The organism is Streptosporangium sp. NPDC001681 (genome assembly GCF_040298085.1).
Classification (GTDB): domain Bacteria; phylum Actinomycetota; class Actinomycetes; order Streptosporangiales; family Streptosporangiaceae; genus Streptosporangium.
In genome coordinates, this window is sequence record NZ_JBEOZN010000049.1 from 1 (window position 1) to 57671 (window position 57671).

51 protein-coding genes (1 of these 51 running past the window's edge) are annotated in these 57671 nt (G+C 70.8%); 29 read left to right on the forward strand and 22 right to left on the reverse strand.

Going from position 1 to position 57671, the window contains the following annotated elements:
- Positions 1-78 precede the first annotated feature (78 nt).
- Both ABT130_RS22495 and ABT130_RS22500 read left to right on the forward strand, forming a co-directional pair.
- A complete protein-coding gene (locus ABT130_RS22495) occupies positions 79-807 on the forward strand; it encodes a phosphoadenylyl-sulfate reductase (protein ID WP_350958080.1) in 729 nt (242 codons plus the stop codon).
- Positions 804-1565 carry a sirohydrochlorin chelatase gene (locus tag ABT130_RS22500; RefSeq protein ID WP_350958082.1) on the forward strand — a complete coding sequence of 254 codons (762 nt, stop codon included), beginning with the start codon at positions 804-806 and terminating at the stop codon, positions 1563-1565. The genes ABT130_RS22495 and ABT130_RS22500 overlap by 4 nt, the downstream gene beginning before the upstream one ends.
- A gap of 97 nt (positions 1566-1662) precedes the next feature.
- Here the strand turns inward: ABT130_RS22500 and ABT130_RS22505 are convergent, their stop codons facing one another.
- From ABT130_RS22505 to ABT130_RS22515, 3 genes are all read right to left on the reverse strand, one after another.
- Positions 1663-2475, reverse strand: coding sequence for a hypothetical protein (locus ABT130_RS22505; RefSeq protein ID WP_350958085.1), 813 nt, complete (start codon positions 2473-2475; stop codon positions 1663-1665).
- 1 nt (position 2476) lies between these two features.
- Entirely contained in the window at positions 2477-2971 is a 495-nt protein-coding gene (locus ABT130_RS22510; RefSeq protein WP_350958088.1) for a SigE family RNA polymerase sigma factor, read from the reverse strand.
- Positions 2972-3213: 242 nt separating this feature from the next.
- Positions 3214-3957: a DUF1707 SHOCT-like domain-containing protein gene (locus ABT130_RS22515; protein WP_350917042.1), complete on the reverse strand. Its 744-nt coding sequence runs from the start codon at positions 3955-3957 to the stop codon at positions 3214-3216.
- A gap of 201 nt (positions 3958-4158) precedes the next feature.
- On the opposite strand from ABT130_RS22515, the gene ABT130_RS22520 reads away from it, so the two are divergent.
- The 4 genes from ABT130_RS22520 to glgX all read left to right on the forward strand — a co-directional run bounded on the left by ABT130_RS22520 (position 4159) and on the right by glgX (position 10338).
- Positions 4159-5607, forward strand: a complete 1449-nt coding sequence (locus ABT130_RS22520; protein ID WP_350958091.1) for an ankyrin repeat domain-containing protein — start codon at positions 4159-4161, stop codon at positions 5605-5607.
- 204 nt (positions 5608-5811) lie between these two features.
- Positions 5812-7431 (forward strand): isovaleryl-CoA dehydrogenase, encoded by a 1620-nt coding sequence (locus tag ABT130_RS22525; protein WP_350958093.1) that lies wholly within the window; start codon positions 5812-5814, stop codon positions 7429-7431.
- A gap of 101 nt (positions 7432-7532) precedes the next feature.
- The gene (locus ABT130_RS22530; protein WP_343967483.1) at positions 7533-7961 is read left to right on the forward strand and encodes an OsmC family protein; all 429 of its coding nucleotides are present in this window, start codon (positions 7533-7535) and stop codon (positions 7959-7961) included.
- Positions 7962-8217: 256 nt separating this feature from the next.
- Positions 8218-10338: a glycogen debranching protein GlgX gene (gene glgX, locus ABT130_RS22535; protein WP_350958096.1), complete on the forward strand. Its 2121-nt coding sequence runs from the start codon at positions 8218-8220 to the stop codon at positions 10336-10338.
- Positions 10339-10357: 19 nt separating this feature from the next.
- On the opposite strand, the gene ABT130_RS22540 is transcribed toward glgX, so the two are convergent.
- Entirely contained in the window at positions 10358-10762 is a 405-nt protein-coding gene (locus tag ABT130_RS22540) for a hypothetical protein (protein WP_350917052.1), read from the reverse strand.
- 126 nt (positions 10763-10888) lie between these two features.
- Between ABT130_RS22540 and ABT130_RS22545 the strand changes: the two genes are divergently transcribed.
- The 5 genes from ABT130_RS22545 (at position 10889) to msrB (ending at position 16708) form a co-directional block, all read left to right on the forward strand.
- Positions 10889-11626, forward strand: coding sequence for a pyrimidine reductase family protein (locus tag ABT130_RS22545; RefSeq protein ID WP_350958099.1), 738 nt, complete (start codon positions 10889-10891; stop codon positions 11624-11626).
- 66 nt (positions 11627-11692) lie between these two features.
- Positions 11693-12064 (forward strand): hypothetical protein, encoded by a 372-nt coding sequence (locus tag ABT130_RS22550; RefSeq protein WP_350917058.1) that lies wholly within the window; start codon positions 11693-11695, stop codon positions 12062-12064.
- An 82-nt stretch (positions 12065-12146) separates the two neighbouring features.
- Positions 12147-13586: an aldehyde dehydrogenase family protein gene (locus ABT130_RS22555; protein WP_350958102.1), complete on the forward strand. Its 1440-nt coding sequence runs from the start codon at positions 12147-12149 to the stop codon at positions 13584-13586.
- A gap of 61 nt (positions 13587-13647) precedes the next feature.
- Positions 13648-15795 (forward strand): acyl-CoA dehydrogenase family protein, encoded by a 2148-nt coding sequence (locus tag ABT130_RS22560; protein ID WP_350958105.1) that lies wholly within the window; start codon positions 13648-13650, stop codon positions 15793-15795.
- Between the two features lie 511 nt (positions 15796-16306).
- Complete coding sequence (msrB, locus tag ABT130_RS22565; protein ID WP_343967498.1) at positions 16307-16708, forward strand: peptide-methionine (R)-S-oxide reductase MsrB; 402 nt, start codon at positions 16307-16309, stop codon at positions 16706-16708.
- Between the two features lie 264 nt (positions 16709-16972).
- On the opposite strand, the gene ABT130_RS22570 is transcribed toward msrB, so the two are convergent.
- The 3 genes from ABT130_RS22570 to hemG all read right to left on the reverse strand — a co-directional run bounded on the left by ABT130_RS22570 (position 16973) and on the right by hemG (position 19956).
- Positions 16973-17548, reverse strand: a complete 576-nt coding sequence (locus ABT130_RS22570) for a hypothetical protein (protein WP_350958108.1) — start codon at positions 17546-17548, stop codon at positions 16973-16975.
- 261 nt (positions 17549-17809) lie between these two features.
- Positions 17810-18550 (reverse strand): hydrogen peroxide-dependent heme synthase, encoded by a 741-nt coding sequence (gene hemQ / locus ABT130_RS22575; RefSeq protein ID WP_451935485.1) that lies wholly within the window; start codon positions 18548-18550, stop codon positions 17810-17812.
- On the reverse strand, positions 18514-19956 hold the full coding sequence (hemG, locus tag ABT130_RS22580; RefSeq protein WP_350958111.1) for a protoporphyrinogen oxidase: 1443 nt from the start codon (positions 19954-19956) through the stop codon (positions 18514-18516). Before hemG ends, hemQ begins: the two co-directional genes overlap by 37 nt.
- Positions 19957-20103: 147 nt before the next feature.
- Here hemG and ABT130_RS22585 point away from each other — a divergent pair, with 147 nt between their 5' ends.
- Positions 20104-21117: a DUF4349 domain-containing protein gene (locus ABT130_RS22585; RefSeq protein WP_350958113.1), complete on the forward strand. Its 1014-nt coding sequence runs from the start codon at positions 20104-20106 to the stop codon at positions 21115-21117.
- A gap of 40 nt (positions 21118-21157) precedes the next feature.
- On the opposite strand, the gene hemE is transcribed toward ABT130_RS22585, so the two are convergent.
- Complete coding sequence (gene hemE, locus ABT130_RS22590; RefSeq protein WP_350958114.1) at positions 21158-22195, reverse strand: uroporphyrinogen decarboxylase; 1038 nt, start codon at positions 22193-22195, stop codon at positions 21158-21160.
- 420 nt (positions 22196-22615) lie between these two features.
- Positions 22616-22741, reverse strand: a complete 126-nt coding sequence (locus ABT130_RS22595; RefSeq protein WP_350958117.1) for a hypothetical protein — start codon at positions 22739-22741, stop codon at positions 22616-22618.
- A gap of 138 nt (positions 22742-22879) precedes the next feature.
- Here ABT130_RS22595 and ABT130_RS22600 point away from each other — a divergent pair, with 138 nt between their 5' ends.
- Both ABT130_RS22600 and ABT130_RS22605 read left to right on the forward strand, forming a co-directional pair.
- The gene (locus ABT130_RS22600) at positions 22880-23476 is read left to right on the forward strand and encodes a DUF3000 domain-containing protein (RefSeq protein WP_343967512.1); all 597 of its coding nucleotides are present in this window, start codon (positions 22880-22882) and stop codon (positions 23474-23476) included.
- Positions 23473-24699: an HRDC domain-containing protein gene (locus ABT130_RS22605; RefSeq protein WP_350917083.1), complete on the forward strand. Its 1227-nt coding sequence runs from the start codon at positions 23473-23475 to the stop codon at positions 24697-24699. Before ABT130_RS22600 ends, ABT130_RS22605 begins: the two co-directional genes overlap by 4 nt.
- A 91-nt stretch (positions 24700-24790) precedes the next feature.
- Here the strand turns inward: ABT130_RS22605 and ABT130_RS22610 are convergent, their stop codons facing one another.
- On the reverse strand, positions 24791-25423 hold the full coding sequence (locus ABT130_RS22610) for an HNH endonuclease family protein (RefSeq protein WP_350917086.1): 633 nt from the start codon (positions 25421-25423) through the stop codon (positions 24791-24793).
- A 395-nt stretch (positions 25424-25818) separates the two neighbouring features.
- On the opposite strand from ABT130_RS22610, the gene ABT130_RS22615 reads away from it, so the two are divergent.
- The 4 genes from ABT130_RS22615 (at position 25819) to ABT130_RS22630 (ending at position 29808) form a co-directional block, all read left to right on the forward strand.
- Positions 25819-26961 (forward strand): Gfo/Idh/MocA family protein, encoded by a 1143-nt coding sequence (locus tag ABT130_RS22615; RefSeq protein WP_350958120.1) that lies wholly within the window; start codon positions 25819-25821, stop codon positions 26959-26961.
- The gene (locus ABT130_RS22620) at positions 26961-28091 is read left to right on the forward strand and encodes a dihydrodipicolinate synthase family protein (protein WP_350958122.1); all 1131 of its coding nucleotides are present in this window, start codon (positions 26961-26963) and stop codon (positions 28089-28091) included. The genes ABT130_RS22615 and ABT130_RS22620 overlap by 1 nt, the downstream gene beginning before the upstream one ends.
- Entirely contained in the window at positions 28088-28936 is an 849-nt protein-coding gene (locus tag ABT130_RS22625) for a sugar phosphate isomerase/epimerase family protein (protein ID WP_350958125.1), read from the forward strand. Before ABT130_RS22620 ends, ABT130_RS22625 begins: the two co-directional genes overlap by 4 nt.
- A gap of 125 nt (positions 28937-29061) precedes the next feature.
- Positions 29062-29808 (forward strand): hypothetical protein, encoded by a 747-nt coding sequence (locus ABT130_RS22630; RefSeq protein ID WP_350917098.1) that lies wholly within the window; start codon positions 29062-29064, stop codon positions 29806-29808.
- Between the two features lie 113 nt (positions 29809-29921).
- Here the strand turns inward: ABT130_RS22630 and ABT130_RS22635 are convergent, their stop codons facing one another.
- Positions 29922-30914 carry a LacI family DNA-binding transcriptional regulator gene (locus ABT130_RS22635; protein WP_350958128.1) on the reverse strand — a complete coding sequence of 331 codons (993 nt, stop codon included), beginning with the start codon at positions 30912-30914 and terminating at the stop codon, positions 29922-29924.
- A 189-nt stretch (positions 30915-31103) separates the two neighbouring features.
- Here ABT130_RS22635 and ABT130_RS22640 point away from each other — a divergent pair, with 189 nt between their 5' ends.
- A complete protein-coding gene (locus ABT130_RS22640; protein WP_350917104.1) occupies positions 31104-32303 on the forward strand; it encodes a thiolase family protein in 1200 nt (399 codons plus the stop codon).
- Positions 32300-34372, forward strand: coding sequence for a 3-hydroxyacyl-CoA dehydrogenase NAD-binding domain-containing protein (locus ABT130_RS22645; RefSeq protein ID WP_350958130.1), 2073 nt, complete (start codon positions 32300-32302; stop codon positions 34370-34372). The genes ABT130_RS22640 and ABT130_RS22645 overlap by 4 nt, the downstream gene beginning before the upstream one ends.
- A 61-nt stretch (positions 34373-34433) precedes the next feature.
- On the opposite strand, the gene ABT130_RS22650 is transcribed toward ABT130_RS22645, so the two are convergent.
- Both ABT130_RS22650 and dxs read right to left on the reverse strand, forming a co-directional pair.
- A complete protein-coding gene (locus ABT130_RS22650) occupies positions 34434-35906 on the reverse strand; it encodes an amino acid permease (protein WP_350958133.1) in 1473 nt (490 codons plus the stop codon).
- Between the two features lie 106 nt (positions 35907-36012).
- Positions 36013-37932 carry a 1-deoxy-D-xylulose-5-phosphate synthase gene (gene dxs / locus ABT130_RS22655; RefSeq protein WP_350917113.1) on the reverse strand — a complete coding sequence of 640 codons (1920 nt, stop codon included), beginning with the start codon at positions 37930-37932 and terminating at the stop codon, positions 36013-36015.
- Positions 37933-38051: 119 nt separating this feature from the next.
- Here dxs and ABT130_RS22660 point away from each other — a divergent pair, with 119 nt between their 5' ends.
- On the forward strand, positions 38052-38969 hold the full coding sequence (locus ABT130_RS22660; RefSeq protein WP_350958136.1) for a neutral zinc metallopeptidase: 918 nt from the start codon (positions 38052-38054) through the stop codon (positions 38967-38969).
- A 126-nt stretch (positions 38970-39095) separates the two neighbouring features.
- Positions 39096-39875: a neutral zinc metallopeptidase gene (locus tag ABT130_RS22665; RefSeq protein WP_350958138.1), complete on the forward strand. Its 780-nt coding sequence runs from the start codon at positions 39096-39098 to the stop codon at positions 39873-39875.
- Between the two features lie 78 nt (positions 39876-39953).
- Here ABT130_RS22665 and ABT130_RS22670 read toward each other — a convergent pair whose 3' ends face one another.
- The 6 genes from ABT130_RS22670 to ABT130_RS22695 form a co-directional block, all read right to left on the reverse strand.
- Complete coding sequence (locus ABT130_RS22670; protein WP_350958140.1) at positions 39954-41162, reverse strand: ROK family transcriptional regulator; 1209 nt, start codon at positions 41160-41162, stop codon at positions 39954-39956.
- 35 nt (positions 41163-41197) lie between these two features.
- A complete protein-coding gene (locus tag ABT130_RS22675) occupies positions 41198-42445 on the reverse strand; it encodes a sugar ABC transporter permease (RefSeq protein WP_350958143.1) in 1248 nt (415 codons plus the stop codon).
- On the reverse strand, positions 42442-43206 hold the full coding sequence (locus ABT130_RS22680; RefSeq protein WP_350917127.1) for an ATP-binding cassette domain-containing protein: 765 nt from the start codon (positions 43204-43206) through the stop codon (positions 42442-42444). Before ABT130_RS22680 ends, ABT130_RS22675 begins: the two co-directional genes overlap by 4 nt.
- Before the next feature lie 193 nt (positions 43207-43399).
- Entirely contained in the window at positions 43400-44518 is a 1119-nt protein-coding gene (locus ABT130_RS22685; RefSeq protein WP_350958145.1) for a sugar ABC transporter substrate-binding protein, read from the reverse strand.
- 382 nt (positions 44519-44900) lie between these two features.
- Positions 44901-47672 (reverse strand): aconitate hydratase AcnA, encoded by a 2772-nt coding sequence (gene acnA / locus ABT130_RS22690; RefSeq protein ID WP_350958148.1) that lies wholly within the window; start codon positions 47670-47672, stop codon positions 44901-44903.
- 190 nt (positions 47673-47862) lie between these two features.
- A complete protein-coding gene (locus tag ABT130_RS22695) occupies positions 47863-48591 on the reverse strand; it encodes a metal-dependent hydrolase (protein WP_350958151.1) in 729 nt (242 codons plus the stop codon).
- A 699-nt stretch (positions 48592-49290) separates the two neighbouring features.
- Here ABT130_RS22695 and ABT130_RS22700 point away from each other — a divergent pair.
- Positions 49291-50076: a PadR family transcriptional regulator gene (locus ABT130_RS22700; RefSeq protein ID WP_350958153.1), complete on the forward strand. Its 786-nt coding sequence runs from the start codon at positions 49291-49293 to the stop codon at positions 50074-50076.
- 7 nt (positions 50077-50083) lie between these two features.
- Positions 50084-50614, forward strand: coding sequence for a DUF1707 SHOCT-like domain-containing protein (locus tag ABT130_RS22705; protein ID WP_350958156.1), 531 nt, complete (start codon positions 50084-50086; stop codon positions 50612-50614).
- Positions 50615-50726: 112 nt separating this feature from the next.
- On the opposite strand, the gene ABT130_RS22710 is transcribed toward ABT130_RS22705, so the two are convergent.
- Positions 50727-51650, reverse strand: a complete 924-nt coding sequence (locus tag ABT130_RS22710; RefSeq protein ID WP_350958158.1) for an LLM class F420-dependent oxidoreductase — start codon at positions 51648-51650, stop codon at positions 50727-50729.
- 148 nt (positions 51651-51798) lie between these two features.
- Between ABT130_RS22710 and ABT130_RS22715 the strand changes: the two genes are divergently transcribed.
- From ABT130_RS22715 to ABT130_RS22725, 3 genes are all read left to right on the forward strand, one after another.
- Positions 51799-52863 carry a glycoside hydrolase family 18 protein gene (locus ABT130_RS22715; protein ID WP_350958161.1) on the forward strand — a complete coding sequence of 355 codons (1065 nt, stop codon included), beginning with the start codon at positions 51799-51801 and terminating at the stop codon, positions 52861-52863.
- Between the two features lie 66 nt (positions 52864-52929).
- Positions 52930-53697 carry a Clp protease N-terminal domain-containing protein gene (locus tag ABT130_RS22720; protein WP_350958164.1) on the forward strand — a complete coding sequence of 256 codons (768 nt, stop codon included), beginning with the start codon at positions 52930-52932 and terminating at the stop codon, positions 53695-53697.
- Positions 53698-53700: 3 nt separating this feature from the next.
- Entirely contained in the window at positions 53701-53922 is a 222-nt protein-coding gene (locus ABT130_RS22725) for a hypothetical protein (protein ID WP_350958167.1), read from the forward strand.
- A 395-nt stretch (positions 53923-54317) separates the two neighbouring features.
- Here ABT130_RS22725 and ABT130_RS22730 read toward each other — a convergent pair whose 3' ends face one another.
- Positions 54318-55247 carry a hypothetical protein gene (locus tag ABT130_RS22730; protein ID WP_350958170.1) on the reverse strand — a complete coding sequence of 310 codons (930 nt, stop codon included), beginning with the start codon at positions 55245-55247 and terminating at the stop codon, positions 54318-54320.
- A gap of 175 nt (positions 55248-55422) precedes the next feature.
- Here ABT130_RS22730 and ABT130_RS22735 point away from each other — a divergent pair, with 175 nt between their 5' ends.
- A complete protein-coding gene (locus ABT130_RS22735) occupies positions 55423-56004 on the forward strand; it encodes a papain-like cysteine protease family protein (protein WP_350917162.1) in 582 nt (193 codons plus the stop codon).
- Positions 56005-56014: 10 nt separating this feature from the next.
- Positions 56015-56857: a hypothetical protein gene (locus ABT130_RS22740; protein ID WP_350958173.1), complete on the forward strand. Its 843-nt coding sequence runs from the start codon at positions 56015-56017 to the stop codon at positions 56855-56857.
- A 353-nt stretch (positions 56858-57210) separates the two neighbouring features.
- On the opposite strand, the gene ABT130_RS22745 is transcribed toward ABT130_RS22740, so the two are convergent.
- Positions 57211-57671, reverse strand: partial view of a class I SAM-dependent RNA methyltransferase gene (locus ABT130_RS22745; protein WP_350917417.1) — the end only. Its footprint extends 787 nt past the window's final position; 461 of the gene's 1248 nt are visible here — the last part of the coding sequence; its start codon lies off the right edge, out of view — the gene reads right to left on this strand; its stop codon occupies positions 57211-57213.

The following is a 57671-nucleotide window of genomic DNA, read 5'->3' on the forward strand; positions in this document are numbered from 1 at the left end:
CCGCACGGTCCAGACGGCGAGTTCCGGCGCGACGAGCGCACCGCTCCGCGGGGCGAATGAGGATTGGGTGAACGAGCGATGACACTGGTGGACATCGAGATCGGGTTACGGCAGCAGCGGAGTACTTTCGAGCTGCAGGACATCGTCGAGTCGGCCTCCCGGTTCCTGGAGGACGCCTCGGCCCTGGAGATCATCCGCTGGGCGGCGGCGACCTTCGGCGACCGGCTCTGCCTGACCGCCTCCATGGCCGACGCCCTGCTGATCGACCTGGTCAGCCGGGTCAAGCCCGGCGTGGACGTGCTGTTCATCGACACCGGTTACCACTTCGCCGAGACGATCGGCACCCGTGACGCGGTCCAGCAGGTCTACGACGTGAACGTGATCAACGTGAAGCCGTCCCGGACCGTCGCGGAGCAGGAGCGCGACCTGGGGCCGCGCCTTTTCGGACGCAACCCCGACCTCTGCTGCTACCTGCGCAAGGTCGAGCCGCTCAACCGCGCGCTGGAGCCCTACCTCGCCTGGGTCTCCGGCATCCGCCGCGACGAGGCGGCCACCCGCGCCGGTGTCAAGGTCGTGGAGTGGGACGCCAAGCGCCAGATGGTCAAGATCAACCCGATCGCCAGCTGGACGCAGGACGACGTCGACAACTACATGGCCGACAACGGAGTGCTGATCAACCCGCTGCACTACGACAACTACCCCTCGATCGGCTGCGCCCCCTGCACCCGCCAGGTCGCCCCGGGAGAGGACCCGCGCAGCGGTCGCTGGGCCGGCATGGGCAAGACCGAGTGCGGGCTGCACGTATGACGTGGCGCTCCCCCGGCGCCGCTTCCGTGACACCGCTGATCGCGGTGGCGCACGGGTCCCGTGACCCGCGCGCCGCCGCGACCGTGGAGGACCTGCTCGACCTGGTACGGATCGCGCGCCCGGAACTCCTCGTGCGCACCGCCTACCTCGACCACGCCGCCCCGACGCTCCCTGCGGCGCTGTCGGGACTGACCGAGGCGGTGGTGCTGCCGCTGCTGCTCACCGAGGCCTACCACAGCCGGGTCGACATCCCCGGCGCGCTGGCCGAGGCGACGGCCCGCCGCCCCCTGCTGCGCGTGCACGCGGGCGCCACCCTGGGCCCGCACCCGCTGCTGGTCACCGCGCTGGAGCGGCGTCTGGCCGAGGCGGGGGTGGAGCCCGGCGAGACGGGCACCGCCGTGGTGCTGGTCTCGGCCGGCTCCAGCGACCCGCGGGCCAACGCGACGATCGCCCAGATCGCCGGAGACTGGTCCGCACGGCGCGGCTGGCGGTCGGTGAGCGCCGCCTACGCCTCGGCCGCCGGTCCCACCCCGCAGGAGGCGGTGCTGCGCCTGCGGCGCTCCGGGGCCGCCAGGGTCGTCATCGCCCCCTACCTGCTGGCCCCCGGCCACTTCGCCGACAAGATCCGCCGCGAGACGCTGGCCGCGGGCGCCGACGTCGTCGCCGACGTGCTGGGCGCCGCCCCGGAGCTGGCGACGGTGCTGCTCGAACGCTACGACCGGGCCGCGCACCGGCAGCAGGTGCTCGCCACCGCCTGAACCCCACCGTGCCCGGCTCCGCCCACGAGGGGGCTCAGGGGCCTCACGAGGGGGCTCAGGGGCCTCACGAGGGGGCTCAGGGGCCTCACGAGGGGGCTCAGGGCACGCTCGGGGGTGCGGTGGCCTCGCCCTCGCAGCGCAGCAGGACCACCTTCCCGGTTCTCGGGTCCACCTGGCGCACGTTGTCCTGGCAGGTCGAGGAGATCATCTCCCGCACGCTGACCGACCACTTCAGTGGGAAGGGTTTCGCTTCGCTGAGCTGTGCCTCCCAACCTTCGAAGTAATCGTCCATCCCCTCGATCAGCATGTTGATCGTCTTGCCCGTGCTGTCGATCTCGCCGGGCAACACGACCGCGGACACGACCCGCTCCCCTGCCTCCAGAATCTCCATACCCTTGATCGCCCCGGTGCTCCGGTCCTCCTGGAAGATCTCCATGGTGAATCCGTCGGGACCGGTTCCGCAGAGCTGCCTTCTGGGAGGGCCGTCGTCGATCCAGACGATCGCCCGCCGCAGCGGTCCTGAGCAGTGGACGTTCACCATCGCCGGGCCGGTCAGGGATCCGAGCCGGAGTTCCTCACGTGTCCCACCGGTCTTGTAGCCGCGGGTCACGACCTCGCGCCCCGGGTAGGGCCCTCCCAACGGCTGTGACGTGGTCGGTGTGCCGGCGGACGGCCGGGCCATGACGCCGGTCCAGAGGTCGGCCTCACTCGCCGTACCGCCGCCCAGGGGCACGTTGAGTGCCACCGCGACGGTGAGGGCGGCCGCGGCCGCCGCGCCGGCCGCGGCCCAGCGGCGGCGTCTGATCGCGCGGACCCGCCGGTGGACGTCGGCGACGGTGACGCCCCCGCTGTGGCCGTCGTCTCCGTCTCCGGTCAGGATCTCGCGCAGTTCGAATTCGGTGATCGTCATCTCAGCTCCCCGTGGTGATCGTGACGGTCGCGGGATCGACCCGCAGTTTGCGCAGTGCCCGGCTGGCCTGGCTGCGCACGGTCGGCACCGAGCAGCCGAGGATCTCGGCGATCTGCTGGTCGGGCAGGTCTGCGAAGTAACGCAGCACGATCACGGCCCGCTGCCTGCCGGGAAGCCCGGCCAGGACCTGCCTGACCGCCTCCCGGCCGGCCACCGCGTCCTCCGCGGCCTCGTCCGGTGTCTCGGGGAGGTCCGCGCTCGGCACCTCCCCCCGCCACCTGCGCCGCCACCAGCTGGCATGGGTGTTGGCCAGGATGCGGTAGACGTAGGGGTCCGGATCGTCGCCCACTCTCCGCCAGGCGAGCCACGCCTTGGCCAGGGCCGTCTGCAGCAGGTCCTCCGCCGTGCCCCAGTCGCGGCACAGCAGGTAGGCGGTCCGCAGCAGGCGGGCCGAGCGCTGCTCCACGTAGCGCTCGAAGTCGGCCCGGTCTCGCATCGGGGGATCCTCCCTGCTCGGTGTATGTCACCGAGCACTACGCTCCGGGCGCCCCGAGACGTTGCACGCGTCCGGAGACTCACCCGCCGGGGGCGCGGGGAGAAATCCCGGACGGGGACAGAGGCGGCCGAGCGCACGGCCACGCGGCCCGGAGTGGCCCAGAGGGGCCCGGAGTGGCACGGGCCGACACGTAGCAGGTGAACGCGGGACAGGTGGGAGACCGCGCGGGTGGGGGACCGCCGTCAGTGGCCGGGCAGCCGGGGAGGCCTGGGGGGCCTGGGAGGGTGCGCTGAGCTCCAGGGCTGGGGGGGCGGGTGGATCTGGTGGGGGCGTGCCTCACCGGGCAGCTCGCCGCGCATCTGGTCCCACTGCTCCCGCCAGGCGGCCCACTTCTTCTTGAGGGGCTTGGCCCGCGAGTCTCCGACCACCTTGATGTCCCCCATGAGGGCATAGGCCTTGACCCGGACGATCGGCACGTTCGTGCCCGGGGGCGCCTCGATGACCTGGACCTTCTTGTCCCCCATGATGGCGATGCCGTCGAGCTCGACGTCCACGCCGTCCGGGACGATGATCTTCACGTCGCCCATGACCGCGGTGGCCATGATGTCGACCACCCCGGTGCGGACCTCGGCCTGGCGCAGGTCCAGCACGACGTCGCCCATCACGGCGACGGCACCGAGCGGCTTGTCGATCCGCCATGTGCCGCGCCGCTTGGAGCTGCCCATCACCGCCACGAACCAGCGTCGCGCCGCCCCGCCCCGCTCGGCCTCGGCCGGAGGATAGGCGGGGGCGGGCGCCGGGTGGCCACCTGGCAGGTCCGCGGTGAGCACGGCCAGCTCGGCCTGGGTGAGGGCGGTGTAGGCCGCCTCGGTGCGCTCGGTCAGCTCGCCGAGGGTCAGCCGTCCCTCGACGGAGGCGACCCGCAGCCATTCGACGGCGGCCTCCCGCTCGGCGTCCGAGACCCGCATTTCCCCGGGATCATTCATGACTCACAACATATCGCGAGTTGTCTGAATAGAGGATCCCCAGAAGGTAGGAAGCGCGGTGCGCCCGGAGAAGGAGGCCAGGCCTGCTGACGCCCCCTCACGCAGGCACCGCGTCCACCATACGGCGGCGCGGGGCACCGCGCCGGGCGTCGCGGCCGGTGTACGGTCTCCTCGCCAAGGCAGGCAATATGATCCGTAGGCATGTATCGAGAACTCCTGGACGCGGTGACGGGTAACGACGCCGAGCGGGTCGAGCGGCTGCTGCAGAGCGGGACGAGCGCCGACCCCGGCGGCGCGGAAGAGCCCACCGCCCTGTACCTGGCATCGAGCGCGGGGCGCGTGGCCATCGTGCGCGCACTGCTGGCCCACGGAGCCGACCCCAACCGGATCAGCGGCGGACAGGACGCGGGGCTGCCCCTGTGCGCCGCCTCTGCCTGGGACCGCGTCGAGACCGTGGAGGCGCTGCTGGCCGCCGGGGCCGACGTGTCCGGGCGGGAGGCCGACGGGTGGACCGCCGTGCTCTGGGCCGCCGCCAACGGGCGGGCCGATGCCGTCCGTACGCTGCTCGCGGCCGGGGCGGACCCCGAGGACGCCAACGAGGGCGGCGACACCGCGCTCACCCTGGCCACCCGGCGCGGCGCCCTGGGCGTCGTGCGCGCGCTGCTGGAGGCCGGCGCCGAGGCCGACCGGCCCGACGGCGACGGCGACACGCCGCTGTCCATCGCCTACGACTGGCTCGGCACCCAGCTGGAGAGCGCGCTCCTCGAGCAGCTCACCGAGCAGGCCCCCGAGGGCTCGCAGTTCGTCGTGGGCCGCAGCCGGGCCACGGACGGCACCGACCTGGTGACCGTCGCGGCGGTGGGCCCGGACGGGACCCGCGTGGCCGAGCTCACCTGCCAGCGCGGGCACGCGGCCGTCGCGACCCTGCTGGAGGACGCGACGGACGAGCGACTGCCCTTCGACGAGATGGTCGAGCGGGCGATGCCCTACCGCGACATCGACGAGGAGGCCGAGACCTGGTGGACCGTGGCGAGCTCGCTGAGCCGGCGCGGCGACGGCGAGACCTTCGACGCGGCGGCGCGGCTGTGCGCGAGCGAGGACCCGCGCAAGCGGGAGTTCGCCGTCGACGTGCTCGCCGAGTTCGGCTTCACCGAGGACGAGAAGCCCTTCCTGGAGGAGACGCTGCCGATCCTGCGACGGATGGCGGCCACCGAGGGCGACGAGCGGGTGCTGCGCTCGGTGCTCGGCGCGCTCGGTCACCACGCCGACCCGCGTGCCCTGCCCGAGGTGCTGGAGATCATCACCTCCGACGGCTGGACCCGCACCCAGGCCGACCCCGCCGCACTGGCCGCCGTCCTGCCGGCCGGCCACGCCGAGGGGCTCGCGCTGCTCATCTCGATGACCGAGGACCCCGACGCGGAGGTACGCGACTGGGCGACCATGGGCCTGGCGGGTCTGGCGCAGGACAGTGAGCCGATCCGCGACGCGCTCGCCGCCAGGCTCGACGACGAGGATCTGAACACTGTCGCCGAGGCCACCCGCGGCCTGGCCACCCGGGGGGACGCCCGCGCCCAGCGGGGCGCCGACCGCGTGCTCGCCGAGAGCGACGAGGACGACGACTACGTCCGCGACCTGGTCAAGAACCTCTGAACCGCGAGCCGTACGCGCGACTCCCCCCGGCCGGCGCCGGGGCGGAGGACGCGTACGGCGAGAGGCGTTCCCGGAGGGCGCGCCCTCCAACTCCACGCGAAAGCCGGACATAGCACCACAATTAAGTGCACCAACTCTCCGGAGGGATGTTGAGATAGGCATAGGAGCCGGCGACGGGCCGGATGAGTTCACCGGAGGCCCCACGTGACCCATGACGTCTTCAACCAGGCAGATCCGCTCACCGGGCACGACGTGTCCGCCGACGCCGCCCTCATGGACGGCGTGGACCGGGAGGGCGCGGGATGGGCCACGGGGGAACTGCGCAGGCTCGGCCTCCTCGCCGGTTCCGAGCAGGCCCAGGAGTGGGGGCGGCTGGCGAACGAGCATCCGCCCGTGCTGCGCACCCACGACAGGTACGGGCGGCGGATCGACGAGGTGGAGTTCCACCCCGCCTGGCACGAGCTGATGACCGTCGCCGTCGGCAACGGCATGCACGCCACCCCGTGGACGAGCGCCAGGCCGGGCGCGCACGTGGCCCGCGCCGCCAAGTTCTATCTCTGGAGCCAGGTCGAGGCGGGGCACGGCTGCCCGATCTCGATGACCTACGCGTCGATCGCCGCGCTGCGCCACAGCCCGGTGCTCGCCGCCGAGTGGGAGCCGCTGCTGGCCTCGCGGAGCTACGACTTCGGGCTGCGCCCGCCGCTGGGCAAGCGCGGCGTGCTCGCCGGGATGGCGATGACCGAGAAGCAGGGCGGTTCCGACGTGCGGGCCGGCACCACCCGCGCCGAGCCGCTGAGCGACGGAAGCTACCTGCTGACCGGGCACAAGTGGTTCAACTCCGCCCCGATGTGCGACGTGTTCCTGGTTCTCGCCCAGGCCCCCGGCGGGCTGTCGTGCTTCCTGCTCCCCCGGATCCTGCCGGACGGCACCCGCAACGCCGTCCAGCTGATGCGGCTGAAGGAGAAGCTGGGCAACCGGTCCAACGCCAGCGCCGAGGTGGAGTACCACGGCGCGACGGCCTACCTGGTGGGCGAGGAGGGCCGGGGCGTGCGGACCATCCTGGAGATGGTCAACATGACCCGGCTGGACTGCGTGATCGGCTCCGCGGCCGGCATGCGGTACGGCGTCACGCAGGCGGTCCACCACGCCAGGCAGCGCGCCGCGTTCGGCAGGAAGCTCGCCGACCAGCCGCTGATGCGCAACGTGCTGGCCGACCTGTCCCTGGAGTCGGAGGCGGCGACCGTCCTGATGACGCGGCTGGCCGGCGCCACCGACCGGGCCATCGCCGGGGACCGGGCCGAGGCCGCGCTGCGCCGCACCGCGCTGGCCGTGAGCAAGTACTGGGTCTGCAAGCGCGCTCCGGCGCACGCGGCCGAGGCGCTGGAGTGCCTGGGCGGCAACGGCTACGTCGAGGAGTCGCAGATGCCCCGGCTGTTCCGCGAGTCGCCGCTCAACGGCATCTGGGAGGGCTCGGGGAACGTCGCGGCGCTGGACGTGCTGCGCGCCCTGGGCCGCGAGCCCGAGGCGCAGGAGGCGTTCTTCGCCGAGGTCTCGCTCGCCTCCGGCGCCGACCGCCACCTGGACGCCGCCGTCGACCGTCTGCGCAAGTCCCTGGACGACACGACGGACTTCGAGGCCCGCGCCCGGCGTGTCGCCGAGGACATGGCCCTGGTGCTGCAGGGGTCGCTGCTCGTCCGGCTGGCGCCGACGGCCGTCGCCGACGCCTTCTGCGTCTCCCGGCTGTCCGGTGACGCGGGCCGCGCCTTCGGTACGCTCCCCCCCGGCCTGGATCTGGACGTCCTCGTCGAGCGCGCCTCCTACTGACCCGCCCCCGGCGGATGTTGCGGGGCCGTTCGGGCATTGGCTCCGGGGAGGCGAGTAGGGTCGGTCCTGGTTGACTCTTCATGATCGAAAGGATGATCGCCATGGCGACGACACGTACCGCGACGACCCAGTGGAAGGGCTCGCTGATGGAGGGCGCGGGCAGCGTCTCCCTCGACTCCTCCGGGGTAGGCACGTTCGACGTGTCCTGGCCCTCCCGCGCCGAGCAGGCGAACGGCAAGACCTCTCCGGAGGAGCTCATCGCGGCCGCGCACTCCTCGTGCTTCTCGATGGCCCTGTCCCACGGGCTGGCCCAGGCGGGCACCCCGCCGCAGACCGTGGAGACCAAGGCCGACGTGACCTTCCAGCCGGGTGAGGGCATCACCGGGATCGTCATCTCGGTCCGCGCCCAGGTCGACGGCCTGACCGCCGAGCAGTTCCAGGAGGCGGCCGAGAAGGCCAAGGCGAACTGCCCGGTGAGCAAGGCCCTCGCGGGCACGACGATCAGCCTCAACGCCGAGCTGCTGAGCTGATCACGGCCCGCCGCCCACGGTCATGGCCGATCACGACCGACCGGCCACGATCGGGCTGATCACGGTTGAGCCGCTCACCGGGCGGTCACCGCCGGGGTGATCACCACGCCTTCGTGACCATGCGTGTCCCACAGGACACGCATGGTCACGGACGGCGCGCCGAAAGACTAGGACAAATCTCCTCAACGCCACCTTAAGGTGACAAGGGCGAGAACACCCTGCACAAGGGGGCCCGACCAGAGGAGAATAGGGGCACATGCGCGAAGTCTGGCCAGGAGAGTCCTATCCGCTTGGCGGCACCTGGGACGGGGTGGGCGCCAACTTCTCCCTGTTCTCCGAATCCGCCGAACGCGTCGAGCTCTGCCTTTTCGGGGACGACGGGCACGAGGAACGCGTCGAGCTGACCGAGGTCGACGGGTTCGTCTGGCACGGCTACCTCCCGGGGATCATGCCGGGACAGCGGTACGGCTACCGCGTCCACGGTCCCTACAACCCCTCTCAGGGGGACCGGTGCAACCCCTCCAAGCTGCTCCTCGACCCCTACGCCAAGGCCGTCGAGGGCGACCTGAAGTGGAACGAGGCGCTCTTCTCCTACCGGTTCACCGATCCCGGCAGCCGCAACGACACCGACACCGCCCCCTTCATGCCGAAGAACGTGGTGGTCAACCCGTTCTTCGAGTGGGGAAACGACAGGCCGCCCCGGACCCCGTACCACCAGACCGTGATCTACGAGGCGCATGTCCGCGGGCTCACCATGCGCCACCCCGCGGTGCCCGCGGAAAAGCGCGGCACCTACGCGGGACTGGGCCACCCCGCGGTCATCGACCACCTGCTGAGCCTGGGTGTCACCGCGGTGGAGCTGATGCCGGTGCACCAGTACGTGCCCGAGCACGCGATGGTCGCCAGGGGCCTGACCAACTACTGGGGCTACAACACGATCGCCTACCTGGCCCCGCACGCCGCCTACTCCTCCTCGGGCCAGCGCGGCGAGCAGGTGCAGGAGTTCAAGGCGATGGTACGGGCGCTGCACGAGGCGGGGATCGAGGTCATCCTCGACGTGGTCTACAACCACACCGCCGAGGGTGACCACATGGGGCCGACGCTGAGCTTCCGCGGCATCGACAACAGGGCGTACTACCGCCTGCACGACGGCGACCGGCGCTACTACCTCGACTACACCGGCTGCGGGAACTCCCTCAACGTCCGCTCGCCGCACGCCCTCCAGCTGATCATGGACTCGCTGCGCTACTGGGTCCTGGAGATGCACGTGGACGGCTTCAGGTTCGACCTGGCCTCCGCCCTCGCCCGCGAGCTGCACGACGTCGACCGGTTGAGCGCCTTCTTCGACCTGATCCAGCAGGACCCGGTGATCTCCCAGGTGAAACTGATCGCCGAGCCGTGGGACGTGGGACCCGGCGGCTACCAGGTCGGCAACTTCCCGCCGCTCTGGATGGAGTGGAACGGCAAGTACCGCGACAGCGTCCGCGACTTCTGGCGCGGCAGCGGGTCCGCGCTGCCCGAGTTCGCCTCCCGGCTGACCGGCTCCGCCGACCTCTACGCCACCTCGGGGCGCCGCCCCGTGGCCTCCATCAACTTCGTCACCTGTCATGACGGGTTCCCCCTGACCGACCTGGTCTCCTACGACCGCAAGCACAACGAGGCCAACAAGGAGAACAACCGCGACGGCACCGACGACAACCGGTCGTGGAACTGCGGGGTCGAGGGCCCCACAGAGGACCCGGAGATCGTGAGCCTGCGCAGGCGCCAGCGCCGTAACTTCCTGGTCACCCTGTTCATCTCCCAGGGCGTGCCGATGCTGCTGGCCGGTGACGAGTTCGGCCGGACCCAGGGCGGCAACAACAACGCCTACTGCCAGGACAACGAGATCTCCTGGATCGACTGGTCGCTGGCCTCCGGCGAGGCGGACCTCCTCGACTTCGTCAGGAGCCTCTCCAAGCTGCGGCGCGAGCACCCGGTATTCCAGCGGCGCCGCTTCTTCCACGGCCACAAGGCCGACGACGGCACCCGCGACATCGTCTGGCTCACCCCGTCGGGAGAGGAGATGTCGGCGAGCGACTGGCACACCGGCTACGCCAAGTCACTGGCCGTCTTCCTGAACGGCGACGCCATCACCGAGCCGGGCACCCGCGGCGAGCGGATCACGGACGACTCGTTCCTGCTCCTGATCAACGCCCACCATGAGGAGATGATCTTCACCCTCCCCGAGGCGAAGTACGGCAAGCGGTGGCGGCGGGTGCTGGACACCGCCGACGAGGGGACAGAGCTCCTCTCGCCTCCGCAGGAGTCCTGGCCGGCCGAGAGCGCGGTGGAGGTGACCGCCCGCTCGGTGCAGATCCTGCACTGCGAGCGGGCGTAGGGCCGGCCGCTCGCGGCCTTCAGGCCCCTGACGCGATCGCGGCGGTGAGCAGGACGAGCACGAACGTCGCCACGCCGGCCGCGCCGTGCAGCACGACCGCGACCATGGGGAAGCGCTGCTCGGCGCCGCGGGCGTGGCGTCCGCCGCCCAGCCAGCGGGTGAACATGGTGAAGCCCAGCAGCGCGGAGAGCGCGAGGACTCCGAACGACAGCCAGGCGAAGGCCGGCTCCAGGGTGCGTACGTACACGATCCAGCAGGCCAGGGCGGACACCGCCAGGGCCGGATGGGCGAAGATGAGCAGCGCGGGAAAGCGGGTGACCTTGGTCGCCTGCTGGCGGAGCCCTCCCCCGGAGAGCCACAGGTACAGCAGGTAGATCCCGACCATCGCGGTGATCAACCATGTCACGATCGTGACCAGCCCCACACAGCCCTCCCGTGTCTCCCGGAACGAATCATGTACCGGGAGCCGCCCCGAGTCACCCCAGCCCTCAGATCCAGTATCGAACGCTCCGGGAGAACTCACAGGTCGTTTCCATGCGAAGGTAGGAGAATGCGCCTCATTCACCCCGAGACCGCGGACGAGGTCGACCTCGTCCGCGCCTACGCCTACCCGGCCGGCCCCTGCCTGCGGATCAACATGGTCGCCAGCGCCGACGGCGGTACCTGGCTGAAGGGACTGTCGGGCGGGCTGTCCGGCAGGGGCGACCGCCAGGTCTTCTGGACGCTGCGCGGGCTGGCCGACGTCGTCGTGGCCGGTGCGGCGACCGTACGGGCCGAGGGGTACGGCCCGGCACGGCCCAGGCCGTCGTGGCAGGGGCTGCGCGAGGGCCGCCCGGCCGCCCCGCCGGTGGCGGTGATCACTCGCGGGCTCGACCTCGACCTGTCGGGCCCGCTGTTCACCGAGGCGGAACCGTACGCCCGGACCATCGTCATCACCTGCGGGGCCGCCCCCAAGGAGCGCCGCGAGGAGGCCGCCAGGTGTGCCGAGGTGATCGTGGCCGGGGGCGAGCGGGTGGATCCGGTGCTGGCGATGACGGCGCTCCGCGAGCGCGGCCTGAGCCGGGTGCTCTGCGAGGGCGGCCCGAAGACCAACGCCCAGCTGGCCGCCGCGGACCTGGTCGACGAGCTCTGTCTCACGGTGAGCCCGCTGCTGATCGGCGGGGACGCCGCCCGTGCCCTCGACGGCCCTCCCTCGCTCACCCCCCTGCGCCTGGCCCACGTGCTGGAGGACGAGGGGTTTCTCTTCACGCGGTATGTCCGGCGAGACGAGAAGGCCGGAGCCCTCTAGCGCCGGAGGTCCCGGCGTTCCATGATTCATGTGGACATACCTCTAGAGAAACGATATATCTCGACCATGGAACGATCATCCTCCTCCGGCGACGAATTGCGTGCCTCGCTCGAGGCCCGCCGGGACCTCGGACCGGAATACGAAGACTCCCTCGTCGAGGGTTTCCTGGAGAAGATGGACCGGGAGATCGACAAGCGGGTGGACGACCGGCTCGCCGCCCGCGCCCGCAAGGAGAGCCCCGCGGTCCGTCCCTCCCTGGACGCCGGGCAGCGGCTGGCGCTGGCGATCGTCTCCCTGGCGACCGGGATACCCGCGACGATCGGGCTGGCCTTCTCCGGCCTGGGCGACTCGATCCTCGCGTTCATCCTGGTGCTCGTGTGGGTCGGCATCATCAGCGTGAACCTGTCGTTCGCCCTCGCGCGGCGGCGCCAGGGCTGACCCCCGCCGCCCGCTTCCACTTCCACGTCAAGCAAGCGTACGCTTGGGCAAGTTTCCGGTACGGCTGACGCGGGAGTGATGAGTGGACGAGTACCGCAATCTGATCGGCGGCCGCCTGGCGGCCGCGGCCGACGGCCGCACGCTGGACTCCGTCAACCCCGCCACCGGCGAGGTCTGGGCCCGAGTCCCGGCGAGCGGCAGGGCCGACGCGGAGGCCGCCGTCGCGGCGGCGCGCACGGCCTTCCCCTCCTGGTCCGCCATGCCCGCACTCGGCCGGGCGCACTTCCTGCGCGGGGTGTCGGAGGTCTTCGCCCGGCACGCCGAGGAACTGGCCAGGATCGAGACCAGGGACAACGGGCGCATCCTGCGGGACACGCTGAAGAAGGACCTGCCCGGCATGACCCACCTGTGGCAGATCGCCGCCGGGCAGGTGCTCGACGCGGTCAAGGGCGAGACGGTGATCCTCGGCCCGGACAGCCTGGGTCTCACCCGTCGCGAGCCGTACGGAGTGGCGCTCTGCGTCATCCCGTGGAACTCCCCCATCTCGACGTTCTCCGCCAAGGCGGCCTACGCGCTGGCCGCGGGGAACACCGTGATCGTCAAGCCCGCCGAGCAGGCCTGCGCCTCGGTGCTGCGCCTCGGCGAACTGCTGGCCGAGGTACTCCCGCCCGGCGTGCTCAACATCGTCAGCGGCCTCGGGGAGGACGTCGGCGACCCACTGGTCAGGCACCGCGGGGTCAACAAGATCAGCCTCACCGGCTCCACCCAGACCGGGCAGGCGATCACCCGGGCCTCGGCCGACCACCTCAAGCCGCTGACGTTCGAACTGGGCGGCAAGTCACCGAACATCGTGTTCTCCGACGCCGACCTGGACGCCGCCGCTCAGGGGGTGACCGTCAACTCGGTCTACACCGGCAACGCCGGACAGGTCTGCGTGGCCGGGTCCCGCATCCTGATCCACCGGCCGGTCTGGGACGAGATGATCGGGCGGATCACCGCCATCGCCTCGCAGGTCCGGCTGGGCGACCCGCTCGACATGGCCACCACGATGGGCCCGATCGTCTCGGCCGGGCAGTACGAGCGGGTCGCCTCCTACCTGGAGATCGCCGAGAAGGAGGGCGCCGAGCTGGTGTTCGGCGGCCAGACGGGGGCCGACGTGGTCCCGTCCATGCCCGGCGGCTACTGGGTGGCCCCCACCCTGTTCAGCACCTCCGACAACGCGCTGCGCGTCTGCCAGGAAGAGATCTTCGGTCCGGTGGCCGTGGCCATCCCCTTCGACACCGAACAGGAGGCTCTGGCGATCTCCAACGACTCCCCCTACGGGCTCGCCGCCGGCGTGTGGACCCGCGACCTCGGCCGCGCCCACAGGTTCGTCCGCGACCTGCAGAGCGGCACCGTCTGGGTCAACACCTTCCGCCAGATGCCCCCGGGGCTGCCGTTCGGCGGCGTCAAGGACTCCGGGTACGGGCACGACGCCGTGCTGGAGTACACCAGGGAGAAGGCCGCGATCATCCATATCTGACCGGTGAGCCCCGCCGGGCAGGCCCTTTACCGGAAACCGAATATGGTTCTAGAGTCTGGGCATGGGAATCGCGATCACCGAGGAGCACCGGGCGCTGGCCGTCTCCGTCCACGGCTTCGCCGGACGGAACATCGCGACGCGCGGCATGGACCACGAGCCGTTCCGCGCCGCGCTGGCCGCGCAGGGCCTGCTCGGGCTTCATCTGCCCGAGGCCTACGGAGGGCAGGGCGGCGGCCTGCGGGAGCTGGCGGTCGCCCTGGAGGCGCTCGGCGAGCACTGCACGCCGGGTTCCCACCTGCCCACGGTCCTGGCCTCGGCCGTCATCGCCCGCGCCGCCCCCGCGCCGTCCCCCCACCACGACCTGCTGCGGGCACTGGCGGACGGCACGCTGACCGCCGCGATCGCCCTGCCCGGCGGTGCCCGTACGGCCACGACGAGCGCGGCGGACGCGACCGGGCCGACCGCCCTGACCGTGCTCGGGTCCGCGGATGCCGGGGTGTTCGTGGTCCCGCTTCCCGGCGGCCGGTGGGCCGCGCTCGACCCCGGCGACTGCTCGGCCAAGGCGGTCGACGGCATCGACCTGACGCGGCCACTGGCGGCGGTGACAGTGACGGTGACGGCCGTGCCCCAGGAGCGCGTGCTGGGCGGCGTGACCTCCCGCCTCGTCTCGGACCTGGCCGCCGTCCTGCTCGGGGCGGAGGCCTGCGGCGTGGCGGCGTGGGCGGTGTCCACCGCCGCCGAGTACGCCCGGGTACGGGAGCAGTTCGGACGCCCGATCGGCCAGTTCCAGGGGGTGAAGCACAGGTGCGCGGCCATGCTCGTCGCCCTCGAACAAGCCCGCGCCGCCGTCTGGGACGCCGCCCGTGCCCTCGACGGGGCCGCCCAGACGGCCGGTGTCGATCCGGAGGACGAGATCGCGCTGGCGGTGGGGGTGGCCGGGGTGCTCGCCGCGGACGCCGCCGTACGGTGCGCGGCGGACGCGATCCAGGTGCTGGGCGGCATCGGCTACACCTTCGAGCACGACGCCCACCTCTACTACCGCCGCGCGCTCTGCCTGCGGGCGCTGAGCGGCGACGCCGGGGAGTGGGCCGAGCGGGTGGCCAGGATGGCGGTGGCCGGGGCGCGGCGGCCGATGGAACCGGACCTGCCCGAGGAGGCCGGGGAACTGCGGCACCGGATCAGGGCGGAGGCCGCGTCACTGGCCGCCGAGGAGCGGGAGGTCAGGCGCGGTCGCATCGCCTCCGAGGGCTGGATCATGCCGCACCTGCCCAGGCCGTGGGGGCGCGGAGCCTCCCCGCTGGAACAGGTGGTCATCCACCAGGAGTTCAGGGATGTCAAACGCCCCAATCTCGGCATCGCCGCCTGGGCGGTCCCCTCCATCGTCCGCTACGGCACCCCTGAGCAGCAGGAACGGTTCCTGCCTGGCACGTTCACCCGCGAGATCACGTGGTGCCAGCTCTTCAGCGAGCCCGGCGCGGGCTCCGACCTCGCCTCGCTGTCCACGAGGGCCGTGCGGGTGGAGGGCGGCTGGTCGCTGAACGGCCAGAAGATCTGGACCTCCCTCGCGCAGTGGGCGCAGTGGGCGATCTGCCTGGCCAGAACCGACCCCGACGCCCCCAAGCACGAGGGCATCACCTACTTCCTGGTCGACATGTCCTCCCCCGGCGTCACCGTCCGCCCGCTGAAGGAGATCAACGGCGACGAGATCTTCAACGAGGTCTTCCTGGACGACGTCTTCGTCCCCGACGACCTGGTCGTCGGCCAGGTCAACGCGGGCTGGCGGGTCGCCCGCGACACCCTCTCCCATGAGCGCGTCGCCCTGGGTGACTCCTGGGGGCCCGGCTCCCGGCACACCGACATGGTCGCCCTGATCGACACCCTGGGCGGCCCCGGGGCGCTCCGCCCCTCCGCCCTGGAGGAGGCGGGCCGCCTGTGGGCGTCGGGGCAGGCCATCTCCGCCCTGGGCCTGCGCGTGACGCTCTCCCAGCTGGCCGGGAGCGACCCCGGCACCGCCTCCAGCGTCCGCAAGCTGCTGGGGATGCGCCACTCCCAGGCGGTGTCGGAGTTCTGCTGGTCCATCGCGCCGGGCTCGCCGTACTGGAACCGCATGGTCCTCGCCACCCGTGCCTTCACCATCGGTGGCGGCACCACGGAGGTCCAGCTCAACATCATCGCCGAGCGCGCGCTGGGCCTCCCCCGTGACCCCTGAGCCCGGGGCCGCCGTTCAGGCGCGGGTGGCCGGCCAGCCGAGGTGAGGGGCGCCCAGCCGGGCGGGAGTCGACGGAGGGCGGATCGTCACTGTGGTCGACCAGGGAAGTTCGTCCCAAAGGAGCCGGAGACGGATCGCGAGCGGCGGCTCGCCACGTGGAGGCAACCCTACAGAACGAGCCGGAGGCCGGGCGGGAGGGCAGGTCCGCCCCGGAGCCGCCACGGCGGCGGGACCGGGCACTCGACGGGGCGGACCGTATGATCACCTGCCTCATGCCCACCGGGCCCAGGCGCTGGCGCGCCACCCGGACGGCGGCATTCCGGCCGGCCCGCGGAACGTGGGCGACCGGGCAGGTGATCTCACCCCTCAACGGGAAGGTGAACCACCCTCCACACTTTTAAAGACGCCAAAACGGTCATCAAAGGATGCTTCGCCCGTCAAGATTTTTCCGAACGGGGCAACCCCGGGCCTCGCCCCTCCACACGCCACGGCGACCACATAGGCTGATGTGATGGACAAGGTGGTAAAGAGCGACGCCGAATGGCGCGTCCAGCTCTCTCCCGAGGAGTTCCGCGTGCTTCGCCAGGCCGGGACCGAGCGCCCCTTCACCGGGGAGTACGTCGACACCAAGACCGTGGGCGTCTACAGCTGCCGGGCCTGCGGCACCGAGCTGTTCCGGTCCGACACCAAATTCGACAGCCACTGCGGCTGGCCGAGCTTCTACGAGCCGTCGAAGTCCGACGCGGTGACGCTGATCGAGGACCGCTCGATGGGCATGGTCCGCGTCGAGGTCCGGTGCGCGACCTGCGACTCACATCTCGGCCACGTGTTCCACGGCGAGGGCTACGGCACGCCCACCGACGACCGCTACTGCATCAACTCCGTCTCGCTGAGGCTGGAGCCCGCCGAGTAGGCCACCGCGTCGCGATCCGGCCGGTCCGCGACGCGCGGAGACAGCCGGATCGGTCCATCCCGGAGGTTAGTGAGGCGCAGGAAGGGGCAGAGCGACCTCACGCAAAGTATTCACAGATCTCCGTAGCGTGTCTGCCCAAGGAGCCCCCGTGCATCTCCGCCACAAGTGGGAGATCGTTGAGACCATCGGCCGGGTGATCACCCAGCGCTGTTCGATCTGCGGCAGGACCAGGGTCCGGGTGACCCGGCCCGGGCACCGCGCGGACTAGCGCTTCGGCTTGGGGTAGGTGACGCGGCAGTCGGGGTCGTCAGGGCCGAGGACGTTGGCCAGGACCGGGTTGCCGTTCTCTCCGAACTCGGCCTGGACGAAGACCACGGGGCTGGGCATGCCGAGCTCTCCGACGAGATAGTCGACGCCCGCCTCGCACAGCTTGATCGCCTGCTTCGAGTTGTCCGCCGATTCCGGCAGGTCCGTATATATCCGTAGATAGCCACCGACCATTCGGATATCCCTGACCCGCTTGGTCACCTTGCGGCTCTCGAAGTAGGCCAACGCCTTCTTGTCGGTGTGCTTGGAAGGCCCCGACGCCTCGGCCTCACTGTCCTTCTGGCGCTTCTTCTCCGCCTTGGCGGACTTCGCGTCCTGCTCGGCGCCCCCCTTGCTCTTCCCGTCCAGCTCGGCGGCCACCACCGCGCCCGCCACCGGGTCCCCCGGCGGCGCCGCGGCGGGCGGACCACCGGAGGCAGGCACCCGAGCCGCCTCGCTCCCCGGAGCCGTCTCCCCGGAAGACCACAGCCCGCTCACCGCGAACGCCCCCACCACCAGCGCGGCGGCGCCCACCGAGACCTCAAGGAGCCGTGAGCGAGACTTCTTTCTCCGACGTCCCCGAGTACGCCGCCTGGACCGTGCCAGACCTTCGCCCCTTTTCACCCTTGGCCTCACATAGACAGGTGATTTTCCACGAGTATGACAAAGGCAAGGGATGGCAAAGAGAGCTACGCGGGATTATTTTCGGCGGGCCGTCACAGGAGACACGCCCTTCATCTCACGGAGCAGGAGTCCCGCCGCCGACCGGACTCCGCGGCGACGGGCCCCCGGAGGCTACGGCAGCGCGGCGATCAGCTCGCTGAGCGGCTTGCGGACACCGGTGTAGAAGGGGATCTCCACCCGGGTGTGCCGCCGCGCCTCCGCGCCGCGCAAGGTGCGCATCAGGTCGACGATGCGGTGCAGTTCGTCGGCCTCGAACGCCAGCATCCACTCGTAGTCGTTCAGCGAGAAGCACGCCACCGTGTTGGCACGCACGTCCGGGTAGTCGCGAGCCATCCTGCCGTGCTCGGCGAGCATCCGGCGGCGGTCCGCGTCGTCCAGCAGGTACCACTCCAGGGAGCGCACGAACGGGTAGACGCTCACGTACGCACGAGGCTCCTCCTCGGCCAGGAAGGCCGGGATGTGCGACTTGTTGAACTCGGCCGGACGGTGCAGCGCCATGGCCGACCAGACCGGCTCGGACAGCCGCCCCAGGCCGGTACGGCGGAAGCGGGAGTAGGTCTCCTGCAGGTCCTCGGAGGTCGGAGCGTGCCACCAGAACATGAAGTCGGCGTCGGCGCGGAAGCCCGCCACGTCGTACAGGCCGCGGGTGACCACGTCCTTGCGCTCCATCTGGGCCAAGAGCTCCTCGACCTCGGCGGCCATGCCCTCACGGTGCCCCGGGCAGCGCTCGCTCAGTTTGAAGACCGACCACATCGTGTAGCGGATCACCTGGTTCAGGTCTCGTGCCTTGGGCCGCGGGTTCCCGTCCGTCGTCCTCACCCCTTCGTCAGCAAATCGGTTCTGTCCTGCCATTCTCCCGTGGGGTCCAGGTGGTCGAGAATCCGGGCTGCCGCGGTGCGCGCCGTGGAGACGCAGGCGGGGATGCCAAGGCCGTCGTAGGCGGCGCCGCACAGCGCCAGCCCCGGCGAAACCGCGACGGCCGCCCGGATGCGCGCCACCCGGTCGAGGTGACCCACCTCGTACTGCGGCAGGGCACCGCCCCAGCGGGTCACCCGCGAGTCGCGGGGCAGCCCGCGCACGCCCATGACCTCGACCATCTCGGCCATCGCCAGCGCGACCAGTTCCGCGTCGTCGCGCTGGAGCACCGCCTCCTCGCCGAGCCTGCCGATCGAGCAGCGCAGCAGGACCAGGTTGGGATCGGTCTCCGCCAGGTGCGGCCACTTGACCGAACTGAACGTGGCGGCCTTGATCGGGCGCCCGTCGACGGCCGGAACCAGGTAGCCGCTGCCGGACGGCGGCCGGGGAAACGCCTCCCGCGGGTAGGCGAGGGTGACGACGGCCATGCTGGCGTACTCGATCCTGGCCAGCTCCGCGGCGGCCTGGGGCACCTCCTCCGCGAGCAGCCGGCTCGCGGCCGGAGCGGGAACGGCGATGATCACCGCATCGGCCTCGATCGTCTCCGGCTCCCTGGTGGGTCCGGCCACCAGCTTCCAGCCGCCCTCGGTCCGCCGCAGCTCCCTGACCATGACGCCGGTCCTGATCTCGGCCCCGGAGGCGGCGGCGACGGCCTCGGGGAGGCTGCCCATCCCCCGGCTCAGGGTGGTGAAGACCGGCCCCGCGTCCTTCGGGGCGTCCGCGGCGATCTCCCCGGCCGCGGCGAGCAGCGACCGCTCGGTCCTGGCCGCGATGGCGATCCCCGGCATGGTCGCGTCCAGCGAGAGCCGCTCGGTCCGGCCCGCGTAGACACCGCCGAGCAGCGGCTCGACGAGCCGGTCGACCACCTCGCCGCCCATCCTGGCCCGGATGTAGGCCGCCACCGACACGTCGGTGGTGACCCGCGTCGCCGGGAGGATCCGGTCCAGCGCCACCCTGGCCAGCCCCCCGGGGGAAAGGATCCCCGACCTCGCCAGCGCGAGAGGATCGGACGGCACGCCCATGACGTGCCCCTTGGGCATGGGCCGCAGCGCGCCACGGGTCAGGATGGCCGCCTGGGTGGTGCCGGGGAGCCGCAACTCCTCGCCCAGCCCGACCATCCTGGCCAGTTCCTTGCCCTCGGGCCGCCGGGCGAGCATCGCCTCGGCCCCCGCGTCCATCGCGACGCCCGCCACCTCGGTGGCGTGCAGCTTGCCCCCGACCCGCGGGGCGCCTTCGAGGACGGTCACCCGCAGGTTCTCGCCGCCCTGACGCAGATGCCACGCGGCGGCCAGTCCGGCGATCCCGCCGCCGACGACCACCACATGCCTCCGGTTGCCTTCCATGACTCCTGACCGTACCGGTCCATCCCCCCGGTCCCGTCTCCCACCTCGGCGCCCCACCCTCCCCGTGACCCGACGGCGCGCAGAACGTGACGCCATCGTGACTGCCCCGCACCGAACCCCGCCACCGCACCCGCCGTCATGAGATTCATGAGCAGATTCCGGTACGGCCCGCGCCTGGCGGTCTTCTTGACGGGCCTGACGCTGTTGGTGTCCGCCTGCGGCGGGGGTTCTTTACAGTCCACGTCCTACGAAGGAGCGGCGGCACCCGCGGCCGACGTGCAGGCGAGCAGCCAGGCCAGCGCGGTGCTTTCCGAGGGCGCGGAGCAGGCCGGGGGCGGCTCCCCGCAGACCGGCCAGGTGAAGATCGTCCCGCAGGACCGGGCGATCGTCTACACGGCGGAGATGATGATCAGGGCGAAGGAGGTCACCGCGGCGGCCGACCGGGCACGGCAGATCGTCACCGCCGCGGGCGGCTACCTGGCCATGGAGAACTCCGACGCCCACTCCGACGGCGAGGGCTCCGCGACACTGGTCTTCAAGATCCCGCCGGGGAACTATCCGGGCACGCTCGACCGCCTGGGCAAGGAGCTGGGCACGCGCGAGTCGCTCCGGCAGAACACCGAGGACGTCACCGAGCAGGTGGCCGACGTGGAGAGCCGCCTGAAGTCGGCCAAGGCCGCGCTCGACTCCCTGCGCACGCTGCTGAAGCGGGCCAACACCATCGGTGAGGTGCTCAAGGTGGAGCGGGAGGTCTCCAACCGCGAGAGCGAGCTGGAGTCCCTGCAGGCCAGGCAGAAGACCCTCGCCTCGCAGACCAGTGCGGCGACGCTGACGCTGAACCTGGTCGGCCCGGCGGCCGTGGTGCAGAAGAAGGAGGACGACGAGCCCGCCGGCTTCCTCGGTGGCCTGCGGACGGGCTGGAAGGCTTTCGTCGTCGCGGTCAAGCACGGCCTGACGCTCCTGGGCGTGCTGCTTCCCTGGCTGATCGTGATCGTCCCGGCCTGGCTGCTGACCGCCTTCCTGCTCCGCCGCAGGAGGAACGGGGAGCGGCCGCTCGCCGCGGGCTCCGAGGACCCGGAGCCCGATCCCGACGAGGAGCCTCTCCCCGCGAGCGATCCTCGGGGAGAGGACGAATCCGAGGGGGCGGACGGGCGTCCCTAGTCCCAGGCGAGTGGTGACGGTGCACCGGCGCCGGGGACGGTCAGCGGGCGGAGGCCTCGTGGACGAAGTCGGTGAGGCGGGCCAGCTGGTCGGGGTCGGTGCCCGGCAGCACGCCGTGCCCCAGGTTGAACACATGTCCCTCGACCTTGGCCGCGCGGGTGAGAATGTCGCCCGCGCGGCGCTTCACGACCTCCCAGGGGGCGAGCAGGATCGCCGGGTCCAGATTGCCCTGCAGCGCCTTGCCCGGGCCGACCCTCCGGGCGGCCTCGTCGAGCGGGACTCGCCAGTCGACGCCCACCACGTCGGCCCCCGCCTCACCGAGCAGGCCGAGCAGCTCTCCGGTGCCGACGCCGAAGTGGATGCGCGGCACGTCCAGACCGGCCAGGCCGTCAAAGATCCGGCTGGTGTAGGGGAGGACGAACTCGCGGTAGTCGTCGGGCGACACCGCGCCGACCCAGGAGTCGAAGAGCTGGACGGCGGAGGCTCCCGCGGCGAGCTGCACGCGCAGGAACCCCAGGGTGATCTCGGTCAGCCGATCCATGAGGGCGTGCCAGAGGCCCGGCTCGCCGTACATCATGGCCTTGGTGTGGTCGTGGTTCTTGGAAGGGCCGCCCTCGATGAGGTAGGAGGCCAGGGTGAAGGGCGCTCCCGCGAAACCGATGAGCGGGGTCGCGCCCAGCTCCTTCGTCAGCGCCTGGACCGCCTCGGTGATGTAGGAGACGTCGTCCGGCTCGATCGGGCGCAGCACCTCGGCCGCCCTGGCATCCCTGATCGGCGCGGCCACCACCGGGCCGATGCCGGGCTTGATGTCGAGGTCGACGCCGATCGCCCTGAGCGGGACGACGATGTCACTGAAGAGGATGGCCGCGTCCACGCCGTAGCGGCGGACCGGCTGCATCGTGATCTCCACGACCAGGTCGGGGGTGGCGCAGGCCGTGAGCATCGACACCCCCGACCTGAGCGCCCGGTACTCGGGCAGCGAGCGACCTGCCTGGCGCATGAACCACACCGGTGTGTGGGGTACGGGCCGGCGGCGGCAGGCGCGCAGGAAAGCGGAGTCGGCGAGCTCGGAAGTCACCCCACCAGGGTGCCATGCCCGGTGACCGGTCGGCTCACCACGGTCGCCGACCGGCGAGATCAGCCCGAAATCACCAGTTATTCAATGAGATTGCACCTCACACCACCCTGGCACCGTCAAGTGATGACAACGATACTGTCTTACCGGTTTCGAGAGCTTCGTCCGCTGAAATCCGATGTTGGCACCAGCCGGATGGCGCCGCGCGGCACGAAGCGATCATGTTTCCGGGTACAGTTCCTCCCATCGGTGATCCTGGACCGGCCCCCGGCTGGTCCAAATGTTCGCCAAGTCACCGCGCGGCATCGATTCCTGCACCACTTTGGGGACACGCCGAGCACGCTGCGCGGAAATGTCGGCGCGACGTGCCAACGTCGGACCACGACCCGACGAAAGGCCCGTGCGATGTCCACCATGTGGAGTTCACCCGAACGTCGCGGTGAGCACCGTGCCTCCTGCGCCCGCGTGCGGGTTCCCGAACGACAATCCCGCCCCGTTGATCACGGTCGGCCTGAACGCCCGGAACGGACCGGCGCCGAGCGCGGTCACACGTTCCTCCCCGAAGTCTCCCACGGCGAGGTCACCCCCGCCCTCCACAGGCCGTCGGCAGCGTCTTGATCGGTTCCAATGGCTCCTACACATATCCCAGTGGTCCCCATGCGATCAGTTTCGACCTACGCTTCCGATATGACCGTCGGTGACGCGCCGCCCGCTCCCGCCGCCTTCAGGCGCGCGGTGGCGAGCATGCGCCCCGCGGAGGTCAGACCCGAGATCGAGCTGGAGGACATTCCGGCGCCACAGCGCCTGGCCCCCTACTCGGCCGCGATCGGCGCGTCGGTGTACCGCGACGACGACGAGCTCGCGATCGGCCGCCTCATCGTGCTCTTCGACCCGGACGGCCAGCGCGGCTGGGACGGCCAGTTCCGGCTCGTCGCCTACGTGCGGGCCGACATGGAGCCGGAGATCACCGAAGACCCGCTGCTCGGCCCCGTCGCGTGGAGCTGGCTCACCGAGTCACTCGACGCGCACGGCGCCGGCTACGCCGCCGCCGGAGGCACCGTCACCAGAGCGGTCTCCGAGGGCTTCGGCAACAAGGCCGAAGACCCGGTGACCACCGAGCTGGAACTGCGTGCGTCCTGGTCACCGCTGCAGGAAGACCTCTCCGGCCATGTCGCCGCCTGGTGCGATCTGATGTGCCTTGCCGCGGGCATACCACCCCTGCCACCCGACGTGGCGGCGCTGCCGCCGCGCCGTCGCGAGGATCCGGAGCCCTTCAGAACGTGACCGATGAGACGACCGTAATTCCACTGCTGGAGCCTCGTGAGGGAATCCCACCCGTCATCGAGGACTCCGCCTCCCTCGCGCGCGTGGTGCGCGCCTTCGCCGAGGGCACCGGCCCCGTCGCCGTCGACGCCGAACGCGCCTCCGGCTACCGCTACAGCGGCCGCGCCTACCTGGTACAGCTGCGCCGCGCCGGCGCGGGCAGCGCCCTGATCGATCCCATCCGCTGCCCCGACCTGTCCGAGCTCGACGCGGCGCTGGCCGACACGGAGGTGGTGCTCCACGCCGCCTCCCAGGACCTGCCGTGCCTCGCGGAGGTGGGCTTCCACCCGCGAGAACTGTTCGACACCGAGCTGGCCGGCCGGCTGCTCGGCTACGAGCGGGTCGGTCTTGGGCTGATGGTGGAGAACGTCCTCGGTTTCAGGCTGGAGAAGGGGCACTCGGCCGCCGACTGGTCGACCCGCCCGCTCCCCGAGGACTGGCTGCGCTACGCCGCGCTCGACGTCGAGGTCCTGATCGAGCTCCGCGACGTCCTGCACGAGGAGCTGAAGTCCAGCGGCAAGCTGGCGTGGGCGCAGGAGGAGTTCGCCTCCGTGCTCGCGCACAAGGCGCCCACCCCGCGCTCCGACCCGTGGCGGCGCACCTCCGGAATCCACAAGGTCCGCTCGCTGCGCGGGCTGGCGGTGGTACGGGAGCTGTGGACGCTCCGCGACGGGCTCGCCCGCGAGTCCGACGTCGCCCCCGGCCGTGTCCTGCCCGACTCGGCGATCGTCACCGCCGCCCTGGAACTGCCCCGCACCACCAAGGCGCTCACCGAGATCCCGCCCTTCACCGGCCGCAGTGCCCGGCGGCACCTGCGCGACTGGCTGGCCGCGATCGGCACCGCCCGCTCGCTGCCCGACTCGGAGTTGCCGCAGCCCAGCACCCCCGGCGACGGGCCCCCACCGGCCAACCGATGGATGGACCGCGATCCGGTGGCCGCCCGGCGGCTGGCCGCGGCCAGGACCGTGGTCGCCGCGCTCGCCGACGAGCACCACATGCCCGCGGAGAACCTGATCCAGCCCGACGCCGTGCGCCGCCTGACCTGGGAACCGCCGGCCGTCGTCGACGACGAGACCGTCACCGCCCGGCTGCGCGAGCTGGGCGCCCGTGAGTGGCAGATCGGGCTGACCGCCCATCCGATCGCCAAGGCCCTGATCCGCCTGGAGCTCAAGGGCCAGGCCTGATGAACCGGCCGACACCCTTTACAAAGTAGATCACTGGAACGACGTCATCCCCTGTGCGGAGCCCGTCCCCGCACAGGGGATGACCGAGCGCTCAGCAGGTCGCGAGCATGCTCTGCAGGGCGCTCTTCTCCGAGCTCTGCAGCGTCAGCTTCCAGTAGTACTTCACCTGGATCCACGCCCTGGCGTAGGTGCACCTGAACGAGCTCAGCGGCGGCTGCCACGTCGAGGGGTCCTGGTCGCCCTTGGCCTGGTTGACGTTGTCGGTCACCGCCCACAGCTCGGGCCCGCCGAGGTCGTTGGCGTAGGACTGCCGCTGCGCGCTGGTCCAGGCGTAGGCGCCGGAGCGCCAGGCCTCGGCGAGCGGCACCATGTGGTCGATGTCGACGTCACTGGCGGCGGTCCAGGTCGCGCCGTCGAACGGGGAGTACCAGCTGCCGGAGGTGGCCGCGCAGCTGGAGTTGACGACCACTCCGACGCCGTCCCTCTTGAGCACCGTCTCCCGGGTGTTGCAGGTGCCGCTGATCGTTATCCAGTGGTTGAACAACGACCGGTCATAGGAGGACTGGTTGGTTTCCGCGGCGACGGTGAGCGTCGCGAGCCTGCTGGCGGCGGTGGCCGCCGAAGGGATGTTCGGCGGGGTCGCCGAAGCCGTTCCGGTTGTCAGGGAAAAGGTGACGAGAATTGCCGTGAGGGCAGCGGAAGCCGCGGTGACGACTCGTTTCACGAGTGGCCCCTTCTGTCGCTCCACCTCGGCCAGTCGGGGGGTCTGGGCACCGCGAGAGGAGGACAGACGGAACGTCTCAAGTCATGACAAATACGCAAATGTCATGGTTTGACGACGAGTCAGGATGCACTTGGTCGGATACTGCATCAATCCATGGTCAGATACGCTTGATCTGCGATAATGTGAATTACGGTGATTCGAGCACCCCGCCTTACCGCGCGAACACGCGGTGAAATTCCGGTAACCGGCGAATTTCCTTCCGGGACGGCCCCCGGGTCACCGGCTCCCCCGGACGCGCACATCGCCCCCCCTCCTCCCCTGGCAGGCGCTTGCAGCAGGTGCGGCCACTGTCGTACCGTGGAGCGGAAAGCGCTTTCCATAGGAGGTCGGAGAAGATGTCCCCGCAAAGCATCGGCGTCGTGATGAACGGTGTCACCGGTCGCATGGGCTACCGCCAGCACCTGGTCCGATCGGTCCTGGCGATCAACGAGCAGGGCGGTGTGACACTGTCGGACGGCGGCCAGGTCCTGCTCAGGCCGGTCCTGGTCGGCCGGTCCGCCGAGAAGCTCCAGAGGCTCTCGGCGGAGCACGGCATCGCCGGCTGGACCACGGACCTCGACACCGCCCTCGCCGATGACGACAATCTGATCTACTTCGACTCCCAGGTCACCCAGGCCCGGGTGAAGTCCGTGTTCAAGGCGATCGAGGCGGGCAAGCACGTCTACGCGGAGAAACCGACGGCCGAGACGTCCCAGGACGCGCTGGCACTGGCCGAGGCCGCGACCGCCAGGGGCGTGAAGAACGGCGTCGTGCAGGACAAGCTCTTCCTGCCGGGCCTGCTCAAGCTCAGGCGCCTGATCGACGGCGGCTTCTTCGGCCGCGTCCTCTCGGTCCGCGGCGAGTTCGGCTACTGGGTGTTCGAGGGCGACTGGCAGGCCGCCCAGCGCCCGTCGTGGAACTACCGCGCCGAGGACGGCGGCGGCATCGTCCTCGACATGTTCCCGCACTGGGCGTACGTGCTGGAGAACCTGTTCGGCCGGATCACCTCGGTCTACGCCCAGGCCGTCACCCACATCCCCGAGCGGGTGGACGAGCGGGGCGAGACCTACCGGGCCACCGCCGACGACGCCGCCTACGGGGTGTTCGAACTGGAGGGCGGGGTCATCGCGCAGATCAACTCCTCCTGGAGCGTCAGGGTGAACCGCGACGAGCTGGTGGAGTTCCAGGTGGACGGCACGCACGGCAGTGCCGTCGCGGGCCTGCGCGACTGCCGCGTCCAGCACCGTGCCGCCACTCCCAAGCCGGTCTGGAACCCCGACCTGCCCGCGGGCGCCCGTTTCAGGGACGGCTGGCAGGAGGTACCCGACAACGAGGAGTTCGACAACGGGTTCAAGGTCCAGTGGGAACGGTTCGTCCGCCACGTGGTCGAGGACGCGCCGTTCCCCTACGACTTCGCCTCCGGCGCGCGCGGTGTCCGCATCGCCGAGCTGGGCCTGCGCTCCTCCGCAGAGGGCCGCCGCCTGCCGGTGGAGCCGTGATGAGGATCGCGCTCCCGGGCGGGGAGCACGTCCTGCGCGAGCCGGTCACCTGGGCCAGGCCCCAGGGGCCCGCCCGGAGCCGCACCGTCTACGCCGCCGCCCACGTGGTCGCCGACCCGCTCGGCGACAACACCCCGGGCTCCCGGGCCGCCGTCGACTGGGAGGCCACCCTGCGCTTCCGCCACCACCTGTGGTCCCACGGGCTGCGGGTCGCCGACGCCATGGACACCGCGCAGCGCAACATGGGCCTCGACTGGGCGGCCACCCGCGAGCTGATCCGGCGCAGCGCCACCGAGGCGAAGTCCTTCGGCGACCCGGCGACGCTGGTGGCCTGTGGCGCGGGCACCGACCAGGCGCCGGACGCCCGGACCCTGCGGGAGGTCGTGGCGGCCTACGGCGAGCAGATCGAGACCGTGCGGGACGCGGGCGCCGGGGTCATCGTGATGGCGAGCCGGCAACTGGCCGCGATCGCGCGGGGCCCGGAGGACTACCACCGGGTCTACGGCGAGCTGCTCTCCCAGACCGATCGCCCGGTGATCCTGCACTGGCTGGGCGAGATGTTCGACCCGCTGCTGGCGGGCTACTGGGGCTCGCGGGACGTGGCCGAGGCCACCGCGTCGTTCCTGTCGCTGATCCACGACCACGCGGCGAGGGTGGACGGGGTCAAGGTCTCGCTGCTGGACGCCGAGCACGAGATCGGGCTGCGCGAGGCGCTGCCCGAAGGCGTCAGGCTCTACACCGGCGACGACTTCAACTACCCTTCGCTGATCAGGTCGGGCAGTCACGCGCTGCTGGGCATCTTCGACGCGATCGCCCCCGCCGCCGCCTCGGCCCTGCAGGCGCTCGACGCGGGCGATCTCGGACGGTACGACGAGATCATGGACCCCACGGTCCCGCTCTCGCGGAAGATCTTCGAGGCCCCCACGTACAACTACAAGACGGGCATCGTCTTCCTGGCCTGGCTCAACGGCCACCAGGACGCCTTCAGCATGGTCAACGGCGCCCAGGCGGCCCGTTCCCTGCCCCACCTGGCCGAGGTGTTCCGCCTGGCCGACAGGGCCGGGCTGCTGGCCGACCCCGAGCTGGCGGTCTTCCGGATGCGCTCCCTGCTGGCGGTGAACGGCCTGTGAGGGCGCGGGCGAAGAGCCGTCTCTCGCTGAACCAGTGGACCACGAAGCGGTGGTCGGTGACCGAGGCCGTCGACGGGTGCGTGCGGCACGGTGTCGAGGCCATCGGCCTGTGGCGGCAGGACGTCGCCGCGCAGGGCCTGAAGGAGACCGTCGAACTCGTCGCGGACGCCGGGCTGCGGGTCTCGTCGCTCTGCCGCGGCGGCTTCCTCACCTCCGGCGATCCGCAGGCCCTGGACGACAACCGCAGGGCGATCGACGAGGCCGCCACGCTGGACGCCGCCTGCCTGGTCATGGTGGTCGGCGGCCTGCCGGGCGTGGTGCCCGGCCGGCCGCTGGGCGCGATCTCCCGCGACCTGCCCGCCGCGCGGGAGCGGGTCGCCGAGGCGCTGGCCGTGCTGGCCCCGTACGCGGGCGAGCGCGGGGTGAGGCTGGCCCTCGAACCGCTGCACCCGATGTACTGCGCCGACCGGGCCGTGCTGTCCACACTGGGCCAGGCCCTCGATCTGGCCGAGCCGCACCCTCCCGAGCAGGTGGGCGTCGTCGTCGACACCTTCCACGTGTGGTGGGACCCGAACGTCCTGGAGCAGATCGCCAGGGCCTCGGGGCGGATCGCGAGCTACCAGGTGTGCGACTTCCTGTCTCCGCTCCCCGCCGACGTGCTGCTCGGCCGGGGAGTGATGGGCGAAGGCGTGATCGACTTCGCACCGCTGACCGAGGCGGTGGCCGCGGCGGGCTACACCGGGGACATCGAGGTGGAGATCTTCAACGCCGACGTGTGGGCCGCCGACCCCGACGAGATCCTGGCCAGGGTGCGGTCCTCGTTCGCCGAGCTCATCGGAGAATGACGCGCGGGCCCGCGGAACGGACTCCGAGGCGACAGGAGCGTTCCAGTCAGGGGAAACCGCGTTCGCCGGGCCCGGATTACCGCTTCATGGTGAAGTGACATGGCAGCTGCTCGTACGGTAGGGGTATGACGACCGCAGAGAGCGAAGCCAGCCCCGCCATACAGCGGCCGCCGGAACATGTCCTTGCCGTACTGGAAGCGATCAGGGAGTGGGAGGCCGCCAACCCCGACTCGGCCCCTTCGGGCCAGGGAGAGGCGATCCTCTGGGCCCTGGGCAAGCGTGAGCAGGCGCCGATCAGCGGCCGTCCGGCGTCGGGATCCCCGCCCACCCTCGCCGAGGCCCGCGCGGAGATCGACGCCGCCGAGCGGGTTCCGCGCGAGGGCCGGGTCGTCCCCGCCGACGGGGTCATCAGCACCCTGAGCTGGCTGATCGGCGCCAAGGACGGGCTGCCGATCCCCGGCCGCCGATCCTCGGAAGGCTGGGGACACCTGGTCGGCGGCCGCGGCGTGATCCTGCGCACCGAGGCCGAGATCGGCCGGATCGCCGAACTGGCCCACGCGGGCCGGCCGAACGCGGCGGGCGAGTGGGAGCGGGAATGGTGCTCCGGGACCATCGCCGTGTGTGAGTGGGTGCTCGGCACCCGCAGGAAGTCCCCGGTCCGTAACACACCGCGCCCCATCCACGGGCCGACCGGACTCAACCTCGGCATGGAGGAGAGCGCCGCCGAGGACGTGTCGCGACAGCTCGGCCGGGGCCGTCAGCACTCCCCCGGCTACGGAGACGGAGTCATCCGGACGATCCGCTGGCTGCGCGGTCAGCTCATCGTCCCGCCGGTCAACGAGCAGGGAAAACCGATCTCCGGCGCCCGCTGACCGCCTGCCCCGATCCTCCTTCCTGCTCCCCTACGACACGGCGGGCCCGGCCCCCGCGGGGTCCGGGCCCGCCGTCGTGACGTCGCGGCAGAGGTGGGCCGACCGAGGCGACCTCACCCCAGAGCGCGGGTGCTCTCGCGGAGGATCACCTCGCCGGTCACGACCTGGGCCCTGGCCCCCTCGTCCGGGGCGAGGGCCATCTCCAGCGCGCGGGCACCCATCTCCGCGAGCGGCAGCCGCACCGTGGACAGCGAGGGAACCAGGTCGCGCAGCGTGGAGATGTCGTCGAAGCCCGCCACCGAGACGTCCTCGGGGACGCGGATGCCCCGGTCCCTGAAGGCGGCCAGGGCGCCCACCGCCATCACGTCGGTGACGGCGAAGACACACGTGACCCCGGACACCTGGGTGGCCGCCGAGTAGCCGCCCTCCCTGTCGAAGGAGCCGTGCAGGACACGCGGCGCGGGCAGACCGAGCTCTTCGAGCGCGGCGGCGAACCCGGCCACCCTGTCCATGGACGCGATCAGCCGCTCGGGCCCGGCGAGGACGGCGAAGCTCCGGTGCCCCAGCCCGGCGAGGACACGGGCCAGCGCGGCGGCGCCCAGGCGGTTGTCCGGCACCACCGCGTCGACCCCGAGCAGGTCCTGGCCCACGCAGGCCGCCCGGCCACCGGTCTCCCGGTAGCGGTCGAGCTCCTCGCGGAGCTGCCGGGTCAGCTGCTCGTCGGCGACCCGGGAGCCGACCAGCAGCACGGCGCGGACCCGCTGCGCGTTCAGTGTCGAGACATAGGCGATCTCCCGCTGGGGGTCGCGGTGCGTGGTGCCGATCATGACCATCAGCCCCTGGCTCTCCGCGACCCGCATGGCCCCGTCGGCGATCGCGGCGAAGTAGGGGTCGGTGAGATCGTGAACGACCAGGCCGATCACGTTGCTGGCCCCCCTGGCGAGGGTCTGCGCGGCCACGTTGGTGCGGTATCCCAGCTGGGCGGCGGCCAGCTCCACCTTGGCCCGCAGGGACGCGCCCACCTGTCTGGTGCTGCCGTTGAGCACCCGTGACGCCGTGGCGAGCGAGACGCCCGCGTGCCGGGCGACATCCTCAAGCGTGACCACCGACAACCTCCCGGAAAGCGTTTTCCAAAGTCTGTCAGAGTTGTCGCCGTCCCGCATCCGGGACATGCCGCACCGGACCGCGCACCTTGGGGAACAACTTACCCACCTCGCGCGGGACCGGCCGCGCCAAACGTTGTTACCCACGAGTAGCATAGGGGGGAAGCCATCCAGCAACGAGGAGCGAACCCCGTGCCTTCGTCTCGTGACGTCGTATTCGTCGACGGTGTGCGCACACCCTTCGGCAGGTCGGGCCCCAAGGGCCTGTACGCCGAGACACGCGCCGACGACCTGGTGATCCGCGTCATCCGCGAGCTGATCCGGCGTAACCCGAATCTGCCTCCCGAGCGCGTCGACGAGGTGGCCATCGCGGCCACCACGCAGATCGGCGACCAGGGCCTGACCCTCGGCCGCTCCGCCGCGATACTGGCCGGGCTGCCCAAGAGCGTGCCCGGCTACTCGATCGACCGCATGTGCGCCGGCGCGATGACCGCGGTGACCTCGGTCGCCGGAGGCATCGCCTTCGGCGCCTACGACGTCGCCATCGCCGGCGGCGTCGAGCACATGGGCCGCCACCCCATGGGCGAGGGCGTCGATCCCAACCCCCGCTTCCTGGCCGAGCAACTCGTGGACGGCTCCGCCCTCGTCATGGGCATGACCGCCGAGAACCTGCACGACCGCTACCCCTCCATCACCAAGGAGCGCGCGGACGCCTTCGCCCTCGCCTCCCAGGAGAAGGTCGCCAAGGCCTACGCCGACGGCCGGATCCAGCCTGACCTGGTCCCGATGGCGACCAGGTCCGTCGAGAAGGGCTGGGGGCTGGCCACCGCCGACGAGGCCCCCCGCCCCGGCACCACGCTGGAGGGTCTGGCCGCGCTGAAGACCCCGTTCCGCCCGCACGGCCGGGTCACCGCGGGCAACGCCTCCGGTATCAACGACGGTGCCACCGGCTGCGTCGTGGCCGCCGCCGACGTCGCCGAGGAGCTCGGCCTCGCCCCGAAGATGCGCCTGGTCTCCTACGCCTTCGCCGGCGTGGACCCCGAGGTCATGGGGGTCGGGCCGATCCCGTCCACGGAAAAGGCGCTGCGCCTGGCCGGGCTCTCCATCTCCGACATGGGACTGTTCGAGATCAACGAGGCCTTCGCCGTGCAGGTGCTGGCGTTCCTCGAGCACTTCGGCATCGCCGACGACGACGCCCGGGTGAACCCCTACGGCGGCGCCATCGCCTTCGGCCACCCGCTGGCCTCCTCCGGGGTGCGCCTGATGACGCAGCTCGCCCGCGAGTTCGGTGAGCGCCCCGACGTCCGCTACGGCATGACCACGATGTGCGTCGGCCTGGGCATGGGTGGAACGGTCATCTGGGAGAACCTCAGCTGGGAAGGTAACAAGTGACGGACATCAAGGAACTCTTCGCCGACGAGATCGTCACCCGGGCGACGGTCCACGACGTGGAGCTGCCCCAGGGTGCGGGCACCATGGCCCTGATCACGCTGGACAACGGCTTCGACCACACCAAACCGTCGACGTTCGGCCCCGGGGGGCTGACCTCGCTGGGCGAGGCCCTCGACGCGATCGCCGGGCGCGGCGACCTGGCGGCCGTGGGCGTCGTCGGCAAGCCGTTCGTCTTCGCCGTCGGCGCCGACCTCAAGGGCGCCGCGCTGGTCTCGGAACGGGACCAGGCGCTACAGATCGGCCGGCTGGGCCACGAGGTGTTCCGCCGCCTCGGCGAGCTGGACGTGCCGTCGTTCGCGTTCGTCAACGGCGCGGCCATGGGCGGCGGTCTGGAGATCGCGCTGCACTGCACGTACCGGACCATCTCCTCCGGTGTGCCCGCCGTGGCACTGCCGGAGTGCTTCCTCGGCCTGGTCCCCGGCTGGGGCGGCACCCAGTTGCTGCCCCGCCTGATCGGGCCGGCCGCGGCCGTCAAGCTCATCATCGAGAACCCGCTCTCGCAGAACCGCATGATCAAGGGCAGGGAGGCGTTCGGGCTGGGTGTCGCCGACGCGATGTTCGAGCCCGCCGACTTCCTTGAGGAGTCGCTGCGCTGGGCCTCGGCGGTGCTGCGCGGCGACGTCACCGTCTCCCGCGCCGACCACACCGCCGAGGACTGGTCCAAGACCGTCTCCGACACCCGTTTCCTGCTCGACATGAAGCTGCACGGCGCCTCCCCCGCCCCGTACCGGGCGCTGGAGCTCCTCGAGCTGGCCCGCACCGCCACCCGCGACGAGGGCTTCGCCGCCGAGGACCGGGCGCTGGCCGACCTCCTGATGGGCGACGAGCTCCGCGCCGGCCTGTACGCCTTCGACCTGGTGCAGCGCCGGGCCAAGAAGCCCGCCGGAGCCCCGGAGGCGGCCCTGGCCCGCAAGGTCACCAAGGTCGGCGTCGTCGGCGCGGGCCTGATGGCCTCGCAGATGGCACTGCTGTTCGCCCGCCGCCTGGAGGTCCCGGTCGTGCTGACCGACCTGGACCAGGCCCGGCTGGACAAGGGCGTGGGCTACGTGCACACCGAGATCGACAAGCTGCTCGCCAAGGGCCGCGTCTCCGGCGACCAGGCCAACCGGCTCAAGGCCCTGGTGACCGGCTCGCTGACCAAGGACGCGTTCGCCGACGCCGACTTCGTCATCGAGGCCGTGTTCGAGGACATGAAGGTCAAGCAGAAGGTGTTCGCCGAGGTGGAGGCGGTCGTCTCCGCCGAGTGCGTGCTGGCCACGAACACCTCCTCGCTCTCGCTGACCGAGATGGCCTCGGGGCTCCGGCACCCCGAGCGCGTCGTGGGCTTCCACTTCTTCAACCCGGTCGCGGTGATGCCGCTGCTGGAGATCGTCCGAGGGGAGCGGACGGACGACGCGACGCTCGCCACGGCCTTCGCCGTCGGCCGGTCGCTGAAGAAGTCGTCGGTGCTGGTCAAGGACGCGCCCGCGTTCGTGGTCAACCGCCTGCTGACCCGCTTCATGGGCGAGGTCATCGGTGCCGTCGACGAGGGCACCCCGCTGGAGCTCGCCGACCACGCGCTGGACGGGCTCGGCCTGCCGATGACCCCGTTCGCGCTGCTGCAGCTCGTCGGCCCGGCCGTGGCACTGCACGTCGCCGAGACGATGCATGAGGCGTTTCCGTCCCGCTACGGGGTGTCGGAGAACCTCGCCCGGCTGGTCGCGGCGGGTAAGCCGGGTGTCTACGCGCCGGACTTCTCCCTGGACCCCGAGGCGGTGGCCCTCTTCGCCGGGGGCACCTCACCGTCCACGGCCGAACAGGTCCGGCTGCGGGCGCTGCGGGCCCTGGCCGAGGAGATCCGTCTCATGCTCGACGAGGGTGTGGTCTCCGCTCCCCAGGACATCGACCTGTGCATGGTCCTCGGCGCGGGGTGGCCGTTCCACCTGGGCGGCATCACCCCCTACCTCGACCGCGAGGGGATCTCCGAGGTACGCTTCCTGCCGCCTGGCGTGGCCTCGGTGCCCGCCTGACGGCACCCCTTTCCCGGTGTGGCTCCCCTGCCTCGCGGCCGTCGCGGGACGGGGGAGCGCGTCACCGCGTGTCTGCCCGTCGCTGCTCCGACAGCCTGCTGTGCCGGTAGCCGTAGCCGGTGTAGATCAGGAATCCGAGGAGCATCCACGCCCCGAACCTGATCCAGGTCTCCACCGGCAGGTTGAGCATCAGGTAGAGGCAGGCGAGCACCGACAGGACGGGCACCAGCGGCACTAGCGGGGTGCGGAAGGAACGGGGCAGGTCGGGACGGGTGCGGCGGAGGATGACCACCGCGATCGAGACCACCGCGAACGCGAAGAGCGTGCCGATGTTGACCAGTTCGGCGATCGTGGACAGCGGCACCAGCCCGGCCAGGGCCGCGACGACGACACCCATGACGATGGTGATGACGTACGGCGTGCGGTACTTCGGATGGACCTTGGCCAGCCCGCTTGGCAGCAGTTCGTCGCGGCACATGGCGAACATCACCCGTGACATGCCCAGCATGAGGATCATCACGACCGCCGTCAGGCCGACCAGCGCGCCGACGCTGATCAGCGACGCGGCCCAGGTCTGTCCGACGGCCTTGAACGCGTCGGCCAGTGGCGCCGCCTCACTGAGTTGACGGTAGGGCTGCATGCCGACCACGACCAGCGAGACCGCGACGTAGAGCACGGTGCAGACACCGAGTGAGGACAGGATGCCGACGGGCAGGTCCCGCTGCGGGTTGCGGGTCTCCTCGGCGGCGGTGGCGACCACGTCGAAGCCGATGTAGGCGAAGAACACGACCGCCGCGGCGCTGAAGATGCCCAGCACCCCGTACGCGACCGGGGTGATGCCGAACAGTACCTGGATCAGCGGCGCGGCCAGTCCCTCCACCGCGGGGGTCGCCTTGGACGGCGGGATGAACGGCGAGTAGTTGGCGCCCCTGACGAAGAACAGCCCCGCCACCACGACCAGCAGGATCACCGCGAGCTTGATCGTGACGATGATCAGGTTGAACCGGGAGGACAGTTTGATCCCGAGGACCAGGACCCCGGTGAGCAGCAGCACGACCAGCGCGGCGGGCAGGTTGAACACCGCCCCCTCCCCCGCGATCACGCCGGGCAGCGGGGCCCCCAGGGACGCCAGCAGCGAGGTCAGGTACCCCGACCAGCCGACCGCGACGACCGCGGCGCCGAGCATCATCTCCAGCGTCAGGTCCCAGCCGATGATCCAGGCGGGCAGCTCGCCCAGGGTGGCGAAGGCGAAGGTGTAGGCGGACCCGGCCACCGGGACGGTGGAGGCGAACTCGGCGTAGCAGAGCGCCGCCAGCGCGCAGACGATCCCGGCGGCCACGAAGGACAGCGCCACCGCGGGCCCCGCCGTCTCCTTGGCGACCCGGCCGGTCAGCACGAAGATGCCGGTGCCCACGATGACGCCGATACCGAAGACCGTGAGGTCCAGCGCGGTGAGATCCTTGCGCAACCGGTGTTCCGGTGCCTCGGTGTCCGAGATCGACTGCTCCACCGACTTGACGCGAAGAACACCCACGATCCCCCCTGATGCGCCGGTGGTCACCCTTGCCGACGCATCAGGTCATGCCCAGCGGATCACCGCCTGAACGGCGGAGCCGAGGATGTTTGGCAGGGAGGTGTGGTCAGCCGGCCGGCTCGTTCTCCAGGGCCGGAGAGCGCTTCGCGATCGCCTCGGTGACCTGCCGGGCGATGTCCTGCGAGGTCAGGCCGATCTCGCTGAGGATCTTCGCACGCTTGGCGTGGTCGAGAAAGCGCCGCGGGATGCCGTAGGTGCGGACCGGGACGTCGACGTCGGCGTCGCGCAGCAGGCGGGCGACCGCGTCACCCACACCGCCCACCCTGCCGCTGTCCTCGACGACCACGACCAGCTTGTGGTCGCGGGCGGCCGCCACCAGGGCCTCGTCCAGCGGATTGACCCAGCGCGGGTCGACCACCGTGGCGGAGATCCCCTGGGCGTCGAGCAGGTCGGCGGCCTCCAGACACAGCTCGGCCATCGGCCCCACGGAGACGAACAGCACGTCGGCGTCGCCCCCGCGCAGCACGTCCATCTCGCCGAGGCGGCCGACCGCCTCGATCTCGACGGCCACCGGGCCCTTGGGGTAGCGCAGCACCGTCGGGCCGTCGTCGACCTTCACGGCCTCGGCCAGCAGCTCGCGCAGCCGGGGCTCGTCGCGGGGAACCGCGATCGACAGGCCGGGGACGACCTGCAGGATCGACAGGTCCCACATGCCGTTGTGGCTGGCGCCGTCGTCGCCGGTGACGCCCGCCCGGTCGAGCACGACCGTGACGGGGAGGCGGTGCAGGGCGACGTCCATCAGGAGCTGGTCGAAGGCCCGGTTCAGGAAGGTGGCATAGACGGCCACCACCGGGTGCAGACCGCCGAGCGCCAGGCCCGCGGCGCTGGTCAGGGCGTGCTGCTCGGCGATGCCGACGTCGTAGAGGCGGTCGGGATAGGCCTCGGAGAACGGGATCAGGCCGGTCGGGCCGAGCATCGCGGCGGTGATCGCCACGATGTCCTGACGCTCGGCGCCCAGGCGCACCATCTCCTGGCCGAAGACGTTGGTCCAGCCGTGCGGTTTCGGCTTCTCCTCGCCGGTCAGCGGGTCGAAGACGCCCGGCGAGTGGAAGCAGTCCTCGTCGTGATTCTCCGCCGGGGAGTAGCCGAAGCCCTTCTTGGTGAGCACGTGCACGATGACCGGGCGGCGGAAGTCCCTGGCCCTGCGCAGCGCGGACTCCACCGCCTGCTCGTCGTGGCCGTCGACCAGCCCGATGTACTTCAGGCCGAGGTCCTCGAACATGACCTGCGGGGCCAGGACGTCCTTGATGCCCTTCTTGACGCCGTGCAGGGCGTCGTAGACGGGAGCGCCGACCACCGGGACCCTGTTCAGGCTGCCCTTGACGAAGTCGAGCATGTCCTCGTAGCGCTGGGTGGTGCGCAGCGAGGCCAGGTGGGAGGCGAGCCCGCCGATGGTCGGTGAGTAGGAGCGGCCGTTGTCGTTGACCACGATGATCAACGGCAGGTCCTTGCGCGCCGCGATGTTGTTGAGCGCCTCCCAGGCCATGCCGCCGGTGAGCGCCCCGTCTCCGATCACCGCGACGACCGTGCGCTCCGCCTCGCCCCGCAGCCGGTACGCCTTGGCCAGGCCGTCGGCGTACGACAGCGCGGTCGAGGCGTGCGAGTTCTCGATGATGTCGTGCTCGGACTCGGCCTGGCTGGGGTAGCCCGACAGGCCGCCCTCCTGGCGGAGCGTGTCGAACTGCCCGGCCCTGCCGGTGAGCATCTTGTGGACATAGGCCTGGTGACCGGTGTCCCACAGGATCCGGTCACGCGGCGAGTCGAAGACCCGGTGCATCGCGATCGTCAGCTCGACGACACCCAGGTTGGGGCCGAGGTGGCCGCCGCTGCGGGCCGTGGAGGCGATCAGAAGGTCCCTGATCTCGGTGGCGAGCAGTGGCAACTCGTCCACCGCCAGCAGCTTGAGGTCCCCTGGCCCCTTGACCGACTCCAGAAGACTTCCAGGCCGCCCGGTCCGCTCGCTCACGGAATCATCCCCTCTGTCCAGTGACCATCACGACGAGTCTAGTTCGGATGGCAGGCGCTGCCCTCCCGGGTGAAAAAACTGCACGGTTTATATACAGTTGCCCTAACCTTTCCCTCAACATGAACCCCCTCCCCTCCAGGCGACAACTGTCACTGATCGTGGCCTTCCTGGTATTCGCGGCGGTGGCCACGGGAGTCGTCATCGCCGTCCCCTACATCACCCCGGCGATCCTTCCGGCGGTCACCCCTGCGCCCGTTCCCTCCCCCGCCCTTACCTCCACCCCGGCCCCCGGCAAGGCCCCCGCAAGGGGCTCGGCCGTCAAGGAGCGGGCCGCACCGCAGGGCCGCGCCGCCGCGACATCAAACCGCCTCTACCGCACCGGCTCGATGCCGGTCACCAGATGTTCGGCGGGGACGATCCGCGCGGGGAGCGCGGCCTCCTACCGGACCTTCATGACTCGGATCACCCAGTGCCTGAACCGCTCCTGGAAGACCCAGTTCTCCAAGGCGGGCCTGTCCTTCTCCAGGCCCAGGCTGCGCTTCTCCACCTCGAAGGTGACCACACCCTGCGGCCGGTGGCCCAGCAGCGCGGGCGGGTTGTACTGCTCGACCAACAAGACCATCTACATAGGGATCACCCGCCAGGTCCTGCGGAACCCCTACGCGGCCAACCACGCCCAGTTCATGGCCCACGAGTACGCCCACCACGTGCAGCACCTCGCGGGCATCATGGACTACTACGCCAGGAGCGTCTGGTACGCGAAGGCGGCCACCAAGCTCTCCTACTCCCGCCGCCTCGAACTGCAGGCCGACTGCCTGGCCTCCGTCTTCCTGCGCCAGATCGCCGACGACCTGCCGGTCGAGCAGGCGCAGTGGAAGGCGATGGTCGGCTGGGTCAACGCCAACGGTCACAAGAACTGGCCCAAGAACGACCACGGCAAGGGCCGCAGCCAGGCCTACTGGATGGAGCGCGGCTTCGACTCCGGCTCCCCCTCCGGCTGCAACACCTGGTCCGCCGCCACGGGCCGGGTCGCCTGATCGCCCGTCGGCCCCGAAGGGAACCGGCGCAAACCCCACTCGGTCCCGCCGCCCGCGGCCGTACCCTCAGAGCTTGGCCGCATAACAGCTTTACCCGGTGTTTTACCTCCCATAGGGTTCAGGATCATGCGTACCCCCCTTATCGTGCTGCTCTCCGGCGCCCTGGCGAGCCTGCTGTTCGCCGGCACGGCGAATGCGGTCCCCACCGAGCAGGTCAGGCCGGTCCCCAAGGGCAAGACCGCCCTCGTCGCCAACCCGATCTACAAGTCGGGCAAGCTCGACGAGGAGGCCTGCCAGGAGCAGCCGGTCTACAACGACGACCTCGAATCAGCCGAGGTCTATCTCGACTTCGTCCTCGACTGCCTCAACAAGAGCTGGGAGTACCAGTTCTCCAAGGCGAAACTGCCCTTCTCCAAGCCCAGGTTCGCGGTCACCCCGCGCATCGGCGTCCCGACCGGCTGCGGCAAGTTCCCCGACGGCGCCCAGGCGCTCTACTGCTCCAGGAACAAGAAGATCACCTTCTACCTGAGCAAGGGCATCCTCTCCGAGGCGACCGAACTGTTCCTGTTCCAGACGCTGTCCCACGAGTACGGTCACCACGTCCAGCAGCTCTCCGGGATCCTGCCCACCGCGCACTCCGGAAAGTACAGGAACGACAAGGAGCTCCTGGCCGCGATCCGCAAGGTCGAACTCCAGGCCGAGTGCCTGAGCGGGGTCTTCATCGGCAGCGTCTGGCGCTCCCTCGGCCGCCGTGAGTCGGACTTCAGGTACATCCTGAGCGCCGCCTACAGCACGGCCAGCCACGGCAAGGCCGCCAACATCGCCTACTGGCTGACCCGAGGCTTCCGCCAGGAGGACCCTGGCGCCTGCAACACCTTCATCGCCCCCAAGTCCAAGGTCTCCTGATCGCCCAACCGACCGCGACGGCCACCCGCTTCCAGCAGCACGGCGGGTGGCTGTTCCTGTTCCAGCCACCGGCGCGGGTCAGGAGCCGGCGCGGGCGAGGACTTCCAGAGGGTCGGCGAGGACCTGGGAGAAGGCCAGCTCGGCGGCGCCGACCAGGGTGGCGTCATCACCGAGGGCCGAGGTGCGCAGGCGCAGGTGCTCACGGGACGGAGGCAGGGCGTCGAGGGCGAGACGGCTGCGGACCTGGGCGGCGGAGCCGAGGTAGATCTCCCTGAGCATGCCGCCGAACACCACCATCTCGGGGTTGAAGATGTTGACGAGGTTGGCGACGCCCAGGCCGAGCCAGTCACCGACGCGGCTCAGCGCGGCCTGCGCGACGACGTCACCCCGATCGGCGGCGTCGACCACGGCGCGGACGGCGTCCCTGCCGACCTGGGGGCCGAAACGACCCGCGGCCTCAAGAAGGGCACGCTCGCCGACCTCCGCCTCCAGGCAGCCGAGCGAGCCGCACCCGCAGACGCGGCCCTTGTCAGGGTTGACGATCATGTGCCCGACCTCGCCGCCGAAACCAAGGTGACCGCCGAGCAACTGGCCGTTGGCGATCACGCCGCCGCCGATGCCGACGTCGCCGTGCAGGTAGACGAGGTCCCGGCAGCCGACGCCGACACCCCGGGTCTGCTCGGCGAGGGCGGCGAGGTTGGCATCGTTGCCGACCGTGACCGGCAGGCCGAAGGCCAGCCGGCGGGTCATCTCCTCGGCGAACGGCACGTCCTCCACGGTGGCCATGTTGGGCCCGAACCTGATGCCTCCGTCATCGCGGCCCACGCCACCGGAGAAGGCCGCCGCCACCCCCACGCACACCGTGTCGGGCCGGGTCCTGCGGTGCATCTGCCGGGCGAAGGCGGAGAGCGGGCCGACGATCTCCTCCAGGGAGAAGGCACCGCGCCTCCGTACCGTCTCGCGACGGTCGAGGATCGTGCCGCCCAGGCCGACGCGGGCGGCGACCATCCGGTCGACGCCCACGTCGAAGGCGAACACGTAGACCCGCGCCGACTCGGGGCGGACCACCAGGGAGGGGCGCCCGGCCCGGCCGGTCTCCCTGGGAAGTTCCTCCCTGACCAGGCCTGCGGCGGTCAGGTCGGCGGTGAGGGCCATGATGGTGCTGCGGTTGAGGCCCATCCGGTTGGTGAGCTCCGCGCGCGAGGTGGGGCCGCTCAGATGGACGTGGCGGAGCAGGGCGCCAAGATTGTGGCGCCTGATCTCCTCTTGGGAGGGGCCTGCCCGCATGACGAGGGGTTCCTTCGGTGGATCGGAGTCGCTGATCACCTTAGACCAGTGGCGGCCGCCCGCTTGCGGGAGAGCGCGTCCACCATGGCGGCCAGCAGCAGCACCGATCCGGTGACCATGAACTTGACGCCGGAGCTGTAGCCCATCAGGCCCATGCCGTTCTCGATGACCGCGACCACCGCACCGCCGAGGATGGCGTCGAGCACCCGGCCCTTGCCACCGAACAGGCTGGTGCCGCCGATGACCGCGGCGCCGACCGCGTACAGCAGCACGTTGCTGCCGCCGGTGTTCGGGTCGACGGAACTGGCCCGGGAGGCGGCGATGACGCCGCCGATCGCGGCCATGGAGGAACAGATCACGAAAGCACTGATCTTCATCCGGTCGACGTTGATGCCCGCCCGGCGCGCGGCCTCGACGTTGCCGCCGACCGCGTACAGGTGACGTCCGTACGCCGTGCGGCGCAGCACGAACGTCAGGACCAGCAGCAGCACCACGATGATGGGCACCACGAGCGGCACGCCCGCCAGCGAGACGACCGCGGCGTTGCGGCTCCGCTCGATGTTGAGGAAGTAGACGGCGAGCCCGCCGAGCAGCGCGAGGGTGCCCACCCGGACCGCGATCAGCGAGACCGGATCGGCGGTCAGCTCCCGGGCGGCGCGCTTGCGGGCGCGCAGCAGCTGGAGACCGGCGTATCCGGCGACTCCCACGGCCAGCAGGATCCAGCCCAGCGTGGGCGGGAGGTTCTTGTTGGCGATCGCCAGGATGGTCTCGTCCCGGATGGCGATGATGGTGCCGCCCTTGACCAGCAGCAGCACGAGCCCCTGGAAGGCCAGGAAGGCGGCGAGCGTCACCACGAACGACGGGATGCCGAGTTTCGCGACGATGGAGCCGATCCCGGTGCCGATCACCACACCGGTGAGGATGGCCGCGCCCACCGCCACGTACCAGGGCAGTCCCTGGCTGCTGAGCAGGATCGCGAGCACCGCGGCGCAGACACCGCTGGCGAAGCCCGCCGACAGGTCGATCTCGCCGAGGAGCAGCACGAAGACCAGGCCCATGGCGATCACCGTGACCGCGGCGCCCTGGGTGAACAGGTTGGCGAAGTTTCCGGCGGTCAGGAAGGACGGCCGGAGGATGGCGAAGATCGTGCAGAGCACCACGAGACCGAACACCGCCGGCAGCGCGCCCATGTCACCGCCGCGTACCCGCTCGGCGTAGCCGCGAACGTTGCTCCTGATCGAGGGGGCCTCGGGTACGCGCTTCGGGGAAATCGTGGCGGTCATACGGTGGCTCCGTTGGTGAGGCCGAGGTCCCCGCTGCGGCCGGAGGTGATCAGTTCGACGACCTGCGCGTGGGTCACGTCCGAGGTCTTGACCTGGGCCGCCATCCGGCCCAGGTAGAGGGTGGCGATCCGGTCCGACACGGCGAACACGTCGTTCATGTTGTGCGAGATCAGCACGACGGCCAGGCCCTGGTCGGCCAGGCGCCGGACCAGTTCGAGCACCTGCGCGGTCTGGGCGACGCCGAGCGCCGCCGTCGGCTCGTCGAGGATGACCACCTTGCTGTTCCACAGCACGGCCTTGGCGATGGCCACCGTCTGGCGCTGGCCGCCGGAGAGACTGGCGACGAGCTGGCGGATGGACTTGACGGTCCTGACCGACAGGCTCTCCAGGGTCTTGGCCGCCATCGCCTCCATCGTGTCCTCGTCGAGGACGATGCCGCGCCGGTGCTCACGCCCCAGGAACATGTTCTGGACGATGTCGAGGTTGTCGCAGAGCGCGAGGTCCTGGTAGACGATCTCGATGCCCAGCTCGGCCGCGTCGCGCGGGCTGCCGATCCGGACGGGCTTGCCGTCGAAGAAGTACTCGCCGGAGTCGATCGGGTGGATGCCGCCGACGCACTTGACGAGTGTGGACTTGCCTGCGCCGTTGTCGCCGACCAGCGCGGTCACCTCTCCGGCGTAGGCGGAGAAGGCGACGTCGTGCAGGACCTGTACGGGACCGAAGCTCTTGTCGATCCCGCGGAGTTCCAGTGCGGGGGTCATGGGGTTGTGCTCCCTGTGTTCATTTCGCGCGGCGAAGCTCGCGCGGCTCGGGCGCCTGCGGGCGGTGTCCTGCCCCGTAGCCGGAATGGACGACTCACCTGCCGCGTCCCTCCGGCGTCACAGTGCGAATACGCCGCGATGGAGCGCAGGGGGACGGACGGCCTCCGGGGCGGCCGTCCGTCCCCCGCACGCCCTACTGGATTCCGGCCTCGGTGCACTTGTCGGCGAACTCGCCGGTGCACAGCTCGTCCTTGGTGACGAAGCCGTCGGCGACGACGTCCTTGACGCTGTCGAAGAAGATCGGCTGCGGGTCGAGGAGAACGGCGGGCACGTCGGCGCCGCTCTCGGTGTCCTTGACCGTACCGGTCGCCGCGGGCTTCTCGCCCTTGGCCAGGCCGATGGCCAGCGCGGACGCCGCGTCGGCCTCCTTCTTGATCGCCTTGTAGACCGTCATGCACTGGTCACCGGCGAGAATGTTCTGCAGGCCCTGCACCGTGGCGTCCTGACCGGTGACCGGGACCTTGCCGTTCAGGCTGTTCTTCTTCAGGACCGAGATGGCCGCGTTGCCGAGACCGTCGTTGGCGGCCAGGACACCGGCGATCTTCGGCTGCTCGGTGAGCATCTGCTCGAAGATCGTGCCCGCCTGGGCGTTGTCCCAGTCGGGAACCGACTGGTCGGGGCCCTTGACGTAGTCCCCCGAGTCGTACTTGGCCTTGAGCACGCCGTCGTAGCCGTTCTTGAACAGCGTGGCGTTGTTGTCGGTCGGCGAGCCGTTGAGCTCGGCGATGATGGGCTTCTTGGCCTGCTTATCTGACAGGCACTTCACCAGGCCCTCGCCCTGCAGGGTGCCGACCTTGGTGTTGTCGAAGCTGACGTAGTAGGACGCGCCGCCGTTGAGAGTGAGGCGGTCGTAGTCGATGGTGGCCACGCCCTGCGCCTTGGCCTTGTCGAGCACGGCCTTGCCGGTGCCGCTGTCAAGGTTGACGATCATCAGAACCGTGGCACCGTTGGTGATCATCTGGTCGGCGATGGTCTGGAACTGGGTCTTGTCACCCTGGGCGTTCTGGATGTCGTAGGCGACGCCCGCGGCCTTGAACGCCTCTTCCAGGTACTTGCGGTCCGCGGTCTCCCAGCGGGCGGAGGACTTGCTGTCGGGGAGGATGACGCCGACCTTGCCCGCCACGGCAGCCGAACTCTCCGCGGGGGACGCGCCGCTCGACGCGCTGGTGTCGGCATCGTCGCTCCCGCAAGCGGCGAGGCCAAGGGTCATCGCCGCGGCGGCGGCGGTAAGGCTGAGGATCCCCTTGCGCATGGTGCACGGGTCCTTTCTTCGAAAGTGGGGGGTACGACGGAGGTGCGGCATGCCGAATTCGCGGGTACGGCTCCACCGGATCTCGGCTCACCGTTCCGTTGAATGTTGTTTGCGGCAACGTATTCCGCCACCGGCCAGGAGCGCCAGACCTTCCATGGGTAAAGTTTGTTGTGGCCGGTAACAATCCAGAAACGCGTCATTAACCCCCATGGCCCCGCACGGCCATCTCGCCTGGGATCACGGCCCCCACCTGCCGCTTCCGGGCGATGACCGGGAGAACATAAAAAAAACCGCCCGGCGGGATGATGTCCCACCGGGCGGTTCCTGTCTGGGGTGTCCCCCGATGTGAGCGGAGCCTGCGTGCGGCCCCGCCCCCTCCTGCTCAGCTCTTGGCGAGCAGGGAGCGCAGGACGTACTGCATGATGCCCCCGTGCCGGTAGTAGTCGGCCTCTCCGGGGGTGTCGATGCGTACGACGGCCTGGAATTCCTTGTCGTCGGCCCTGACCGTCACGGTCTGCGGGATGCCGCCTCCGTTGAGGACCTCGACGCCGACGACGTCGAAGGTCTCCTCACCGGTCAGGCCCAGTGACTGCGCCGTCTCCCCCTCGGGGAACTGCAGCGGCAGCACGCCCATGCCGATCAGGTTGGAGCGGTGGATGCGCTCGTAGGACTCGGCGATGACGACGCGGACGCCGAGCAGCGCGGTGCCCTTGGCCGCCCAGTCACGCGAGGAGCCCGAGCCGTACTCCTTGCCGGCCAGGACGACGAGCGGGATACCCGCGGCCTGGTAGTTCGCGGAGGCGTCGTAGATGAAGGCCTGCGGCCCGCCCGGGGCGGTGAAGTCGCGGGTGTAACCGCCCTCCACGCCGTCGAGCAGCAGGTTCTTCAGCCGGATGTTGGCGAAGGTGCCGCGGATCATGACCTCGTGGTTGCCCCGGCGCGAGCCGTAGGAGTTGAAGTCCTTGGCCGCGACACCGTTCTCCTTGAGGTAGTCGGCCGCGGGGGTGCCGACCTTGATCGCGCCGGCCGGGGAGATGTGGTCGGTGGTGACCGAGTCGCCCAGCTTCGCCAGCACCCTGGCCCCGGAGATGTCGGTCACCGGCTCCGGCTCGGACGGCATGCCCTCGAAGTAGGGGGCCTTGCGGACGTAGGTCGAGTCCGGGTCCCACTCGAAGGTGTTACCGGTCGGGATCGGCAGCGAGCGCCAGGTCTCGTCGCCCTTGAACACGTCGGCGTAGTCGTGCAGGAACATCTCCTGGTCGATCGAGGAGGCGACGACCGCCGCGATCTCCTCGGGCGCCGGCCAGATGTCGGCGAGGAAGACCGGCTCACCGTCCGAGCCGGTGCCCAGCGGCTCGGTGTTCAGGTCGATGTCCATGGTGCCCGCGAGGGCGTAGGCGACCACCAGCGGCGGCGAGGCCAGGTAGTTCATCTTGACGTCGGGGTTGATCCGGCCCTCGAAGTTGCGGTTGCCGGACAGCACCGCGGTGACCGCGAGGTCGTTCTCCTGGATGGCGGCGGAGATCTCCTCCTGCAGCGGGCCCGAGTTGCCGATGCAGGTGGTGCAGCCGTAGCCGACCAGGTTGAAGCCGATCTTGTCGAGGTAGGGCTGCAGGCCCGAGCGCTCGAAGTAGCCGGTGACGACCTGCGAGCCGGGGGCCAGGGAGGTCTTGACCCACGGCTTGCGGGTCAGGCCCTTCTCGACCGCGTTCCTGGCGAGCAGCGCGGCGCCCATCATGACGTACGGGTTGGAGGTGTTGGTGCAGCTGGTGATCGCGGCGATGGTCACCACGCCGTGGTCGATCTCGAAGGTGGTGCCGTCCGCCAGGGTGACCGGAACGACCCTGTGCGGGCGCTTGCCGTTGTGACCGGCGGCGTGCGGCCTGTCACCGTTGCCGGCGTGGGAGATCGCCGGGGAGTCCGAGGCGGGGAAGGACTCGTCGGACGCCTCGTCGAGCGGGCCCTGGATGCTCGGCACGTAGTCCTTGACGGCCGCGCGCCAGGCGCTCTTGGCCTCGGACAGCGCGATGCGGTCCTGGGGGCGCTTGGGGCCCGCGATCGACGGGACGACCGTGGCCAGGTCCAGCTCGATGTACTCGGAGAAGACCGGCTCCTCGGCCTCCGGGTCGAGCCACAGCCCCTGGGCCTTGGCGTAGGCCTCGACCAGGGCGACCTGCTCGGCGGGGCGGCCGGTCAGCGTGAGGTAGTCGATCGTCTGGCCGTCGATCGGGAAGATCGCGCAGGTCGAGCCGAACTCGGGGCTCATGTTGCCGATCGTGGCCCGGTTGGCCAGCGGCACGCTGGAGACGCCCTCGCCGTAGAACTCCACGAACTTGCCGACGACGCCGTGCTCGCGGAGCATCTCGGTGATCGTGAGCACCAGGTCGGTGGCGGTGGCCCCGGCCGGGAGCTTGCCGGTCAGTTTGAAACCGACCACCCGCGGGATCAGCATCGAGATCGGCTGGCCGAGCATCGCGGCCTCGGCCTCGATGCCGCCGACGCCCCAGCCCAGGACGCCGATGCCGTTCTCCATCGTGGTGTGGGAGTCGGTGCCGACGCAGGTGTCCGGGTAGGCCTTCCCGTCACGCGTCATCACCACGCGGGCCAGGTGCTCGATGTTGACCTGGTGCACGATGCCGGTGCCCGGCGGGACGACCTTGAACTCGTCGAAGGCGGTCTGTCCCCAGCGCAGGAACTGGTAGCGCTCGCGGTTGCGCTCGTACTCCCGCTCGACGTTGCGCTGGAAGGATTCGGGCCCGCCGAAGAAGTCGACGATGACCGAGTGGTCGATGACCATCTCGGCCGGGGCGAGCGGGTTGATCCTGGCGGGGTCGCCGCCGAGGTCGCGGACGGCCTCGCGCATGGTCGCCAGGTCGACGACGCACGGGACGCCGGTGAAGTCCTGCATGATCACGCGAGCCGGCGTGAACTGGATCTCCACGTTCGGCGTGGCGGACGGGTCCCACTGGCCGACCGCGCGGATGTGGTCGGCGGTGATGTTCGCGCCGTCCTCCGTGCGGAGCAGGTTCTCAAGAAGGATCTTCAGGCTGTACGGGAGACGCCCCGACCCTTCCACGGCGTCCAGCCGGTAGATCTCATATCCCGCGTCACCGACGCGGAGCGTGTCACGGCTGCCGAAGCTGTTCGAGGACACGGTTCGCCTCCCTCATCACCCTGATGTCTGTCGCGCCGGTACATAGGCGCGATTGAATCCTGCCGCACCGCCGGAGCACCCCGGACTGTTAGGTACGCCTAACCTCCGAGCCGCCCGCAGGTTGCAGCGGATGTCTCGATATCAAGATATCCCTCCGGGTATCTCGACATCAAATTACCCCTCAGTATGATCACTGCGGGGCGAGGCGGAGGTACAGCAGCCCGAGAACGACGACGGAAAGTACCGGGGCGAGAAACTTCTGCTCGAAAGCACGGCCCGTCTTGATGCCGATCTTCCACGGCAGCAGCCATTTCTGCCGCAGCGGCCAGAGCACGGGACAGCCCTTCTCGGTGCAGCAGTCACCCACGACGTGGGTCAGGCATCCGATCGCGACCGCCAGTCCCAGCCAGGCGTAGCCCACACCGTCGCTGCGGAACACCACGAACAGCCCGGCCGTCATACCGACGTTGAGTATCGCCGAGGCGAACTTCTTGCCCGGGATGCCGATCCCGATCGCCCGCAGCGCCAGGCCGATGAGCAGGACCACCAGGATGTCGCGGCCGATCGGATAGGTACCGGCCAGGTAGTGCGCGCCGAAGCCCGCGGCGGCCGCGAACACCAGCGAGTGGGTGGCGTTGCGGTGTCCGCCGGCGAGCCAAGACACCGCCTTGCTCAGACCCCAGGTGACCGGCCCGAACGTCTGCGCGATCGTCGCGCTCGGATGGTCGAGGTCGGGCAGCATCGCGGCACCGGCGCAGATGATGGCCCCGGCGACGAACTCGGCCGGGTTGAGCGCGTTGACCATGACGCCGGTCTCTATGAACTTCGACGTCTCGGTCAGCAGGGGCAGCGCGGCCAGCCCGGGCGCCACCCCCAGCCAGGCGATCGCGCCCGTCAGCGCATGCGTATGCCCCATCATCGCTCAGACACCACCATCAAGATCACGCCGGGAGACTGTACGGCAAAGACCCCTCCAGGTGGAGGACCGTGCCATTTTGCACCATCGGCGTGTCGCGTGGGCGAGGCGATCCCGGCGCGTGAGCACCGGTCGCCTTCACCCGCTTCCAGGATCACTCGAGGGCGACGCTCGTCCGCTTCGATCTCCCCGTCCCTTCACGAGAAGTGCCTGCCATCGGCATCTTCCTACGAATGAGGAACGGATGGAACCGCCGATCGGTGCCGGGGACGGCCGTACGAGAGCGCCCACCCGGGAAGATCGCCTTCACCCTGGGGCCTCACCTCGGAGTCTTCGCCGAGCACCCTCCGGATCGCCTCCGCGGGAGGCCGGAGACGGGTGGGGAAAGATCGGCGAGCAGGCGGCGGCCTGCGGAAACGACAGACGGGACCGTTCCGCACCGAAAGCACCCCCCAGCCCTTCCGGCGCGGAACGAATCCCGTCTACGTCCTTTGTAACGTGCAGGTCTCAGTACTTGTTCCAGAATCCGGCAAGAATTACGTGATCTGCCTCACTTACACGCTGAGCACCCGCACGGTTACCGTCGGCTCCCCCTCAAGGGAAGAACCATATTTCAGGACAAGGGTTGCTGTCAGAATGTTCTCGATATATCTTTGAGGCATCGAGAGCGATCAAAAGACGATCGCGATATGGAGGTACGACATGACGGCAGCGAACGCGATGAGTGGCCCCTGGGCCGGGTTCGGCTCCCAGGAGGTCAGGCGCGAGATGAAGCGCGCGGCCAAGGAGGCGTGGCGGCAGATGGCCGCCGGATGGCACGAGAGCGGGCCGCAGCACGGGCCGCACCACGGGCCGCACCGGCACCACGAGGGCGGACCGCACGAGCACCGGCACCGCGGGCACCGCGGCCCCTTCCCCGGCGGCGGGTTCCCCTGGGACTTCGGCAGGGGCGGTCGAGGCGGCCGGGGGGGCAGAGGCCCGTTCGGCGGGGGCCCCTTCGGCGGGGGGCCGCCGTTCGGGCGCGGGCGCAAGGCCAAGCGCGGCGATGTCCGCGCGGCGATCCTCGCCCTGCTCACCGAGTCCCCGCGGAACGGCTACCAGATCATCCAGGAGATCGAGCGGCGCAGCGAGGGTGGCTGGAAGCCCAGCCCGGGAGCGGTCTACCCGGCGTTGCAGCAGCTTACCGATGAGGGCCTGGTCCTGGCCGAGGAGAACGAGGGGCGCAAGACCTTCAGCCTCACCGAGGCCGGCCGCGCCTACGTGACCGAGCACTCCGACGAGGTGCGCGCGCCGTGGGAGGAGATGACGCCCGACATCGACGACAGCACCTGGGAGTTGATGGACACCGCCCGCCAGTCGGGGTTCGCCATGCTCCAGATCCTGCAGACCGGCAGCGAGTCGCAGATCCGGCAGGCGAAGCAGACGCTGGCCGAGACGCGCCGCAAGCTCTACCAGATTCTGGCCGACGGCGACACCGGCGAGGAGTGACCCGAACATGACGCCCCGAGACGGCCTCCGCATCGGAGACGCCGAACGTGACGTGGCGATGGCGGCCCTGCGCGAGCACTACGCCCAGGGCCGCCTGACCCGCGAGGAACTCGACGAGCGCCTCGAGTCGGCCCTGTCCGCGCGGACGGGCGGCGACCTCGCCGTGGTGTGCGCGGACCTGCCCGGCCTGCCCGGTCCGCGCGACCCCGGGCCGGAGGGGTTCGAGGACACCGGGAGCCCGTGGGACCGCGGGTGGCACGCGCACGCCTGGGGCGTCCATCATCCCGGGTTCCGGCCCGGGTCCCGATTCCGTCACCGCGCGGCCTGGCGTCACCACCACGCGGGACACCGGGGCGGGCCCCCGTTCGCTCCCGTGGTGATCCTGCTGCTGGTGGCGGGAGTGGCGATGGCCGGGGTCGGGGTGCTGAAGTTCCTCCTCCTCGCCTGGCTGGCGATGGCCGTGCTGGGCCTGCTCCGCCACAGGCGGTGGCACTCCCGGGCACGGGCCCGCCGGTTCAGCCCTCCAGGCGCTTTCTGAGCCCCTGGAGACCGGGCAGGTAGACGGAGCGATGCTCGCCTCCGCCTCGGCCGCGTCCGCCTCGAAGCGGCGCGCCGGCGCCCGCGCCCCGAGGAGGGGCGCGGTGCCCGGCCTACACGTGCGGCAGGATCTCCTCGGCGATGAGGTTCAGGTGGTCGAGGTCGGCCAGGTCAAGCACCTGCAGGTAGATCCGCTCGACGCCCAGTTCGGCGAAGCGGCCGATCTTCTCGGTCACCTCGGCGGGGGTACCCGCCAGGCCCGTCGCGCGCAGCACGCCGAGGTCCTGCTCGATGCCCCCGGCCCGCCGCGCGATCTCCGCGTCGCCGGAGCCGACACAGACGGTCTGCGCGACCGAGAGCACGACCGGCTCCCTGCCCTCCGCCTCACATGCCCTGCCGACCCGGTCAAAGGCCTTCGCGGTGTCGTCCAGGGTGCGAAACGGCACGTTGTACTCGTCGGCGAACCTGGCGACCAGGCGCGGGGTGCGCGTGGCGCCGACGCCGCCGATGATGATCGGCGGCCTGGGGCTCTGCGCGGGCTTGGGCAGCGCGGGCGAGTCCGCCAGCCGGTAGTGGGCGCCTTCGAAGGAGAACGCCTCGCCCGCCGGTGTGGTCCAGAGCCCGATCAGGATCTCCAACTGCTCCTCGAACCGGCCGAACCGTTCGCCGACCGGCGGGAACGGGATGCCGTACGCGACATGCTCGGCGTCGAACCAGCCGGTGCCCAGGCCCAGCTCGACCCGGCCGCCGCTCATCTGGTCGACCTGGGCCACACTGATCGCCAGCGGCCCTGGCAGCCGGAAGGTGGCCGGGGTGACCAGAGTGCCCAGACGAATCGTGGAGGTGTCCCTGGCCAGGCCCGCCAGGGTCGTCCAGGCATCGGTGGAGCCGGCACCGGGGTCGCCCGCTCCGATCCGCATGTAGTGGTCGGAACGGAAGAAGGCGTCGAACCCCAGCCGCTCCGCGGCCAGCGCGACCGTCAGCAACTCATCGTAGGTGGCACCCTGCTGCGGTTCCGTGAAGATCCTCAACTTCATGACGACCATTATCCGGGCACTCCGGACGGCATCCGCAGAAAGCCCACGCCGCGGCCGGAACGCTTGCTAACGTTCTGCCCTTCGACGCAACGGGTAGCGGATCCGACACTCACGGCGATCACCCCTGTCGTTGAGGAAGGGGGATCACATGCCCGTGGCGACCGACCGTCCCGACACTCGCCGGGCCCGCGAGCCCGGCACCCCGCCCCGGCCCCTCGTGGTGCTCGCCTCCATCGCGCTCGCCGCGGGAACCGGTGGCGCGATCTGGCTGCTGCCCCCCAGGGCGCAGGGCGAATGGGCCGCCGTCGGCAGGCGTGCCGGGGCTGGCGCGTCCCCCTCGGGGACCGCCACCCGGCCCGCGCCCGAGCAGGCGTCCACACCGGCCGTCGTCCGCCCGTCGGGCTTCGTGGCGTTCGTGGACGCGGTCCACGACCCGCGCTTCAACCTCTCCAAGGCGGTCAGGAAGAGCCGCGTGCGCTGGTTCACGCTCGGCCACCTCACCGCCGGGCGCAGCGGCTGCGTCCCCCGCTGGGGCGGGCTCCAGGGACAGGGACGCAATCCGGTCGCCAACCGGCTCGGCCCCCTGCGCGCCGCCGGCGGGGACGCGGGCCTCGCCTTCGGCGGCCCCACCGGACGCGAACTCGCCACCGCCTGCGCGGACCTCGGCCGGCTCACCGCCGCCTACCGCCGGGCGATCGGCGCCTTCGACGCCAGGTACATCGACTTCGAGGTCCACGCCCCGGCCGGTGACGCCGCCGTGCGGCGGCGCGCCAGGGCGATCGCGGCCCTGCAGCGGCAGGCCGCCCGCGAGGGCCGCCCCCTCACGGTCAGCTTCACCCTCCCGGTCACCGGGACCGGCCTGGCCCTCGGCGACCAGGAGTTGCTCCGGGTCACCCGGGCGGAAGGCGTCGAGATCGCCACCGTCAACCTGCTCGCCCCCGTTGGCACCTCCCCCGGTTCCGGAGGCCGCCTGCACCCGATCGCCTCCGCCGTCCGCGCCGCGCATCCGCAGATAGCCCGCTCCCTGGGGGAGAGCGCCGCCTGGAACCGGATCGCCCTGACACCCGTGCTGGCCAGGTCCGGCGATCTCACCCGGCTCGACGCCCGCAGACTCGCCGCCTTCACCAGCCGCAACAACCTGGCATGGCTCTCCGCCAGGGGCGCGGCCCTCGCCCCCGGCATCACCCGGTTCCTCACCGGCGCGGCACGCTAGACAATCACTCCCCTTTGGGGTTATCTATGGGGTATAACCCTTCTATAACCCTCAAGGGGAGATGTGATGCCGAAGATCAACGTCTACCTGCCGGACGAGCTGGCCGAGGCGGTCAAGAGAGCCGGCATACCGGTCTCCGCCGTGTGCCAGCGGGCACTTGAGCAGGCCGTACGGCGGGTGACCTCCATCCGCGAGACGGCGCTCAGCGCCCCCGACCTCGACGACCTGGCGGCACGCTTCCCCCACTTCACCCCGCGGGCCCGTTCCGTGATCAAGCTGTCGGTGGAGCAGGCTCGGGCCCTGGGCGCGGCCGAGGTCGGCACCGAGCATCTGCTGGGCGGCATGCTCGCCGAGGGGAGCAATCTAGCGCTCCAGGTCCTGGGCGCCCTGGAGATCGACCCCGAGGAGGTGCGGCGCCGGCTGGACCGGCCGAGCCCCGCCGCCCCGGCCGCGGTCACCGGCGATGCCGAGCTCGCCTTCGGGGCGCCCGCGGCGGCGGCCCTGGAGATGACCGTCACCGAGGCCACCTCGCTCGGCCACAACTACATCGGCTGCGAACACCTGCTTCTCGGGCTGATCGCCGAACCGGAGGGAGTGGCCGGGCATGTCCTGCGGGAGCTGGGGGCCGAGCACCGGCTGACCCGCCGCGCGGTCGCGGCGGCCCTCGCTGGTTATGTCCACCTACGCGCGCAGACCCAGACCGCCTCCGTCGTCCCGGCCCAGCCCGCCGACGCGGCGAGCGCACTGTCGGCGGCCGTACGCGAGGGGCTCCGTCCCGTTCTGCGCAGGCTCGACCGGCTGGAGGAGCACCTCGGCCTCGCGGACGAGGCGTAGCCGGTGAGCGCGACCGTGCACGCGGTCGCAGCCATGATCGCGCGCCTGGCCGTGGGCGTACTCGTCGGCGTACTCGTGGGCATCGGCTCGGGTGCGATCACGGGCGTGCTCTCCGGCCTGGTCGCCGGCGGAGTGGCGGGAACGATCGTGCGCGCCGCATCCGCGGAAGGCGGCACGCGCGGCGGTTCCCCCGCCTCGGCGAAGGACCGCGCCGGGACGCGATGAGACACCACCCAGGCGCGTTCTCCCTGGTCACTCCTCGGTCGACCCGCCGGCCAGCAGCGCGACGCACTCCACGTGGTGGGCATCGGGACCACGTCGAATTCACATCGTCGCAGCTCAAAGCTAGGTAACCGATCCACGATCAGCCCCCGTGCGCGCCCGGCGCCGGATGCGCGTACCGAAGAGTCGTCTGGTACGAGGCGTGACCGAGCAGATCCTTCCCCCGTAGCCAGTCGACCGGATTGCCTGTGCCGTCGGCGCGCTCGGCGCCGCAGACGCCGGCGGCCTCACCCCATCGAGGCCCTCCCCACAGACGAACGCCCCGCTCGTCCTCCTCGCGGAGGGCAGGCGGGGCGCTCTTTCATGTGTCCTCAGCCAGGCGGGATGATCACGTCGGGTCAGCCCCAATCCCACTGGACGCCGACCAGGCCGGCCTGGAGGGGGCCGGCGACGAGATGGACGGCGTGCTGGGCGTTGAGGGTGAGTTCGCCGCGATCGTGCTCGTCGGTGCCCAGGCCGCGGCGGGCGAAGCGGTGGATGCGGACCGGCAGCGCCGCGGAGTCGAAGCCGACCCGCAGCATGTACTGGCCGCTGGGAAAGCGGAAACCCCGCTCGTACTCCCGGGCCTCCGCGCCACTGGGATCGGCCATCTCGTAGCGGATCATCTGGGTCTCCCCGGTCCGCAGCGCCCGGTCGAACAGCAGCTCGGCCACCACCAGGGCGGCCGGCCCGTCGCGGCGGACCCGGCCGACGCGGCAGTCCTCCAGCGCCCGGACCCGGACCCGCTCCACGTCGCAGCCCAGATCGCCCCAGTAGATCATGATGTAGCGGTCGGCGGCGTCCTCGTGGGCTTGCATCACCTGGAGCGTCTCGCGCCGGGTGATGCTGCGATCCGCCCCGATCCGCAGCGTCTCGTGCATCCCGACGATGTGCAGGCGCCGGTCGTCGGCCACCCCGTCCAGGCTCTCCAGCAGTGTCGACAGGGCACGGGCCGGCTCCAGAATCGACGAGTAGGACACCGCGCCCGGTGTCGGCGGGCTGCTGCGGCCGCGTGGGCGGGGCGGGCCGAGCAGTTCCATCAGCGAGCGCGGCGGCAGGATGAGGATCTCCTCCAGCGCGCGTACGGCACGCAGCGACTCGGGCCGCTCGGGACGGCGCAGGCCCTGCTGCCAGTAGCTCAGGCTCGTCGTCCCGACCCGCAGGCCGCGCTCTCCCAGGCGGTGCCGGAGCCGGTTCAGGGTCAGGCCGCGCGCCTGGACCGCGACGCGCAGCGCGACGTGAAAAGGTCCGTCGCGTAGCGCGGCCCGGAGTTCACGATCACCTGACATGTGTGAATGTTCACAGATTTTCACCACGCTGTCACCGCGGGGCGGCGCTCTTGTGGCGTGCTCCACGTCCACGTTCACACCACCCCTGCCGGGTGATCGGCCGTGTCTTGCCCGGCCGCTGTGTCGAGCCGACCATCCTTTCAACAGCACCGGCTTCTCCCCCCAGGAGCTCGACATGCCCTACCTCTCGCCCGGCAGGTTCCGGCGCACGGCCCTCGCGCTCGTGTTGACGACCGCGGCCTGGCTGGTGCCGCCCACCCTCGGCGCCCATGCCGCGGCCGCCTACCGCCTCAACATCACCATGCAGGCCCAGCAGTACACCAACTGGTGCTGGGCGGCCGCCGGCAACACCGTGGCCGCCTACTACGGCTACAACTACAGCCAGAACCAGTTCTGCAACCTGGCCTTCAACCGCTCGATGAACTCCAGCTGCCCCAACAACCAGGCCACCCTGGCCAACGACCAGAACGCCTTCCGCCAGATCGGCATCTCGCCCGGCAACTATGTCTACGACTACCTGACCTACAACGCGGTGATCAGGGAGATGAACGCCAACCGGCCGGTGCTGACCCGGATCCAGTGGTCCTCCGGCGGCGGGCACATGCACACCATCTATGGCTACGACCAGAGCGGGTCATGGGTCTACTGGGGTGATCCCTGGCAGTCGAGCTCCCGCTACAACTGGGCGAGCTACAACTACTACGTCGGCAACGGGTCCTTCTCCTGGACCCACTCCCTCAACTACATCGGCGCGTGAGGAGGCTCCTATGAAGCGCATCACAACGGTTCTCGCCCTGGCCGGATCCCTCCTGCTCGCCCCCTCCCTCGCCCACGCGGCCGCTGGCGACCCCACCCCCCAGAGCCCGGCCGAGGCCGCGGCCCTGCAGGCCGTACCACCCGGGGCCGGCGACGGGGCGGCCGCCCACGCCGCCGCCTCGGCCCCGGGCGTCCAGCAGACGCTCGGCAGGTTCTTCGCCACCAAGGGAGCCCCGCCCGGGGCCGACACCAGCGCGGTGGCGCCGATCACCGCGAAGGTGACCGAGCAGACCGTGGCCGTCAACCACCTCAATCCCGCCTTCGTCGCCGGCCAGTCGGCGGAGGTCTCCCGGTTCGCGTTCTTCGCCACCCAGGCCGACGCGGCCGACGGCCAGACCGCCTCGATCTGGACGACCCGCTCGCGGACCGGCGGCTGGCAGGTCAGCAACATCGCCAGCGGCAACGACGAGCAGCGCTACGCCGCACAGCCGGGCACGGTCTTCCTCGAACCGCAGATCAACGCCTGGTACGCGCTCAGGGACGGCCGGGTCGTCCCGCTCAACACCGAGGCGACGACCTCCGTCGGGGCGCGCGGCGTGCCGCTGGCGGACTACCAGAAGCTGGTCTCGGGTCGCTACGGCGACAAACTGCCCGGCTCCGCGTACGCCCGCAACGGCACGGCCGGCGGCTACGGGCCCGGGGCTTCCGCCGACGGCGGGACACCGCCCGCACGGGGGGGCGCCCCGCTCGGCTGGGTGGTGGCCGCGGGAGTGCTGCTCGCCGGAGGGTTTGCCGCCTGGGTCACGGGCCGGTTGGGCGGACACCCGCTCCGCCGCCGCACCTCCCGGATCTGAGCTGCACGCTCGTCACCGGACGCCCGGCCCGCGAGGCCGGGCGTTCCGTGCCGTTCCAGCGGTTGACCAGCGGGCCCGAGCCCGTGGAGCGGCGCACGACCACTCGGGCTGGAACATCAGCTCGATGTGCCCGCTGTGGCTGCCGTTGATCTCCTCCGGGAGGGGCGCCACGGCGATGCGAGGCCCCGGGCACGACATCCCATCAGAGATCAACCCTCCCGCCTACCGGCCAGGGGCACGGTCCGACCTTAAGGCTCAACAGCCCGGAGACAATCAGTGCTCACCTGGCGGAGGCTTACCGAATCGAGTCCGCCTGACCAGGCAAACCACTCTCGATTCACCCCCATTAGAGCCTAGATCGACCCTTTGGCCAGCAGCGCGACGCACTCCACGTGGTGGGTCATCGGGAAGGCGTCGAAGGCGCGCAGGTCGGCGAGGCGGTAGCCGCCCTCGGCGAACCAGGCGAGGTCACGGGCCAGGGTGGCCGGGTCGCAGGAGACGTACACGATCCGAGTGGCCTCAAGAGTGGTCACGCGGTCGACGACGTCGCGGCCCAGACCCGCCCGGGGCGGGTCGACGACGACCAGGTCCGCGCGCTCGATGCCGAAGCGGTCGAGGGCGTTCTCCACCCGCCCCCTGGCGAAGCGTGCCTGGGGGAGGTCACGGAGGTTACGCTCCGCGTCGCGGACGGCGACGGACTCGGACTCGACGCCGAACACGGCCCCCTCGGGGCCGACCGCCTCGGCGAGCCCGGCGGCGAACAGGCCGACGCCGCAGTAGAGGTCGAGGGCCCACTCGCCCGGCCGCGGCGCGG

Excerpts from the sequence above, each read along its gene's own strand:
- ABT130_RS22495 (WP_350958080.1), top strand. The coding sequence starts at position 79 with ATGACACTGGTGGACATCGAGATCGGGTTACGGCAGCAGCGGAGTACT.
- ABT130_RS22500 (WP_350958082.1), top strand. The coding sequence starts at position 804 with ATGACGTGGCGCTCCCCCGGCGCCGCTTCCGTGACACCGCTGATCGCG.
- ABT130_RS22505 (WP_350958085.1), bottom strand. The coding sequence starts at position 2,475 with ATGACGATCACCGAATTCGAACTGCGCGAGATCCTGACCGGAGACGGA.
- ABT130_RS22510 (WP_350958088.1), bottom strand. The coding sequence starts at position 2,971 with ATGCGAGACCGGGCCGACTTCGAGCGCTACGTGGAGCAGCGCTCGGCC.
- ABT130_RS22515 (WP_350917042.1), bottom strand. The coding sequence starts at position 3,957 with ATGAATGATCCCGGGGAAATGCGGGTCTCGGACGCCGAGCGGGAGGCC.
- ABT130_RS22520 (WP_350958091.1), top strand. The coding sequence starts at position 4,159 with ATGTATCGAGAACTCCTGGACGCGGTGACGGGTAACGACGCCGAGCGG.
- ABT130_RS22530 (WP_343967483.1), top strand. The coding sequence starts at position 7,533 with ATGGCGACGACACGTACCGCGACGACCCAGTGGAAGGGCTCGCTGATG.
- glgX (WP_350958096.1), top strand. The coding sequence starts at position 8,218 with ATGCGCGAAGTCTGGCCAGGAGAGTCCTATCCGCTTGGCGGCACCTGG.
- ABT130_RS22545 (WP_350958099.1), top strand. The coding sequence starts at position 10,889 with ATGCGCCTCATTCACCCCGAGACCGCGGACGAGGTCGACCTCGTCCGC.
- ABT130_RS22550 (WP_350917058.1), top strand. The coding sequence starts at position 11,693 with ATGGAACGATCATCCTCCTCCGGCGACGAATTGCGTGCCTCGCTCGAG.
- ABT130_RS22560 (WP_350958105.1), top strand. The coding sequence starts at position 13,648 with ATGGGAATCGCGATCACCGAGGAGCACCGGGCGCTGGCCGTCTCCGTC.
- msrB (WP_343967498.1), top strand. The coding sequence starts at position 16,307 with ATGGACAAGGTGGTAAAGAGCGACGCCGAATGGCGCGTCCAGCTCTCT.
- hemQ (WP_451935485.1), bottom strand. The coding sequence starts at position 18,550 with ATGGCAGGACAGAACCGATTTGCTGACGAAGGGGTGAGGACGACGGAC.
- hemG (WP_350958111.1), bottom strand. The coding sequence starts at position 19,956 with ATGGAAGGCAACCGGAGGCATGTGGTGGTCGTCGGCGGCGGGATCGCC.
- ABT130_RS22585 (WP_350958113.1), top strand. The coding sequence starts at position 20,104 with ATGAGCAGATTCCGGTACGGCCCGCGCCTGGCGGTCTTCTTGACGGGC.
- ABT130_RS22600 (WP_343967512.1), top strand. The coding sequence starts at position 22,880 with ATGACCGTCGGTGACGCGCCGCCCGCTCCCGCCGCCTTCAGGCGCGCG.
- ABT130_RS22615 (WP_350958120.1), top strand. The coding sequence starts at position 25,819 with ATGTCCCCGCAAAGCATCGGCGTCGTGATGAACGGTGTCACCGGTCGC.
- ABT130_RS22620 (WP_350958122.1), top strand. The coding sequence starts at position 26,961 with ATGAGGATCGCGCTCCCGGGCGGGGAGCACGTCCTGCGCGAGCCGGTC.
- ABT130_RS22630 (WP_350917098.1), top strand. The coding sequence starts at position 29,062 with ATGACGACCGCAGAGAGCGAAGCCAGCCCCGCCATACAGCGGCCGCCG.
- ABT130_RS22660 (WP_350958136.1), top strand. The coding sequence starts at position 38,052 with ATGAACCCCCTCCCCTCCAGGCGACAACTGTCACTGATCGTGGCCTTC.
- ABT130_RS22665 (WP_350958138.1), top strand. The coding sequence starts at position 39,096 with ATGCGTACCCCCCTTATCGTGCTGCTCTCCGGCGCCCTGGCGAGCCTG.
- ABT130_RS22670 (WP_350958140.1), bottom strand. The coding sequence starts at position 41,162 with ATGCGGGCAGGCCCCTCCCAAGAGGAGATCAGGCGCCACAATCTTGGC.
- ABT130_RS22675 (WP_350958143.1), bottom strand. The coding sequence starts at position 42,445 with ATGACCGCCACGATTTCCCCGAAGCGCGTACCCGAGGCCCCCTCGATC.
- ABT130_RS22680 (WP_350917127.1), bottom strand. The coding sequence starts at position 43,206 with ATGACCCCCGCACTGGAACTCCGCGGGATCGACAAGAGCTTCGGTCCC.
- ABT130_RS22685 (WP_350958145.1), bottom strand. The coding sequence starts at position 44,518 with ATGCGCAAGGGGATCCTCAGCCTTACCGCCGCCGCCGCGGCGATGACC.
- ABT130_RS22695 (WP_350958151.1), bottom strand. The coding sequence starts at position 48,591 with ATGATGGGGCATACGCATGCGCTGACGGGCGCGATCGCCTGGCTGGGG.
- ABT130_RS22700 (WP_350958153.1), top strand. The coding sequence starts at position 49,291 with ATGACGGCAGCGAACGCGATGAGTGGCCCCTGGGCCGGGTTCGGCTCC.
- ABT130_RS22705 (WP_350958156.1), top strand. The coding sequence starts at position 50,084 with ATGACGCCCCGAGACGGCCTCCGCATCGGAGACGCCGAACGTGACGTG.
- ABT130_RS22710 (WP_350958158.1), bottom strand. The coding sequence starts at position 51,650 with ATGAAGTTGAGGATCTTCACGGAACCGCAGCAGGGTGCCACCTACGAT.
- ABT130_RS22715 (WP_350958161.1), top strand. The coding sequence starts at position 51,799 with ATGCCCGTGGCGACCGACCGTCCCGACACTCGCCGGGCCCGCGAGCCC.
- ABT130_RS22720 (WP_350958164.1), top strand. The coding sequence starts at position 52,930 with ATGCCGAAGATCAACGTCTACCTGCCGGACGAGCTGGCCGAGGCGGTC.
- ABT130_RS22730 (WP_350958170.1), bottom strand. The coding sequence starts at position 55,247 with ATGTCAGGTGATCGTGAACTCCGGGCCGCGCTACGCGACGGACCTTTT.
- ABT130_RS22735 (WP_350917162.1), top strand. The coding sequence starts at position 55,423 with ATGCCCTACCTCTCGCCCGGCAGGTTCCGGCGCACGGCCCTCGCGCTC.
- ABT130_RS22740 (WP_350958173.1), top strand. The coding sequence starts at position 56,015 with ATGAAGCGCATCACAACGGTTCTCGCCCTGGCCGGATCCCTCCTGCTC.